Genomic DNA, 43,858 nt, shown 5'->3' with positions numbered 1-43,858 from the left:
GGTATTGATCCAATCGGTACCCGCCTCGTTAAATTCTATGCGCTTATTGGTGACAAATCCGTTATTGTTGAGTGTATAGGTTGTTTGTGAAAAAAATGCCCCGCCAACTGTTGTATGCACCACGGCTGTATTGCCGCTGTATTCGTATGTACGGGTGGTACTTCCGACCGTTACCTTGCTTATCTTGCCCTCTTGATTATAGCTGATATGGAAGAGCAGGCCTTCTCCACCGGCCGTGACGATGCGGCATATAGGTTCTGGATTATCCTTGTTTTTTTTGGAACAAGCTGTTGTGAGGATTAGACACAGCAACAGGATTCCGACTGGTAATGTGTTGCTTTTCGTAAGTATTGTTTTCATCTGTTTAAATTATTTATTGAGTGTAAGCTTTCAATGGCATAAATGAACTCGTTACACTCGGTTTTTACTTCATTTTGTATTAATCACACTGATACTGATAATTTACGATATCGGCCAATGTACCGCGTTGCATGGTCATGTTCGTGATCTTTCCGTCCTGATCCTCCGTGTACATCACCGATATAGTGGAGCTGCCAACCGTTAATGATTTTACGGCATTCTTCGGCCTGTACACTTTCATGCCATCATGCTCGAATATTTCCTGATAGTAGAAGTAGTCACCGGGCTGTGTGGGTTTGTCGCTATAATATTCAAGCGCACCTGCATCGGGCTGTATGTTGCCGTTGGCCCATGAGAATGTCGCTATGGTGGGTGATCCGCCTGTGGAATTGGTATATGTGATTTTTATGAGTTGTGTCCCTCCGTTATACAGAAACTCCGCATTGCTCCACTCCGTACCCGTCTCGTTGCGTTCTTCTCGTTTATTGGCTACGAATCCGTTGCTGTTGAGCGTATAGATGTTTTTTTGCACGAATGCTCCGCTATTTGTGATATGCACGACCACCGTATTTCCACTATATTCGTATGTGCGGGTGCTGACCGCAGTCGTTACCTTGCTTATTTTGCCCTCATCATTATAGGTAATATTGCGCGTATTTCCATCACCACTGACCGTAATAATGCGGCAGGTAGGCGTTGACGGTTCGGGATCGTTCTTTTTCTTTTTAGAGCAGGCTATCGTCAGGCTCAAGCACAGCAATAGGATACCTATGGGTAATGTGTTGCTTTTTGTAAGTATTGTTTTCATAATAATAGATATTTTATAGCCTCCGCATGAAAGCTTATAGACCTGTCTGGAAGCCTGTGATATGCAAACATACTGCAATGGTAGCGCTGACCATTGTAAAAAAGCGCAAATTTATGTATAGGTTAATACCCGTTAGAAGGAAGGATAGGTGAGGCCGGCACTATCTGAGTTTTCGGTGCTCAGATGTCTTTGGGAAGGGGTATATCCGAAGAAACGCTTGAATTCATGAATGAAATGAGACTGATCAAAATAATCAAAACGTTCGACGATCTCCATCCAATCCGTTTGTTCGGAATTTTGAAGCTGTTTGTAAGCCTGGTTAAAGCGGATAATCCGGCTGAACGTCTTGGGTGAGAGCCCCACCTGTTCTTTGAAATACTGTTCCATCGAACGTTTTGACATGCAACTCATCCTGTTCAGCTCTTTGATGGGCAAAGTGCCACTGTGCGCCATGATTTTTTGACAAATAAACGAGACCCTGCCAGATTGTTTATCTGTATTTTGTCCCAATCGCATCAATAACCATTCCTGAAGTATCCTGAGGACAGCCAGATGATCGTGAGATTGATCTTCCAATTTTGCAAGCACCTCATTGATCTGATGCCCTAACAATGTGTTTAGGGAAGAGCATGCATTCGTCAACAAATCCTGTGGAATACCCAATAAGCGATAGGCTCCGTGTGGACGAAACAATACATATACCAGGGACAAAGACGAAGTGATAACGTGCTGGTGTTGCTCTATCTGCCCCATGAAGTTGAAACGAACAAAGTCTTTCGCTTGTTGGGAACTTTGGAAATAAGCAGATTCCCGGAGGACAAAAGCTATATAGCTGGATCCAACAGGAAAAAAATCAATACGTTGTAGATTGTTGTTTTTCCTCGCATCCGTAGATGTGTAAACAATTCCCTGAACATACGGTTGCAAGGCTATGTGCGGTGTGTACAACTGAAACTGCACTTTGATCTTCTTTTAGTGACAATCAAAATAAAAGTAGGGAAAATAATTGAAAGTATGAAAAGTCTATCAGAAACCCCGGATGATCGGGAGCAATTGGTATAAGCATTTAAATAACCCGGGGATGAATTTCCCGGGTTATTAATAAAGTTTACTTTCCGGCTGCTTTGGCATGGTCTGCCAGAAATTGTGCCAGCCCGCTGTCCGTCAATGGGTGTTTCAGCAAAGCCGTGATAGCAGATAGTGGTCCCGTCATGACATCTGCACCGATCTTGGCGCAACCCAGAATGTGCGAACTGTTGCGTACAGACGCTGCCAATATTTGTGTCTCAAATCCATAGTTGTCATAGATCAGCCTGATCTCTTCGATCAATCCTAACCCATCAACGGAAATGTCATCCAGTCTGCCGATGAACGGTGAGACATATGTCGCACCTGCTTTGGCGGCCAATAATGCCTGACCAGCAGAGAATACCAACGTACAGTTAGTCTTGATGCCTTTCTTACTGAAATATTTGATGGCTTTGACACCGTCCTTGATCATCGGTACCTTGACCACGATCTTTGGATCCAATGCTGCCAAAGCTTCGCCTTCTTTGATCATCGTTTCATAATCTGTACTGATCACCTCGGCACTGACGTCACCGTCAACGATTGCGCAGATGGCTTTGTAATGGTTGATAACGTTTTCTTCTCCGGAGATACCCTCTTTGGCCATCAGGCTTGGGTTGGTGGTCACACCATCCAAAACACCTAAATCCTGTGCCTCTTTGATTTGCGCCAGATTGGCCGTGTCAATAAAAAATTTCATGTTTATGTTTGTTGAATTTTGATAAATTAAAACTATCTTATCTTTGATACGTTACAAACTTAGATAATTCCGTTTTGATATGCAATTTAATTGTAGTCCTATCAAAGAGGAATTATCGACTCTCCTCTGCCGTTGAAGAGAAATTCTAGAGGAATGTGATGTTTATTTTGGTATTCTTTTAATCTGTGATTAAGCCACAGACTAAAAAGAATACTGTTTTTTTAGACATTAAAACAATAATGGAATTATTTAGATCGCTTCAATATCCCAATTTTCGGCTGCACACTATCGGGCAGTCTATTTCGCTATTGGGGACCTGGATGCAGCGTATAGCGATCAGCTGGTTGGTGTATAGGTTGACGGAATCGGTCTTCTTATTGGGGTTTGTTTCTTTCGTTTCACTCTTGCCGTCATTGGTGCTGTCTCCTTTTATCGGCAGTTTTGTCGATCGTCGGTCAAAGTACAGACTGGTCGTGATGACGCAGGTATTGCTCATGTTGCAGGCAGGTATATTGACCCTCGTTGTTTTTATGGGCTGGGCTACAGTATGGTGGCTGTGCGTACTTGGTTTTGCTCAAGGCGTGATCAATGCTTTTGATGTCGTGTCTAGACAGGCTCTGTTGGTGTCTCTGGTCGATCAGAAGAAAGATTTGCCCAATGCCATCGCATTAAACTCCTCCGTGTTCAATGCGGCCCGTATGGTCGGCCCGGCAATCGGAGGGGTATTGTTGAGTATGTATGGCGAGCAGGCGTGTTTTTTGGTTAATTTTTTGAGTTTCGTGCCTGTGCTCACGACACTTTCTATGATGAAGGTAGTCGAAAAAGCGCCTACGAATCCCAAAGGATCTTCCAATTGGCAAGGCTTGTTGGATGGATTTGATTATCTGAAGCGTTCGCCCCATTTGGCCTCGTTGATTATCATCATGACCTGTTCGAGCCTATTTGTGATACCTTACACTTCGTTATTGCCAGCTGTGGCCAAAGACTTATTTAAAGGAGATGAGACAACGTTTTCCTGGTTTGAGAGTGTGGCTGGCTTTGGAGCGATGTTGGGTGCGATACAGATGGCCAGGTTGAAGTCGGGGGAGAATCTCCGGTACAGGGTTATGTTTTCTGCATTCATGATGGGGACTTCTCTGTTGCTGTTGGCTTATGCACATTACCTGCCGTCGGCACTCTTTTTTACGGGGGCTGTCTCTTTTGCCATGATGATGCAGAATTCCAGTATCAATACCTATATACAGACACATGCTATGTCTGCATACCGGGCACGTATCATGTCTTATTATGTGATGGCTTTTCAAGGTGTCTTTCCGATAGGGAGTTTATTGATCGGTTCCGTCGCCGATACGATCGGTATCAAAAGTACACTCTATGTCATGGGAAGCATGGGGGTATTGATCGCGGTATGCTATTATATCTATCTGCGCCTGCATATTCAAAGGAGGTTGTTTAAGATGTAGACGTAGAGACGCAATGCATTGTGTCTCTACGTCTCTACATCTTCCACCCACAAACCGTCATTTTTAATAATATCGATCAATTCGTCGAGGGCATGGGCCGAACTGACGTTCCTCTTGACGACTTCCTTGCCTCGGTAGAGTGTAATCTTATCTGGTCCTGCACCGACATAACCGTAATCGGCATCGGCCATTTCACCGGGTCCATTGACGATACAGCCCATAATGGCAATCTTGAGTCCTTTGAGGTGGTTGGTACGGCTGCGAACCATTTGTGTCGTCTCCTGTAGATCGAACAGGGTCCGGCCACAGCTCGGGCAGGAGATGTATTCGGTCTTGGATATACGAGAGCGTGTGGCCTGTAGGATGCCAAATGAGAGAGAAGCAATCTTGTCTGTCGGTGTAGCCGGAGAATCTATCCACACACCAGAACCCAGACCGTCGATCAATAATGCCCCCATATCCGTCGCAGAATAAAGCTGTAGCTTGGAGATCGGTTCTTCGGGACTCATGATATCTCCGATGGGACCCGAAAAATCTTCTGCTTTGTAAGATCTTTTGATAATGACCGGATTGTCCAATCCTATTGCTTGTATATTGGCAAAAAACTGCCGTTGATCGGCCATACCATGAGGATGGCTGGTTTCCAATATGAAAACAACCGTAGGGTCATTTTGCAATAAGCCGAACGCTTCGCTGCCTAAGAGATCGTTGGAAATATGTACCAGATTCAGCACAGGATCCTTGGTTTGTGCCTGGTTGAATTCCTCCAAGCTGAAAACAGGGTGTATATTCGTTTTGTTTATGAGACCTAGCCAAGTGTTGTAATTATAAAGTTGCTTGAGGTTGCCCGGCATGGTAAATGAAGGCAACTGATCCGCCAGATACACAAAATCTACGGATTGGTCTCCCATATGATATTTATCGTTGAGAGCATCATACTTATAGCCCACATCAGATAATACAAAGGGATCTTTAAGGTTTCTGGCCGAAATATCCACGACCACACGCGGAACAAGTGATCCCCCGACAAAGGTGTTGACCTCTTTAGAGATATAAGGCTTGGTTTGACTATCTTCGGACAGGACCAATATGTCTCTGTCCTGACGGGTTTCTATCTTACGGCGTACATATCGATTGACCAAAGCTATAGCTACCGGGGCTTCAAGCTCGGGTTCTTCGGTAAGGGAGACCCTGACGGTGTCCCCAAGTCCGTCTTCCAGTAGCGTGCCTATCCCAACGGCTGATTTGATACGTCCATCTTCGCCATCACCGGCTTCAGTCACACCCAAATGTAAGGGGTAATTCATCTTTTCGGCAACCATCCTTTCGACCAATAGCCGATAGGCCTGTATCATCACGCCGGGATTGGAAGACTTCATCGACACAACGAGGTTGTAGTAGTGTAGGTCTTCACAGATGCGCATGAATTCCATAGCGGACTCGACCATACCTTCGGGTGTATCGCCATAACGGCTCATGATGCGGTCGGAGAGCGACCCGTGATTGGTTCCGATACGCATAGCTGTGCCGTATTCTTTGCAGATGTTGACCAATGGGGCAAACTTTTTATAGATACGTTCCAGCTCGGCCTGATAAGCGGTATCTGTATAGTCGATCTGATCAAACTTCTTTTTGTCGGCATAGTTGCCGGGATTGATACGTACTTTTTCGACGATACGGGCAGCGACCTCGGCAGCATTTGGTGTAAAGTGGATATCAGCTACCAGTGGCACTTGATATCCGCGGACACGGAGTTCCCTCTTTATGTTGGCCAGGTTTTCGGCTTCCTTGATGCTTGGGGCAGTGATACGTACGTACTCACAGCCGGCGTCGACCATACGGATGGCCTGTTCGACCGAGCCCTGTGTATCCATCGTGTCTACCGTGGTCATGCTTTGAATACGGATGGGATAGTCTCCACCCATTGGCACATCGCCTATATGCACTACCCTGGTTTCGAAACGTGAATACGTCAGCTTTGAATTGCAGTACTTGCCCGGTAATAGTATTGTATTTGTCGCCTCCATGCTGTAGGCAAAGTTAGGGATTTATCTAGTTATATTTATGGGTTCTGTCAAGTTATTACAGTTCCCTATTAATCGAAATAGAGTTGGCTGCACCCGTAATTTTCAATATATATTTGTTGGCGGAGGTGTCGTAGTTTTCTGTTTTGTAGTGATCGCCGCTTTTGGTAAAGCCATCCAATTTTTTGCTGGATAGGACACTTTCGTGTTCGATCAAGCAGGCAGCATCTTTGGGAAGCGTGATCTTACAGGAGGAAGCGGCTGTATTGATTTCTATGACCGATGTTTCCAATTGGGGCATGCCGAGACGAAGGGTTAATGCTGTCGCTCCAGAGTTGATCTCCAGGTTGGAAAATTTGTAAGCGGAAAGATCGCCCGTAAAACTGGATGCCCCCATATTAAATTCTAAATTCCAAACAGGTGCTTGGTGTAGTGCTAGGTGAATGGTGTTTTTGCTGTTATTACCTTTGCTGTTGACACCGATCAGTTCGATTTCTTTTTTCGGTGTATCGGTCACTCTTTCTAATTTAATCCTTGCAGCACCGTCAGTGCCGGATGCCTGAATCAGATTGTCGGTAGGAAGGCTATCTAGTATAAGGGTAGCTGCACCCAAGTCGAATATCAATGAGGCTTCTGCTACAGAATCGGTAAAGGGGAGTATGACTACTTCTTGTAAGCCTATAGTATCTTTTAGCCCTTCGTATTTGGATAGCAGATCAAGCTTTAGGCTGGACTTTGACGTCAGTCCAATATACAGTAGAAAGAGACACATAACAATATTGACCCCAGCAGATATCAAAGGGCCATTTGGTCTGTTTTGTAGAATAATGTTGATGCCAATGGATATGATGAGTAGGGGCCAATAGTCCAACATTGCATAAAAATTGAAGCGAATGACCTCAAAATTGTGCAGCAGAATGATGATGCCGAAAAAAATAAACCAAACCCCTGTTCCGATCTTTTTACTCATACCGTGTTAAATATACCATTGTTAATCTAAAAGTAAAAATTATCTACGCTGCAAAATTACCGAATCATTGGGCTTGCTGTCAAGGCAAAGGTTGTGGTTGGTCTTAATCTTTCGGTCAATGTGGGTTTTTGATCGGTGTGTTTTACATTAGTTTAAAAAACAAATCCACCTTTTTACCGTTACCATATAGGTCTGCAAAAAATATCATACAAATTTTGAACGGGCAAGAAATTAAATATGTATTTTAGCGTATTAAGTCAAAACTGATATATGTTTTTTTTTCATTTTGGTGAGTACATTCTGTTGTTGAAGAAGGTTTTTAAGAAACCGGAGAAGTGGAAGATCTACTGGCGTGAGATCCTGCACGAAATGACCGAGATAGGCGTAGGGTCTGTAGGGCTGATCATCATTATCTCTACGTTCATAGGTGCGGTTATGACGATGCAGATAGCCTTTCAGTTGGTGTCCGACTTGATTCCCAATTCTGTGATCGGACAGATCAACCGGGACTCCAATATTTTGGAACTAGGTCCTACAATATCGGCTTTGGTATTGATGGGCAAGGTCGGTTCGTCCATATCTTCGCAGATCGGCTCGATGCGCGTCACAGAGCAGATCGATGCTCTGGAAATCATGGGCATCAATGCGGCGGGCTATCTTATCTTGCCAAAAGTCATTGCGGGTGTAATCATGGTGCCTGCTCTGGTCACTGTAGCGATATTTTGTGCGCTTATCGGTGGTCTGGTTGGTGGCTCGGCGACAGGTGCGGTCAGTCCCAACGATTATATCCTGGGTATCCGGGATTCGTTCAATGGGTTTACGGTAGCCGTGGCGATGGTCAAGGCTTTTGTGTATGGCTTTTTCATTACGTCCATCCCTGCCTATAAGGGGTTCTTTGTGCGTGGCGGTGCATTAGAAGTGGGGCAGGCAGGCACAAAGGCGGTAGTGGTCGGTTGTATTGTGATTTTGGCCAGTGACTACCTGATCACGGCTATGATGTTGTAAGGTGTAAGGAATGATAGAGATCAAAAATATAAGCAAGTCTTTTGGCGAGAATACCGTGTTGAAGAATATCGATGCTGTCTTCGAACCGGGAAAGGTCAGCTTGATCATCGGTGGTTCGGGCTCGGGCAAGAGTACCCTGTTGAAGTGTATAGTCGGCTTGCACAAACCCGATGAGGGGCAGGTTTTTTTCGACAAGCAGGAATTTACCAAGATGGACTTTGAAGAGAAGATACCTATACGAAAGGAAATAGGTATGCTGTTTCAGAATTCAGCCTTATTTGATTCCATGACGGTAGAGCAGAATATTGTGTTTACATTGGACATGTTCAGCGAGATGAGCCGAAAGGAAAAAGTCGAACGGGCCAATTTTTGTTTGGAAAGGGTCAATCTGGCGGGCAAGAATAAGCTGTATCCGGCTGAACTTTCGGGGGGGATGAAAAAAAGGGTAGGTATAGCCCGAGCTATCAGTATGAACCCCAAATATCTTTTTTGTGACGAACCTAACTCCGGTCTGGATCCGGCAACTGCTATCTTGATCGATGAGCTGATACAGGAATTGACCGAGGAATACCAATGTACGACCATTGTAGTCACGCACGATATGAATTCGGTCATGGGAATAGGAGAATACATTATGTTTCTCTATGGCGGTCAAAAATTTTGGGAAGGTACGAACGAGGATATATTGCGTTCGGATGTGCAGGAGCTGAATGATTTTGTATTTGCCAGCCCGTTGATGAAAGCTGCGAGGGAAGTGATTAAGTAGGGGCAAAAGATCTTTTGCCCGTACTGTGTAATTTTATTTTTTCTTGTTTGTGGAATCTTCCTGTCTTTTGCATCCATGTTCAAAGAATGGTTATCTTTAACCGGTATTAAGGTTGAAGTTTTAACAATAACACATGAAGTATTATTTGATAGCAGGAGAGACATCGGGAGATTTGCATGGGGCAAATCTTATCAAAGCACTGCGGCAGGAGGATACAGAAGCTGAATTTCGTATCGTGGGTGGAGACCAAATGGCACTTGCTGCGGAGCAACAGCCGTTGATACATGCTTCCGAAATGGCTTTTATGGGATTCGTGGAGGTCGTCAAGAATTTGGGTGCGATTTCGAGGAATCTCAAAAAAGTAAAAGAAGATCTCCTTCGGTACAGGCCTGATACCGTAATCCTTATCGATTTTCCGGGCTTCAATATGAAGATAGCTTCTTTTGCCAAGAGGCACGGCATCCGCGTGTGTTATTATATATCACCCAAGATATGGGCCTGGAACCAAGGGCGGGTGCACAAGATCAAGAAAGTCGTTGATCATATGTTTTGTATCCTTCCGTTTGAAGTCGATTTTTACCGACATTTTGGGATGGAAGTCGATTATGTGGGCAATCCGTTGCTGGATGCTATTGATGCATATGAATTTAATCCCAATTTTATCTCCGATAATGGTCTGGGAGACGATCCGATTATTGCTCTGCTTCCCGGAAGCCGCAAGATGGAAATCGAACAGCTTCTGCCCGATATGATGGAGATGTACTATGCCTTTCCAAAGCACCAATTAGTCATTGCGGGAGCACCTAATTTTGACGAAGAATACTATAGGCAATTTACCGGAACATTGGATATTCCTGTTGTCTTTGGCCAAACGTACGACCTACTCAAACATGCAGAGGCTGCAGTCGTGACTTCGGGAACCGCAACTTTGGAAGCAGGTATCTTAAAGGTGCCGCAAGTCGTTGTATATAAGGCCAACCCATTGACTGTCATGATTGCCCGGAAGCTTATCACGGTACGTTTTATCTCTTTGGTCAACCTCATCAACGATTATCTGTCCGTTATCGAACTCATTCAGAAGGATTGTAATCCTGAAGAAATCCGTGATGAGCTTGGCCGTTTGATCGGTGAATCCGAACATCGCGCGAGTGTATTGGAAAATTATGAGGTACTGGCGGAAAAATTGGGAAAACCGGGCGCATCGAAAAAAGCTGCGGGATTGATCGTTCGTTATCTGAAAGAAGGAGATTAAACTTTATGGGGATACATATATTCTAACGAAAAGAAAGGAGTTGTTATGAAAACTTGGATAAGCACATTGTGTTTTTGTTTGGTGACATTGCTTACGGTGTCAGGACAGACAAATACGCAACATTTTGATAAGCTCGTGCTCAAGAAAAAAGAAAAGAAGATGTTTTCCGATAGGGATTCATCCAGCGTGGTGTATATCGATACATTGATTATGAAAGATAAGTCTTCTTTGCAGTTTTTTGGAAAAAAGGATGTGAAGCTCGTGGTCAAGCATGCCGAAATAGACAACCAGGCCATGATAATGGGACAAGGTGGACAAAATAACGGGTCCAACTTTGATATAGCGGTCAATTTCCAAAAATTGGGCTCGCTGTATATCATTGCCAGAGGGCAGGATGCAATGAATGGGACAAAGACATTCCCGAATGGGGATGCGGGTAATGTGACCTTGACCTACGATTCTGCAGGAATAACGCCTCAAAGTACGGACAAAAAGGCAAAAAACTACGTGTTGACGGATGTTACGCCAGGTGGATTGCACGTTACCCCCAGTGCAGAGTTAAATAATATTTATGGTATGATTGCGCGGGCTCCACAAGGGCTTAGAGGTCTTCCCCAGGGACAGATATATTCCGGTTCTCCTGGGAAAGAAGGAAAAGTTGTGATAAAAGGTAAGTAGAGACGCGATTATCTTCGATGAGCTCGCTACGCTCGGTTAATCGCGTCTCTACAAGATATATCCTCTCAATACGAGTAACTGATCGAATAGGTCGGGACTACTGTTTGTCTAGCCTTGGCATCGTGTATATAGGTCAGCCGTCCGGCAAGGGAAAACAGGGGTAAGGGATATTTGAAGAAATTCATGTCTAGGGATAGCCCTATCCCAGTTGTTTTTGGTGTCCAATCTGCACTTTCGAGATTTTGATAGTTGGCAGAGAAGTCACCTCTGATGCGCTTGATGTAAGCTAATGAACCGATAGACCAATCGGGATAAGCGACAGGGAATCTGTAATTCATCAATAAAGTGTTTTTTAAGTAGAGGGTAGGATAGAAGCTGAAACCTTCGGGCAGAGGGATATCATTGTTAGGTGTGTATCTACCGGATTTTTCCTGTATGGAATAACGGACTTGGAGGCCGTGATTGAGTAGGATACCGGGGAAATAAAAGTTTGTCCTAAAAGACCAGGCTGCTCCTTTTTGATCGGCATCAAATGGTATATGTCTGTAAGTAAAGCTAAAATTCTGCCCCCATCGCGGTGTTAGGTCCATACTGCTCATCGTATGATTTCGGTTGAGGTAAATCTGGTAATTCAGCGGAAATGATACAGAAGTGTGGAAATTTTGGAGATTGGATAGGCTGACGTTGTAACGTTGCAGATAAGAGGTCGCAAAGTTGACCCCATAGCTGTAAGTGTAGTGTCGTCTGTAGATCGAGAATGGAAGCTGTATATTGGCAGAAACAGCATGTTCGCGCCAGTCGAAGCCGGTGTAAGAGCCGTCCGGATTTTTTGCCTGATCGATTTGTCCATAATTTCGGTACGACAGGCTGAATTTTGGATAGTACCGCTGATAGCTGATTTCGGCAGAATAGATGCTTTTGCGGATGTCCATATCGTATTCGTACCCTAATTTAACCTGTGTGGTGTTCAAAACATCGTTGGAGAGCCAAAATAATCCAGGGCGCAGGTTGTCAAAACTCTCAAAGTCATTGCCACTAAGGGTAAGGCTGTGAAAATTGATGCTATGGGCTGTCACGTGATAGTCTTTGATGTCATAGCTTCGGCCATTGTCTACGGCAGGATCAAAACGAAAGGCATTTTGACGAGGATATAGCGCTTGTACAGGGGCTGGGGATACGGAGTCGGCGTCTATATGGTCAAATGATGTTTGGTTTATTTTGTAACCTGTAGCCATATAGTCATTGTACCATAGTGTATCGTCCTGTACAGAAGGATTGAATGCACCATGAGTAGCATGCGTAATTCTTGAAATGCGACCATTGTCCAATTGGTATATATCGTCCTGTGCATTGTAATTGGCCTTGTAGATGATTTTATTCCCATGGTAGATGGGACGTTCGTACTGTATATTGTTCCATTCGAACAATGTTTTGATCTCTTTTGTGTTTAAATTTATTTCCACGAGATTAGTTCCTTTTTTACCTAGTGCTATAGCTACGATTTTATGTCCGCTCTTGTGGTATTGGGGTTGTTGGATTTGCAAATCTTCTGGCATGGGAATAGAGGTTTTGATTTTTCCCGTTTTGCTATCCAATAGAATCAATGAACTTTTGTTTGCCAAATCGATTTCTACGCAGGCTATGGTTTGTAGGTTGGGAGACAGCGTAGGGGTATAGTATCGGGTTTTGTGGGTCAGCGCTTTGATTTTTTGTGTTTGGAGATCATAGATATTGATGATGTTGTATGTTTGTTTTTGGAAACGGGGATCTTTTCTGAGTTCGTCCCAGACAATCAAGTGATCGTGGATATGAAAGTAGGGCATGATTTGCCTGCCGACTTTGATAACTTTTTTTTCTTTCATGTCTTTGCTTGGATCAAGGTAGACAATAGTTGGAACCTTTTGTCGACTGTCTTTTAGAACGTATATTTTTTGATCTACAACCTGTGGAATGTAGTAGTCTGTAGCGTAGCGATCAGTGAGGGGAAAAGGACGGGCTGCTGTTGAGTCTACGTGGTCATTCCATGACTGTTGAAGGTGCAGCATCGTGGTGTCAAATAATTGATTACCTCTCATGCCGCTATGTTTTTTTAGGGCGCGCTGAAAGTTGAATGGACGTAATAATTTTCCGTTCATCTCGTCAATGATCTTGCCATGGATGAGTGTGTCTCGTTCAAACAATTCACTGACCATAAGGTAACCGATGGTGTAATAACTAGGAACTATATCCTTGAATGACCCGTGTACATATTTGTTGAAACCGTAGTTTCTTCCAGACAATATATTGGCTCGAACGGGCATATTCCAAGAGCTTAGTCGGCCACGGCCTCCGGTAGAATAGATCGTCTCATGGAGGACAGCATCTCCTTCAAAATACCAGGACGGTAGGTTGAGTCCGAATAGTGCCAAGGCCAATTGTTGGAAAAAAGACCCTTTTAATTTTCCTGTCAAATTGTCAAATTGAGCAACATGCCGACTTTCATGTAGTGCTAAATTGGGCAGCCATTCCTGATTGTCGGCGATAGCCGGTGGGGTAGAGTAGAGCTCTGATTTACGCGGAGCAAGCATCACAAAACCGTTGGGTTGGACATGATGGGTTTGAACAATGAACGGAATTTTGGAGGTAGGTCGTTTGAAATCACGGCTTACTTGATCCAAAAAATGTTCCAGTTGCATAGCGAGGTTAGGAGCTTGTGCGCTGAATTCTTGAGGGAAAATTAAGGTTATTTTTTCCGTGCCGATCTGTTTCCATTTTATGTTGAAATGCGCTTGGGAATTGTCAAATACCTGACAAAAAATAGATATTGAATATATAGTTAATATAAATGATATTAAATATCTCATTATAAATATGTTGATTTGTTTATATTATGTGTTTTACTGTTGTTGCTAAAAAAATTAGTTTGTTTTTGCTATTATATATTTATTAAAAGATTATATATAATGTCATAAATATTTGAATAAAAGTTTGTTATTATTTTATTTAAAATCAGAAAAACTGTTTGTTTTTCCAATTAAAAACCTTATTTCGTGATGTTAATCTTATATTATTATGCTGTGTCTAATGTATTACTTTTAATTGATATATTTCCTATGCGAGTGTAAAAAAGTATGGATTAAGCGATCTCCTCTCCTACATGCCCAATGGCTGTCTTTAATTTTTTATGGCTCTAATTTTTTGCAGATTTGGGGATTCAGCTCTGGTTTTCGTGAGCGGGCAATCCGGGGAGAAATAGCATACATGTGTGTCTCTTTCTATCGTGGAATATATAAGCTGATCCATGGCCTTCGGATTGCTTATGATCCTCTCTATTCGGGGCTTTCTCCGTATGATTTGTAGGATGTCATATTGGCAGATTAGGAGTTCGAAAATAATTTTATTCTATTCCTAAAAAACCTTATATTTTTTCGATTAAAAAAACGACTTTTGCAACAACAAAAAATCATTGCATAACATGTAGGATTAAAAATCTAGGAGGGTGCTTATGGAAGAATTGGACATGACAGTTGCGCATATCGAGCAGTTGATCGCAGAGAATAATCTGAGCGAACTGGAGAATTTTCTGAACGAACTGAATATTTCGGATGTAGAAGAATTGATTGACGAGCTTCCCGAATATGGCCCGCTTTTCCTGGAGACCTTAAGCCTAAAACGAGCAGTCAATGTTTTTCGTATCCTGGATTTTCCCACGCAGGAACGTATATTCAAAAAGCTTTCAGCTGCCAAGATACGTGAGATCATCAACGAGATGCCTCCTGATGACCGGACATCTTTTTTCGGGGAATTAAAGGGGGATGTGGTCAAGCGTTTGATCATCATGCTCCCTCCCCAAGAGCGTAAAGAAGCATTGTCTCTATTGGGATATCCGGAAGATAGTGTCGGACGTCTGATGACACCGGATTACATTACGGTCAAGGAGCATTGGACGATTGCACGTATATTGGAGCATATCCGGAAATATGGAAATGCTTCGGAGACGATCGATGTGCTATACGTCATTGACAACGAAGGTAAACTTATCGATGATATTCGTATCAAGGATATTCTTTTGGCGGATCCGGATACCAGGGTCGGCGAACTGATCGACAATCGGCTCATTTCCTTAAATGCCAACGACCCACAGGAAGAAGCGGTGACGGTATTCCGTATGAACAATCGTGTGGCTTTGCCTGTAGTAGATGAGCAGGGGATCATGCTGGGTATCGTGACCATAGATGACATCCTTTGGGTGGCTAATGAAGAGTATACCGAAGATATGCAGCGTTTCGGGGGTACGGAGGCACTGGACGAGCCCTATTTGGATGTATCTATTATGCATCTTGTCAAAAAGCGTGCGGGGTGGTTGATCGTACTGTTCTTGGGACAGTTGTTGACGGCTACTGTCATTGAGCATTTTGAAGCCCAATTGGCTACGGTGGTGTTCTTGTTTGCCTTGATGCCATTGATTATATCCAGTGGAGGAAATAGTGGCTCACAAGCGTCTACATTGATTATCCAGGCTATGGCCTTGGGAGAGGTAACCATAGGAGATTGGTGGCGGGTGATGAAAAGGGAGGTAATCTCCGGTACTATTCTGGGCGTTATATTGGGTACATTAGGTTTTTTCCGAATTGCTACCTGGCAATTTTTTACACATACATATGGTGAACATTGGATGCTGGTAGGTTTGGTGGTATGTCTGTCCCTTATCGGAGTTGTTTTGTGGGGGTCGTTGACCGGATCGATGTTGCCCTTCTTGCTTAGACGTCTTGGGGCAGACCCGGCAAGTTCGTCGGCCCCTTTTGTATCGACCTTGGTGGATGTGACCGGATTGATCATTTATTTTACTTTTATCACGGTGATTCTGTCTGGCGTGCTGCTATAAATTATTCTTGTTGGCAATGAATGACTTGTGGTGTTTTTGAAAAAAATATTTGCATAACAGCCTTAAACTTCCGATACTTGCATCACGAAAAGCAGATAGTGCTTTTTAAAAATTCCTGAATAGCTCAGCAGGTTAGAGCATCTGACTGTTAATCAGAGGGTCGCTGGTTCGAGCCCAGCTTCAGGAGCAAAGCCATAGCAGTCGCTGTGGCTTTTTTGTTATGGCCTATTATCTTTACATATTGTATTCTGAGTCATCGGACAAGTACTATATCGGACAGACAAACGATGTGGAAGGTCGTTTGTTAGCACATAATTCGTCTGATAGAAAGACCTATACTTCAAAACATAGACCTTGGGTTTTATTAAAGAGTTTTACCTTTCCAGATAGGTGTACTGCTATGCTTGTTGAGAAGACAGTGAAGAAAAAGAAAAGTAGACGAATTATTCAAGAAATAATAGCTGATATTCACACTTCGGAAGAGTTGTTGGATTTTCTTGGCTTAAATAGCTCAGCAGGTTAGAGTCCCGATTTATCGGGATTAATCAGAGGGTCACTGGTTCGAGCCCAGTCTGAGGAGCAAAGAGGCTGTCTAAAAAGCCTTTTTAAAAAAAGGCTTTTTAGACAGCCTCTTTTCATTTCTATATGTTTTACGTGTATATTTAATATTCTGCCTTAGACTTGCGTTGAAGTATCACCGTTACAACTGATTTTCTCTAATCCCATTTTCAGAGCCTCAACAGCCTGTGTCAATTCTGTTTCGTCCATAGATGCGAAGCCAAACCGGAATGCGTTTTGTTCCGCATCCCACCTTATAATTTTAAACTGCGTATTGGCAACAAGTCGGGCAATAGAATAGCCGGGGTTGAGTTTTACCCAGATAGCCATTCCGCCTGTTGGCAACGTATAAGAAACGGATTTGCCCAATTTTTCTTTCAGCAACGCATCTAAAAAATCCCTGCGTTCGTGATAGCATTTTTTTGATTTCTTCAGATGCCTTTTAAGTTCATCCTCTTTTATCAATGTAGCCAAAGCATTCTGCATATAGCCATCACCGCCCATGTCTATTATTTTTCTGAAAGCGGTGCATTGTTCAATAAAATTTTTCGGAGCGACCATAAAACCAATGCGCAAAGCAGGGTCTAAAATTTTGGAAAAAGAGCCTATATAAATCACGTTTCCGTTGTGGTTGCCACTTGCCAAAGGCAGGTAAGGCGAAGATGTATAATGATAATCGTAGTCGTAATCATCTTCGATAATGGCAAACGAAAACTGTTTGGATAGTTCCAATAATTTTACCCGCCTTTCCACGCTTAACGTTACGGTTGTAGGGTAATGATGATGCGGAATGACATACACGGCATCAATTTTTTTTCGCTTGCATATCCTTTCAATGACATCTGTATCAATACCCTTATCATCTACATTCACCTCGATGATTTTCGCTTCGGTTTCTTCAAAGGTTTTATTGGCAACAGGATAATTAGGCTTGCCTACAATGATTTTGGACGAATGCCCTAAAAGCAGTTGAGCAGATAAATAAATACTCATTTGTGCGCCGTGGGTAATCAGAATATTATCCACCGAAATATTTAGCCCCCTTGTTACCGACAGGTAATTGACCAGCTCTTCCCGGAGCTTCAAAGTTCCCTGCGCTGTTCCGATGTTTGCATTTTTAATAGCATACTTTTTTGAAGTAAGCGAGCGGTATGTTTTCAATAAATCATCTATTGGCGACAATCTTACGTCAGGGTGTCCGTCATCAATGATAATATCGGGATAAGAAGCCACATTTTTGCTAATGGTATTTTCTTCTACAATCCTAAAAGGTATGCTTAAATCATTTTCGTAAGGTGTTAATATATCAGGTTCGCCCCATTTTTGAGGTTTCAGCAAAGGGATATGCCCCGAAACGGCAACGTGCTTTCTTGGAACAATCGTAATCCAATCTTGTGCTTCTAGTTCTTCATAACCTGCAATTACGGTCTTTCGGTGCACGCCCAACGTTTTAGCCAATTCACGGCTACTTGGCAAATGCGTTTCTGCTTTCAAAGTACCGTTTCTAATAGCATTGATGATTGATATAGCAATCTGCCTGTAAACAGAGATTTTGCTTTCTTTATCTATAATAATGATGTGTTCGTATGGCAACATTGTGGACTGCCTTTTATCTATAAATTGGACTACAAAGATAGTCCTATTAAAATCTAAATTTGCAATTTCAATTAAATTTTGTTTGGGCGTGTCCCTTTGCATTTTTGCCAATGCGAAACGCAAAAACAATACAGTTGAAACATTTTCTCAAAACCTGTCACATTATTACCTTTGAAATTGTCTAACTCTAAAATCCAAAAATGGACGACTTAAACACATTGAACAAAAAACTGTTCCCTTATGCTTACAACATTTTGGGAAATATTGACGATAGCCAAGACGTAATTCAGGACGTTTTAATAAAATTCAATGAAAAAGAGGTCAGTTCAATTTCTAATCAAAATGCGTATCTGATAAAATCGGTCATCAACCAAGCCATAAACCTAAAAAAGAAAAACGACAGAGAAAGGCAACAAAAAATTGTGTTACCCGAACCAATCGTTACCAATCAAGGCGAAAGCAAAATTGAATTAGACGAAATACTTAACTATTCAATGTTCGTTTTACTCGATACTTTGAATACCAAAGAAAGAGCCGTTTTTTTGCTCAAAGAAGCGTTTGATTACGAACACGATGAAATCGCTGAAATATTAGAAATTTCGGTAGAAAATTCCCGACAAATCCTCACAAGAGCCAAAAAGAAACTGAAATTGTGGAAACCCGAAATCGCAACTTCGTCTGCAAAAGACCGAAAATATTTAGAAAAATATGTGTCCGCAATCCGTAAAGGCGATGTCAAAACGTTGGAGCAAATGCTGTCTGATGAAGTGCAGGTTTTGGCAGATGCAGGAAATAAATTACAAGCTATTGCTGAACTGACTTCGGGAATTGACAACACCATTAAACTGATGACCTACGTTTATGAAAATCATCAAAAAGACCTTCAAATCAAAATCGAAGAAATCAATCATCAATCTGCATTACTGTTTTACAGAGGTACAACCTTGATAAATTGTCAAATATTTGAATTAAACTCAAACGGAAAAATCACAAATATTTTTTCTGTCGTTGACCCCGAGAAATTGATGAAAATTTAAAAATTTCTCTACTTTCTGTCACGTTCCGCAATTTGAAATTGTCTTACAAGAAATAATTAAATTTTATAGACAATGAAAGAATTTGTATTGATTTTCAGATTAAAAGACATTTCCGATTTCAGACCAACACCTGAACAAATGCAGGAACGTATGAATTGGTTAGCAGGAATTTCTTCACAAAGCAAATTGGTAAACAAAGGCAACACGCTTTTGCCATTTGCAGGAAGTGCAAAAATCGTAAAGTCCAACAAGGAAGTGACAGACGGCGTTTACACCGAAAACAAAGAATTTGTTAGCGGTTATGTTGTGGTAAAAGCCGAAACCATTGATGAAGCGGTAGAAATCGCAAAAGCTAATCCGATTTTTGACCAAGTAGGCGGAAACATTGAAATAAGGGAAGTTTTGAAAAGAGATTAGCATTTAACAAAACAACAAATTAAGCCCCGAATTTTTTGGGGCTTTTTTCTTTTAATCAGAAACTCATGTGGACTACCTTTTATCTCCGAATTGGACTACAAAGATAGTCCTATTGAAAATTAACTTTGCAATTTCAATTAAACTAATTTAAAGCAATGGAGTACAACATCAAAAAAGTAGGGTTAAACGATTTAGACACAACAGCAGAATTATTTAACCGCTATCGGGTTTTTTACCGTCAGGCAGACGATTACGAAAAGTGCAAACAGTTTATTAAGGAACGATTGGACAACGATCAATCAAACATTTTTGTCGTGTATGCAGACGACAAAGCAGTTGGTTTTGTTCAGTTGTACAAACTCTATCATTACATCAAATTGGCAAAGCAATGGTTATTGAGCGATTTGTTTGTTCATCCCGATTACAGAGGTAAAGGACTATCGGTAGCATTGATAGACAGGGCCAAACAATGGTGCGATGAAACCGGAGCTTGCGGATTGATGCTCGAAACCGAAAAAACAAACGACATAGGCAACAAATTATATCCACGTTGTGGTTTTGAATACGATGGTAATCACAATTATTACTATTGGTGGAAATAATATAAATGGTGGACTTAATCGGTAACTTAGCATATTGAAATGAAAAGGATAGTATGAACGTATTTGATCTGATCATAAACGACAAAGAACAGGTATCATTAAATGATATATTCCTTGATGAAGCTAACAAGCAAAAGTTTGAACAGCTTATTAAAGAGCATAAATATATTGAGGAATTAAGCCGATACGGACTGCCTGTAAATAACAAAATATTGCTTCACGGCAGTTCGGGTTGTGGCAAAACAATGACCGCCAAAGCCATTGCAAACGCATTGGGTAAAAACATTCTAATACTCAATCTGAGCAATGTAATTTGTTCACGCATTGGCGAAACATCACAGAACATCAAGCAAGTATTCGATAAAGCAGGCAGGGAAAAAGCGGTTTTGTTTTTAGATGAATTTGACCAGATCGGAAAAGCAAGGGGCAACGATGATAAGGACGTAGGCGAAATGCGAAGATTGGTAAACACCTTGATACAGCTGATAGACTACTTTCCCGAAAAAGCATTGTTGCTATGCGCGACGAACCACCCCGAGATTATTGATACGGCATTGACGAGGCGGTTTCAGTTGCGGATAAATTTTGAGATGCCTTCGAAAGAAATATTGGACAAGTATTACGATAAACTGTTATCCCGTTTTCCACAGGAATTCCAGCTTATAGAACGTAGGTACAATATCTCCTATGCAGAGGCGCAAGACCACACCTTTACGTTGATGAAAGCCGCACTGATCAAAGAACTGGAAGAAAAACAAATAGAAGCATGAACGAAGATATTCTCCGTAATATAACTATCATTCAGGAGCGGATCAATAAAGCTTGTAAGGAAAACGGCAGGAACCCTGACGAAGTAAAATTACTGTTAGCAACTAAAACCGTACCTGCCGAACGTATCAAAATTGCATTAAAGGCAGGACATACATTGATAGCCGAAAACAAAGTACAGGAGCTCAAAGAAAAATATGAAGCATTACAGGAAATTCCCCATACCAATCATTTTATCGGACATTTACAGACGAATAAGATCAAAGACCTTTTGAAATATAATGTGTCCTGCATTCAATCATTGGACCGCCTGGATCTGGCAGAAAAATTGCACCAACGGTTACAGTTTGAAAACAAAACCATGGAAGTATTGATACAGGTAAATACTTCCTTTGAAGAAAGCAAATTTGGTGCAAATCCCGATAATGCTATTGAATTGGTAAAACAGGTTGCGCAGTTGGAAACCCTGAAAATAAAAGGCTTGATGACCATAGGTCTGTTCAGTGCCGAAACGGAAAAGGTGCGTAAATGTTTCCGCTTGCTCAAGGATATTCAACAGCAAATCATAGCTTTAAACATTCCTAATGTAGAAATGCAGGAATTGTCCATGGGAATGAGTAGCGATTTGGAGACCGCCATTGCAGAGGGAGCAACCATTATACGAGTAGGTACAGCTATTTTCGGACAAAGGATTTACCCCGATAGCTATTATTGGAATGAGCATAAAGATTAAGCAATGAACGTACATTTTATTCAACACGAAACATTTGAAGCGCCCGGAGCTTATCTGGAATGGGCAAAGCAAAGAGATCATAACATTACGTTTTCAAAGGTATTTGAAAACCAGCCCATACCCGAAACAGCAGAAGATATTGATTTGCTTATCGTAATGGGCGGGCCTCAAAGCCCCGATACAACGCAGGAAGAATGTCCCCATTTCAACGCAAAAGCCGAGATTGCTGTCATACAAAAATGCATTCAGGCAGACAAAGCCGTTGTAGGTGTTTGCTTGGGGTCTCAGCTCATTGGCCAGGCATTGGGTGCTAAATTCGAGCATAGCCCCGAAAAAGAAATCGGCGTATTCCCGATACAGCTTACAGCAGATGGATTGAAAGACGAAAAAATAAATCATTTCGGCTCAACCCTGCCTGTCGGGCATTGGCACAACGATATGCCAGGCCTTACACCTCAAAGCAAAGTATTGGCAACGAGTGCAGGTTGCCCAAGACAGATTGTCGCATATAACAATTTGGTTTATGGCTTTCAGTGCCATATGGAGTTTACACAGGAAACAGTTGAGTTGCTTATTGCCGAAGAAGTGGATTTTTTGACTCATAACACCACACACAAATTTGTTCAAAAGCCCGATGAAATCCATCATTACGATTTTAGTGAGATGAATGAAAAGTTATGGCAATTTTTGGATAAGCTTGCCGCCGAATATTTGTGTCAAGGTGAATAGAAGGGGGATAGTTACGATTGGAACGAGAATAAGTAGTAGGGGGGACTTTGCCAAAATTATCTAAATAACCCCTTGTTTGATGTAAATAAAAAAGAGGCTGTCTCCCGTTTGTTTAAGACAAACGTAGGAGACAGCCCTCTTCATAGTGATGGCGATTTGGACTTTTCAGACATCACTATTTTTATTTGTTAATTATTTACTGATCAATACCCTGTTTATGCTGGTAAAACCTCCTGCATCTACTTTTAAGGCCGGTACAGCCGTAGCGGTCTCTGCATCAAACTTGAATACAGCCCCGGGATCGGTCAAAGTATTGATCCCTATGTATCCTGTTTTACCGTCCAGAGGGGAATAATTAAAGCTATATTCCGTTGTACGATAAATTGATGCAGGTATTGCAGAGCCGGTGACCACCTTATACGAGGCATCGTATACATTGGCAATGGCAAAACTGATCGGCGTGAAGAAATACATTGTCGTTCCATAAGTATTGGGTGCGTCGCCCATGACCAATAAGAAATTGCCTTTTCCTAAGTATAATTTTTGAAAGATGTATTTTCCTGCCGATGCTTCCGTGATATTGAAGAAGTAGGATTTGTCGTATTCGGTCGTGCCTTTTTTTATTTTCATAAAGGCAACAGGTGTAGTTGTGCTGTACTGACCGCTCATATCCGGTCCGAGCTTCGTACCGATGACATACACATCTCCGTTTTCATCGACTTCCATGCCGCTTCTGAAATAGGTGCCGATAGATCCGGTACGTGCATCCCGGATGACTTTTTCCAATTTCATGTCCGGATAGCTGAAGACGGCGATATAGGAACTGTCCGGATGTTTGGTTTTGAAACCGACAGCATTTTCAATGCTCCAAAAGGGCGCAAAAACCTTATCACCGACCTGCTTGATATCCGTGAAAAACGCCATTTCATTTTTTTGTATCCCGGCAAGCTGTTTGGTGTTGATTTCACCTTGTGCTACGATTTCGAGTTTTTTAGTGTCAAATCTGTACCAGCTCATGTATTCTTCTGCCGATTGCCATGAGTTTTTCACCATCAGTATGTCATCTCCTACTGATCCGTAGGTATGTAGCGTTTCGGTTTGAAAATCGGTAACCTTTACCAACTGTTTTTCGGCATTGACTTTATAGGCAGTCACTGCGCCGGCCTGTGAACCTCCGAACATGAAACTAAAGAGCATGTTGTTTTTGACGAGGTAAGTACGGTCGGAGCCATTTTGTTCTACTCCGGCTCCGGTAGGAGAGATCACACCTTCGTCTAAGGTGCTGCTAGTCAGTAATACGTCTGCACCTGCAAGCCCTTTTTTGGTGGCCAAAATGAATATGCCTTCTCCGGGTTCTTCTTCTGTTGGAGGTTCTTCGATAGGTGTTACCGGGTCTTTGTCACAGGCACTGAATAACAGCGCGAAGAGAGCAATAAAAATGAATTTTGATGATTTCATGATATATACAATTTGGTTTTTAAATAATTCATATAGGGTTATTTATAGATAAAGTAACGCCACTTGACATAGTATGCCCTGCCGGGTTTCTGTAGACTGAAATTGTCGTATAGCCTGTTGTTTGTCAGGTTTTTGCACTCCAATGAAAGATTGTATTTTCCGCCTTTCAAGGCATACGTGATATGGACATCCTGCGCGCGCTGTCTGGGAATGACTCTCTTGGTTTCAGCGGCACCGTCTTTTGCCCAATAGAGATAGAAGGCATGTACATACAATATATTGTAGCCTATGCTCAGACGGTCTGCTTTATCGAATACATTTTTCAGAAAAATAGATGCATCCGCATTTCCGAAGAGATAGGGAATGTTGGGAATCCGTTCTTTGTACGTGTCGCTTTTGATTTGAGCGTCTACAGGTAGATCGTCACGGTATTTCTGCCTGTCACGTATATTTTGGGAAGTCATGTTAGCTCCGATCGACAGCATGTCTTTGTATGCATATCGTATTTCAGATTCCAGCCCCGTATTGGAAACTTGTAGTAAATTTCTGGCAATAATCTTATTTTCAACATTATTGAAAGCATTGTATATAAAATCCTTGGCGTAATAATAGATGCGTGTAGCGCTGACATAAACACGGTGATGGCGGGCAAAGGAGTGTGTGTAATTCAATCCTATATTGAGGTTGTCGCTCGATTCGGGCCTGATTTCCCAATTGGCTTCTTTGTTGATTACGTCGCCGAAAATATCTTCGCTTTCGGGCATACGGTTAGTCTTTTCATAAGAAGCCTTGACTTGAAAATGAGGTTTTACAAAATAAGTCGCTGCAATCCCATAGCCCAGTTTATTTCGATCTGCATCCACATCTGTGTATATCGTGTCGAGTGCATTTCCGGGTACGGTTGTGATCAAGGTAGTCTTTGCTGTTTGCGTGGTATATTTTCCAAATAGGGTTGCGCTCCATTTGTCGGCAATGGTATACTGGTAGCTCAGTCCAAGGATATTTTTGTTGGTTTTTTGAGGGACACGGTATTGTCTTTCATTTGGCGCAACCAGATTGTCTCCCTTTCGGTTAAAATGGCTGTACACATTGTTTAATGCTAGAAATTGCTTGTCATTAATGCGATAAGTAGCCGTTGCCGATGCGTTGGCAGTATTGTTGCGATACACATAATGGCTGTACCACTGTTCACCTCCTTTTCCCCGGTAGACCACGGTATCGCCTAGCCAACCGAAACGGGCATGCACTGTATCAATATTCTGTTCCTTGCCCAGATTATAGTTGGCATTCACTGTCACATTAAGTCCTTCGGTGAATAGGTCCTTTTTTTGGTATTTAAGTGTTGGCATGATAATGTTGCCTCGGGCATGCCAGGCCCCGTACACGGTGCTCAACTGCGCTCCGGTCTGTATTTCTTTGTAATACTGTCCGAGCGTCATGCCAACCAGCAATTGATCTGCCCAAGCTTTGTCTACAAAGCCGATTTTGGTTATGGCCGTTTCATTGTGGTATTGGTCATGGAAACGCTTCAATACGGAGTTGGGGTAATATTTTCCGGTGCGGATATCTGCGGCATCCACAGTGACTTTATAGTTATTGTCGGAATAATTCTGAAAAGCGTTCAATTGTACGGTAAACCCGTTTTTTGATGTAATTGCGGCATTGATATTGGTCCTGTGCGTGTTGAAAGAACCATACGAATAAGAGGCATCTATATAATTTTTCATGCGCTTGTCGGTTATGATATTGACCGCTCCGCCCAGAGCATCACTACCTAGCCATACCGGTACGACTCCTTTGTACACTTCGATCCGTTCGGCTAAGTTGACTGGGATATTGTTGATCTGAAAGGACGGTCCAAAATTGTCCATCGGAACACCGTCCAGAAAATACCGGATGCGCTTGCCGGAGAAGCCATTGATAGAAAGATCAAAATCCGACCCTACACCGCCTGTTTCCCGTAGACGTGCTCCTGGAGTACGGTCGAGTACGCGGGCGATATCCGATGTGGTATTGTGAAATCTTTTTGCATCAATGGCAACCACATTGTAGGCTTGCCGGTTGGCAAGTTGTGTAGCCGAATAACCAAGTACCGAAACTTCGGCTAATGAAGTTGTGTCATTTTTTGCTGTTTCGACGCTTGAAAGAGAGTCTGATTGTGCAAAGACAACTGCACAGTAGCACCATGTCGTGACAAGACAGAAAACTTTTTTTGATCGCCTAAATACTTTATATTCATTGCCTTTAAGCATAAACTGGTTTGTGATTATCCCTGTAAAAAGTGTTTTTAACATGCTATTTTTGATGTGTCTGCTGTTGTTCTGTCGTATCCTTTACCTTGGCTATAGGGATTGCCTTGAAAAATTTTAATTCGATCTTTTTTTATTTATACTAATTATAAATTAGTTTTGTGGAGACAAAGGTATGTCGTTTAGGTTTTGCGTATTTATGAATATGGAAGTATTTATTATGAAAACAGAAATATTATGGGTTACGAGATTTTAGGTGCGGATTTTGGTGATTTTATCACTTCTGTTGATAAGACCCATATTTCTTCTGGAGAAGATACCAGCCAAATAAAATTGACTACGCCCAAAGGTAACATACAGTACAAAGAGCAGGTTTTACGTGAGTATTTATCCATTATAGAGGGGTATTATCACATGGAAAATGATATGACGATAGCTGGAAAAGGGGATTCGGCACTACTCGAAATACAGTTTAATCTGTCGGACAAGGCCATATCGTATCAAGACAAGTCTGGTGTCGAACATGTCACTCAAGCCAGATCGGGAAATATTGCCTTCCTTGCTGCCGAAGAAAATGAGGCAAGAATTCTTTTTCAAAAAGAATCCTCATACCATACTTTTGATGTCCATCTCCCGCTCTCCCTGTTGAACCACTATGCTGGTGAATCTAAGATGTTTGATCATTTTTTGGCACAGATACATCGGGATATCAGTGCAAATCTATTGCCACAAAACGTACATATTTCTCCGGCCATCTACAACATTATTCAGGATATAAAAGCATGTACTTACGAAGGGTTGACCCGAAAAATATATCTTGAATCCAAAGTCTATGAAATTATTGCGTTGCTCTATGAAAATGTCGAACAGCAAAAGGAAGGGTGTACGTTAGGTGCCGCTGATCAGGAAAAAATCCATTGGGCAGCTTCGATCATCCGGGATAATCTGGAAAAGCCGCTTACCATTATTGAGCTGGCACACCGTGTCGGTATCAACCAGACCAAACTGAAAACAGGATTTAGAACGTTGTTTCAAAATACGGTATTCGGTTATCTGCAGGACATTCGCATGCACCAAGCCAAAAGATACCTCTTGGATACGGATATCTCCGTGCAGGAGATCGGTATGCGTCTGGGCTATCAAAACACTTCCAATTTCAGTATTGCTTTCAAGAAAATTCACGGTTATTCACCGATGAAACTACGGGAGCGGTAGCTGTAGGTTTGCGAGGGAAACTTCCGAAACCTTTATGAAGAGACGACTTTAACCGATTGTTGCCTCATCATCAAGGCGAGTGCCAAAGCTAATATTCCGGTTATCAACCATGCCACATCTGTAATAAATACGTAGGGATGCCGGGTTACGGATAACCAAAGCCAATCATCTGTTGCGAAACCATTAGCCATCGGTACGATACAGGCCAATATTCCACCCAACGTCAGACAATAGGTAGTAATCTGTTTTTCGGTTTTCCATAGACATCCGACGACTGCAAACAGCAACCAACCGACAAAGAATAGTGAGTTGACCTGGTCGGCATGTCCTGCGCCTTGGGTAACAAGTTGTTCGGCGATAAAAAGCAGAGCTGTAGCTGGAAATAACGTGAAACATACCGAGAGATATAGTGTAGTGACCCGATGGTGAAAACGGCGTTGCTTTTCGCTATAGGAAGGTTTATTGCGGGCTTCTTTCCATATCAGTACCCCACTGATAATGACAAAACAGGTGAATATCGACAGGATAAAGTACAGGGCTTTCATCAACCATCCGCCAAACGAGGCAAAATGCACTTTGCTGATACCGAGTAGGATGGACTGTGCATAGTTCTTTTCACCCGGTTTGATCCGTAATTTGTATTCACCCGAATGCAAGTCCAACACGACTGTACCATCCCGGTTGAATGCTTGTTCGTTTACCAGATCAGCTACCAATACTGCACTTTCTGTGCCGGGATTGACTATTTCCAGGTAAGAGACACGATAATCCGGATGATCCCGTTGTATCTGTTCCAGACCCTCTGCGATGGGCATATGCGTGGCCGGGGGAAACTCTTCATCATGACTGTGAAATGCTTCCGGAGGATAGATCATCGTGACCAGTTTATCTTGATCTCCTTTGAACAATATCACCACCGCAGGGGCTAGAATAAACACGCTCAATAGATAAAATGCCCCTGTAATGGCATACATGAGCTGAAAAGGCAAACCGATCACCCCGAACACAGTATGGGCGTTGGTCCAAAATTGCTTCTTTACCGACTTGAATGAAAAGGCATAAAACTTAGCAACGATGTTTTTCCAATGGATAAGCAATCCCGTAACCACAGCAAACGCAAAGAAGAGAGAAACAAAACCTGCTATATAACGGCCAATATACCAGGGAACCTGATCCAGAAAATGTAGCCTATATAGTGTTTCGCCCGTGGTACTCCCATCCCCGCTAGAGTGTTCAACAATTTTATCCGTATGTGGGTTATATACAAAGGTGACATAATTCATACCTGTGGAATCTTCTACAGGCACATAGAAGGTGTACACGGGACGGGCATCCGAAGGGAGTTTTACACTGACTTCATGTGTCTCCTTGACACCGGCTTTCACCGAATCCAACCGTGTCAATACCCTTTCGTAATCGATATTGTGTACGACAGGTATCCGTGCCGCAGGATCCTCCCATTGGTATATTTCCTGTTTATAGAGCGATATGGCGCCAGCAAAAAAAATGATGAATAATACAGCACTGATCACGATGCCGCTGACGGTGTGCGTATGGAACAGAATATTGTACGATCTATTTCCCAACCCCTTCATCGTATACCTCCATAGTAAGCGATAAGACCAAAAATCAACGAGAGTGAGAGGTAGATACCCCAAACCACCCAACCATTACGAGCCACAAAGGCTAAAACCATAAACAATACCCACAATAGAAAGCCCGAAAATGTACCGGAAACCATTAGGTTGATCCCTATATTCGGTACCAGCGCTGCGGCAAGATGCAGTGTGGTCGACAGCAGATAGCCACCCAATAGGCCAGCGCTTATTTTTAAGGCTCTCTGACCTCGTGAACTCAAGTATTTTGGATTTGCCGGCATATCAGAATTTTAGGATTAAGCCCAATATACAGGCTGCATGAAATAAGATGAATACCGTTAACCTCACTCGAGAGCCACAATTGACAAAAAAGATAATACCTGAAAAAAAGGTCATATATGCACATAGAGACAATAAAGCCCCGATTGTCCATCCCTTATCTACCAACAGTAGTGCAGTACCTGTGAGTATTCCACCCCAAATCCACCAAGGTTTGCCCCACCACGGGATCATGTTGGGATATGGCCAATGTTTGGAGGAGCGGTAGGCCGAAAGTACACCGACAAAGATGAGATATAAAGCTATAACCGTCATGCTAACCCCTCTGTACAGAACTTATTTATCATCGTATTTTCTACCTTTGCTATGGGAATTGTTTTAAACTTGTCCGATATTACAAACGCAAATCTATTCTTTTAAGGCTTTGTCCACTTATGAAAGTGGAAGTATTTATTATGAAAACAGAAGTTTCGGTATAGCAACGCAGATTATGGGAGACGGTTTTGGTAATTTTAGCACCCTAGTTTTGACATTGGATATTTCCTTAAACACAGGCTATATGACCGGTTTTTTGTTTTCGCTTTTAAAATGGTTTTTTCTTATTGGAATTGCCCTCTTACTCGTGGGGATTTTGTTTGAGCAATATAGCCGGTGGAAACTGGAAAAGACCGCTTTTCAAGATAAAACATTTGTCGAAATCAATGGCAAACCCCTGCATTATGTCAAGAAAGGGGAGGGCAGGTATACAGTGATATTCCAATCCGGTATGGGGAGCAGTCATGCCATTTGGCAGCAAATCCAGGATAGTCTTTCTGAGGACGCCGTTACGATGGCATATGATCGCAACGGAATTATGTTTAGTGAGTCCAATGGATTGCCTGTGACGAATGACCAGGTCTCCGAAGAATTGGAATTGTTGTTGGAAAAAACCCAATGTCCCAAGCCGTATATCCTTGTTGGCCATTCTATGGCAGGGATTTATCTACGTCCTTTTATCAGACGGAACGAAGCGGATATTGCCGGTCTTGTCTTTGTCGAAACCGCGCATCCGCGGCAGAGAACCGAGTCTTCTCCTGAACTGATAAACGCTTTACGTCAGCCACCACGTTGGTTGATTAAATTTGTCCTGAATACCGGGATTTATAGAGGGCTTTTTTCTTTTGTTCCTTTATCCCCTGAAATTCCTATACAGCATCCTCTACATAGGCAAGAGCGAGATTTCTTTTACCGGACCTGTGATAAGGTGCTGGAAGAATTGGACAATGACGAATTGAATTTTAAAGATGCGGAGCAGTATACTTCTTTTGGAAGCATCCCTTTGACAGTGATTATGGGTACGAATGAGGTTCGTTATGCAGGTATTAAAGACTCGAATATACAGGATGAATATCGTATGTTGGTGGATAAGGGGCAGCATGATCTATTGAATCTATCTTCCAATAGTCGCTTGGTGAAAGCAGAAAATAGTGGTCATGTGGTGCAGATCAACGACGCTTCGCTACTCATTGCAGAAATCAGACGTATGTTATAGAGAGAGGTGCTGCATCTACGGAGTATTTCTCGATGAAATCTTGTAAAGTGCAACATATTTTAGGAAGTTTTGGGAAATAAAAAGCCCCACATTTGTGAGGCTTCTCCTGTGGTGCCAGCTGGGCTCGAACCAGCGACACAAGGATTTTCAGTCCTTTGCTCTACCAACTGAGCTATGGCACCTTAACGTTTTTATTTTGCATCTGTTACGTTCAGATTTTTGGAGGTGGTGCCAGCTGGGCTCGAACCAGCGACACAAGGATTTTCAGTCCTTTGCTCTACCAACTGAGCTATGGCACCTCTTCACAACACTTTCGGCTGTTGCGATGCAAATGTAGTTTCTTTTTTTCAAATCTGAAACTTTTGCCTTAAATATTTTCGGGCGAAATAGCAATCTATTGATTTTGATTGAGATAAAATTACATGAAATAAACATGTTAATCGACGAATTTAGGGTATCTTTGCATTTTATTATTTGGTATGAGTAAAAAAGGCAGAGTATTGGTCGCGATGAGTGGGGGGGTGGACAGCTCCGTAGCCGCTGTGATGTTGCATGAAGAAGGGTATGAAGTCATCGGTATCACGATGAAGACCTGGGATTATGCTTCTTCGGGAGGTTCGTCCAAGGAGACGGGCTGTTGTAGCCTGGACAGTATCAACGATGCACGTTCATTGGCTGTCTACTATGGATTTCCGCATTATATCCTGGATATCCGCAATGAATTCGGAGATTATGTCATCGACAATTTTGTGGAGGAATATATTGCAGGACGTACGCCCAATCCTTGTGTGCTGTGCAATACACATATCAAATGGGAAGCATTGATGAAGCGTGCCGACAAACTGGACTGTGAATTTATAGCAACAGGGCATTATGCCAATATACGCTTGCATGATAACGGACGGTATGTCGTATCCAAAGGGCTGGACGAGCACAAGGATCAATCCTATGTGCTTTGGGGTGTTTCGCAAGAAAACCTAGCCCGTACACAGTTTCCTTTGGGAAGTTTTCGTAAGGAAGAAATCAAGCGCATGGCTTTGGAAATGGGACAACATGAGTTGGCCAATAAGTCCGAAAGCTACGAGATATGTTTTGTGCCCAACAACGATTACCGAGAATTTTTACGCCACAAACGGCCCACTTTGGATGAAGAGATCGGCCCCGGAAATTTTATCTTATCGGATGGTACGGTCGTAGGACAACATATAGGTTATCCCTATTTCACGATAGGTCAACGCAAAGGTTTAGGCATTGCTTTGGGTAAGCCCATGTTTGTGATCGAAATCCTACCCGAAAGCAATTCCGTCGTGCTGGGAGAAGAGCATGAATTGGAAAAGACACAAGCTTTTGTGCGGGATATCAATCTGGTGAAATATGCTTCGATCGATCATCCGATGGAGGCTGTTACGAAGATACGTTACAAGGATGCGGGAGCAATCTCTACGCTCACACAGCAGGGGTCCGTCATGCAAGTGGATTTTTCGCATGCCGTAAAAGGTATTGCTCCGGGGCAATCCGCTGTCTTTTACGAAGGCAATGATCTGATCGGCGGTGGGTTCTTGATGAAGTAGATAGATCCTATTCCTTAATTATTTGGCTAGCGCACGAATCCTTTCGTGTGCTCGTTTTATTAGGCACACGAAAGGATTCGTGTGCCAACGTTCTAAATAGTTTTCTCTTGTTCCACCGCATCACAACCACACCCTTTGCTGCATCCGCCGGTTTTGCCTTTGGAAGGCATGAATTTCCGAACAATAAAGGCTACAGCAGCTATAAAGATAATCGCGATGATGATGTATTGTAATGTTATCATAAGCTCACTATTTTTATAGTTATGGAAGTTATATAAGTTATGAAAGTGATAGGAGCTATTGAATTCCGTCTGTCATAACTCCCATAACTATCATTACCTCCATCACTTCACTTATTTCAAAAGTTGGTAGGCGATCAAAGCCGCAAAGTAAGCCAGACCTGTCATGGAAACAATCTGGAATAAAGTCCACTTCCAAGAGCCTGTCTCTTTGCGTACGATGGCTATCGTAGCCATACACTGCATCGCAAAAGCGTAAAAGAGCAACAGGGAGATACCCGACGCAAAATTGTAGGTGGGTTTTCCCGTGTTCCTGTTGATTTCAGACTTCATCTTGTCGAGCAATGTTTGTTTTTGGCCGTCGTCTTCGATATCGATATCCTCACCCAAACTGTAGATGACTGCCATCGTACCCACAAACACCTCACGTGCGGCAAAAGATGCCAATAGACCTATACCTACTTTCCAATCATAGCCCAATGGTCTGATGAGAGGTTCGATACCTCTACCTAAATAACCCAAAAAAGAATATTCTGTTTTATAGGCGGTCACTTCATTTTCTATCTCCTCAGGTGTAAAGTGGGGATTTTCTTCTACAATATATTTTTCGGGGTCGGAGAAACGATCATTTGGCCCAAAATTTCCCAAAACCCAAAGGATGATCGAAATGGCAAGTATGATCTTACCGGCATCAATAAGGAAGCCGGAGGATTTTTCCCAAACAGTATTGGCTACATTCTTCCAATCGGGCATTTTGTAGGTCGGCAGTTCGAAGATGAGGTAGGATTTGCGTACGGATTTGATAAATCTGTTCAGCACCAATGCCGATAGCAATGCACCGACGATACCCAATATATACATGCCAAACAAAGTAATACCTTGTAAGTTGAAGCCAAGGAAATCCCTGTCGGGAATGACCAGACCTATGATCACAATATAAATGGGCAACCGGGCGGAGCATGTCATAAACGGTGTGACCAGCATTGTCAAGAGGCGCTCTTTTGGATTTTCGATATTGCGGGCAGACATGACGGCGGGAATGGCGCAGGCTACACCCGACATCAGCGGGATAACGGATTTGCCATTCAGTCCGAAAGGTTTCAGCCAGCGATCCATCAGAAATACGACTCGGCTCATATACCCTGTTTCCTCCATGAGGGAGATGAATAAAAAGAGAATAACGATTTGGGGCAGGAATATCACGATCCCCCCTATACCTGCTATGATACCGTTGACAATAAGGCCGCCCAAAGGACCTTCGGGCAATACAGCCTCTGCTTTTTCGCCCAAAATGGCGAAAAGTTGATCCACACCATCCATCAAAGGGCCGGACCAGGCATAAATCGCCTGGAAGATCAAGAATAATAACCCGAAGAAGATGACATATCCCCATATCGGGTGTATGAGCAGGTTGTCGATCTTATGTGTGAAAGACAGTTTTTTGTTTGTAGACTTTTGGATGATGGCCTCAAGGTCCTTGTCCACTTTCTTATGGCGCAATAGGGCTTCGTCTTTTTGGAGTTGTTGGGTGTTGAGCCGATACGCGGCACGGATGCTGCCCAGTTGTGTACGTAGTGCGTCAGTGATACCCGCAGGTCTTTCCTGTGCCAATAGCTGCCAGGTCTTATACTCAGTATCCAATGGAAAAAGCACTTTTGCTTCTGTCAGAGCATCTTGATACTGAACCGGCAATGATAACCCATCAAAATAAGGGGCAGGTCTGTATTCCAAGTGGTTGAGTAGCTCATGGATTCCCTTTCCGGTGCGGGCATTGGTCGTGAAGACGCGCGTTTGTAGGTAGTTTTCCAAGGCTGCATGGTCGACAGTCAGTCCTTTCGTCTCCATTTCGTCTACCATATTCATGACGAAGATAGCCGGGAGACCAAGTTCCCGTACCTGTTGGTAGAGGATGACCCCTCTGTTGAGGCTGGTCGGTTCGGAAACGACAATGACCAGGTCCGGATAGTCCTTGTTGTTTTTATTGCTCAATGTATCGAATACTACTTCTTCGTCCAAAGAGTTTGGATAGAGCGTATAAGTACCCGGTAGATCGACGATCGTGTATTCTTTGTCGTGAACTTTGACCGTTCCTACTCTTTTCTCGACGGTAATACCCGGATAGTTACCGACCTTTTGATTTAGTTTTGTGATGCGGTTGAATAGAGAAGTTTTTCCAACGTTGGGATTCCCTAATAGAGCGATGGTGCTTTTCTTCATTATAGTCTGTCCGTCAATATTAAAGCAGCTTCGGTTTTTCGTATGGCTATTAGCGTTTGGTAGTCTATGACGTTGACACAGATAGGTCCATTAAGTGGGGCTTTGTGTTTGATTTGTACTGTTGTACCCGGCATAAATCCCAGTTCATAGAATTTTGCAGGAAGTTCATCGTTGTGAAAAGAAACGATGGTTGCTTTTTCTCCTTTCTTTAATTTATCCAGTGAGATTTTATTTTGCATGACCTATTTTGTACCTTAGATATAAAAATAACCAAATGCCACAAAGATAGTCAAAACGAGTGGTTATTTTGGAGGCTCCATGTCACACTTTTGTTTTAATTAGATTGAATCCACATGAAGATTGAGGAATGTATCCAAGTGAAGCGTTTTGCAGATGATTACCACAGGGCCACGGTGAATATCTTGTACACGAACAATTGGTTGGTCAAAATATTGGAACAACGGGCTCATCGTTGCCAGATTACTTTACAGCAATACAATGTCCTCCGCATCTTAAGGGGGCAGTATCCTCGTTCTGCATCGAATAGTTTGATAAAGGGCCGGATGATAAGTAGTACCCCGGATATTTCGCGCTTGATCGATCGTCTGGAAAGCAAAGGATTGGTGTCGCGAACACAGAATACACAAGACAAAAGGGCCGTGGATGTCAAGATCACGGACGAAGGGCTACAACTGTTGGAAAACTTGGAAAATGATATGATGCTGTCTAATCTGCTGTGCCAGAATCTCACAAAGGAAGAAGCCTTGATGCTGAGCGATCTGCTGGATAGAATGCGAGGGGAATGAAACTCTCCAAGGGTTTCAAACCCTTGTTAGCGCACGAATCCTTTCGTGTGCTTGTTTATCGAGGCACACGAAAGGATTCGTGCGCCAGCGAAGTGGAAGTCTACAGATAGTAAAATATTCCTTACCAAATTTTATTTACCTTTGCACAAAACAGCAATTATTTTGTCGACAACAACCATACAATTACTTACACCCCAATATTGGAAAGACTATGAACTGATCGATTGTGGGGATTTTGAAAAGCTGGAACGCTTTGGCGAACTGGTGCTTATCCGTCCCGAACCACAGGCTGTATGGCCTAAAGCCCTGGGTGATGCCGAATGGAACAAGCGTTATCACATCAAATTCAAAGGCCGTTCGGCGACCAGTGGTGATTGGCTGAAAAAAAATCCAAACATACCGGACAGGTGGCATATTGAATACAAAAATAAGGATGTGGCCATCAAGTTCCGCTTGGGGTTGACTTCTTTCAAGCATGTAGGTGTTTTTCCCGAGCAGGCCGTCAATTGGGATTATATCTCCGAGTCGGTACGTTCTTTCAAGAGCAATAATCCAAAGGTACTTAACCTTTTTGCCTATACCGGTGGAGCTTCTTTGATCGCAAAAGCAGCAGGAGCAGATACCACACACGTAGACTCGATCAAGCAGGTCGTGACCTGGGCCAATGAAAACCAGGAGCTGTCGGGCTTGTCCAATATCCGTTGGGTCGTGGAGGATGCCTTGAAATTTGTAAAGCGGGAATTGAAGCGCGGAAATACGTACAACGGTATTATTCTTGACCCACCGGCATACGGCCATGGGCCAAAAGGGGAGAAGTGGAAGTTGGAAGATCATATCATGGAAATGATGAAGGACGTCGTACAGCTTCTGGATCCGAAAGAGCATTTCCTTATACTGAATACCTATTCGTTGGGCTTTTCGTCGGTTATTGTCGAAAATCTGATCAAGACGGCTTTTCCACAGGTCGAGAACCTCGAAATAGGCGAACTGTACCTACAAGCCACAGCAGGCCCTAAGTTGCCGCTAGGGGTGTTTGGAAAGTTTCGGAAAAATTTGTCGTAGAGCCGCAATGCATTGCGGCTCTACTATTTAAAAATTAACTATATCGTCATTTCGAGGAGGTACGACGAGAAATCTATGGTTAAGCAATTTTTCAACTTGTTGCAAGTTAGTTAATTCAAATTTATCCATAGATTTCTCCCTTTGGTCGAAATGACGATTAAATGGATTGCCAGACCTTATTTAGACAGCCTCTTGCGTCTCTACACCATTTATATAACAACCAAATTTATCTGTATCGTCCTCAGTTGCTGTGTAGCTGATTTCAGCTGTTCGAAAAATTTTGTCAATTCGTTGGGAGACATTTGTACGTGGAGTTCCTTTAAGTTGGCGTAATAAGCGATCCCTTGCTCCAACTGGTTTTTGAAGTTGTTGATGTACTTCTCTTTTTTATGGTCCAGTTTTTCGAGGTTCATTCTCACATACTTGCGCAGGTGCTCGATGTACAGGGAGAGTTCGTTAATAAACATGTGGGGTCTATCCTTTCCGGCCAATAGGTCCCGGCGTCCATAAATATGGTCTACCATCTGGGTCAAGGAATATTTGCGGTCGAAATAGGCCGTATTGGGACCTGGACAAATGGCGACAGCCGTGTTTTCCTTGTTTTTGACAATGTCATAGTTGAGGTAAGCCGACGTGGCGAGTCCTTCACATAGGCAGGTTTTGGCGGTCACACTTTCGATTTGCCGCTGACGCTCGTCTTCAGGCATATCCATGGCGTTCAGTTCTTTGATTTTGAGATGCTGGTATTGTCGCGATGCCGTACAAATGGGTTCCTCGGTAAATTCGGTGTTGGATACCAGATATTTCTTTGTACAGGGCGCACCCGGCCTTCCTCTTTCAATACGCTCTATCCGATTTGCTTCGGCCGTGCTCTTACGGAAATTGTTGAACGGCACACCCAATGGAGAAGCCTCGCTGATGTAAAAATCGTTTTTGTCCGCTTGGGCAATGGCATCCAAGGTCTTATCGTCCACTGTAGTTGCTTCGGGTACGAGCAGGAACGGAGAACCCCAGCCTGTACGGTCTACCTGATAATGCTGCAATAGGAAGTTCTGCTCGGCGGCGTTTCCAATGCCCCCCTGTGCCGTGATCTTCATGTCTGGGGTGTTGCGCAATGTGATGTTTCGCTGGGCAAGAGCCTCTGTATATAAGGGCAACAGCTCTTGGTGCAGCTCATCTTTTTTTGATCGGAATTCTTCCAGTATCGGGCCCATGAGATAGCCTTCGGTAGCAAAGGCATGTCCTCCGCAGTTGAGGCCGGATTCGATGCGGTATTCGGAGACCCAAATACCTTTTTTTGCTAATATTTTGGCCTGTATGAAAGCAGATCTATAGTCACTGACCTTTAAAATGACCCTCTTGGTAAAATCTCCGTTGGCATCGGGCAGGAATTGATCAAATTCAGCCATATAGGAAAACAATCGGGGATTTAGCCCGGCAGAAATGACCAACGAAGATTTCAGATTGCTCAATGCAAACCCCCTCAATGCGGCAGAAGCATCTGAAAAGTTGGTAGACAAAGGGTTTCCTTCGTTGTCCATATTGGTCTTGTCTACCTTGGACATGATGTTGACATCAATGTCTCCGGGCTTGATAAAACTTTTTAGCCTTGCTTCCAAATCGTTTTTATGGATTTCGTCGGTACTTAAGCTATAACAATTGAATAGCTTTTTTGCTTCCGAATGGTCAGGCAATAAGTCAAAATACCTGACGAGTTCTTCGCATTTTTCAAAACTACTTGATTTTATGCGTGCGATCTGCTTGTGTACAAGATCATTGACCAGGTTTAGGTAGGCTGTAATACGCCTCGATCGGGAATCTTCTTCTTTGGGATGAATAAGCTGGTAAGCCAGGTTATTTATCCTGCAATAATAGGCTCTCATGCGTTCTAAAAGCTCATCGTCCACAATCGAAATGACTGAAGAGATGCCAAAACGTGCCACCTTTATTGGACTATCTACGGAAAAGGCTAAGCCAAGAACTGGAATATGAAAAGTATGACCCATGGGTAATATTAAAAATTTGGAGGACAAGATGAGGGTTTTTGGCTGATAAAAAAGTAACAGGGACTATATCGAAAAGTGATGGGGGTTACATTTGAGATTGAACAGACTTTTGAAGTTTAACTTTATCTTTTTTATTTTTTTAATGGCAGAGTTGAGGGCTTCGCCGTTTAAAAACTTCGAAAGTCTGATATTTTATTTTTATTTTTGTTTGCAAAGCAACCATTCAATGACTACATACAACGAAGATAGCATACGATCACTTGATTGGAAAGAACATATCCGGTTACGCCCGGGGATGTACATCGGTAAATTGGGAGATGGATCCGCTTACGATGACGGAATCTATGTATTGCTCAAGGAAGTGGTGGACAACTCCATCGATGAGTTTGTGATGGGGGCAGGCAAGACTATCGATATTACGGTCAATGAGAACAAAGTATCTGTGCGGGATTATGGCCGGGGTATTCCGATCGGGTCGGTAGTGGATGTCGTGTCAAAGATCAATACCGGTGGTAAATATGATAGCAAGGCCTTCCAAAAATCGGTCGGTCTGAACGGTGTGGGTACCAAGGCCGTCAATGCGTTGTCCACTAATTTTGTTGTACAATCCTATCGGCAGGGCGTGACCCGGATCGCTCAGTTCAGTCAAGGAGAGTTGGTTCATGACGAGCAGAAAGAAACGTCTCAACGCAACGGTACGGCAGTCACTTTTTACCCGGACGAAAGCATTTTCAAGCATTACAAATACCGTATAGAGTTTGTCGAAAACATGATCTGGAATTATGTTTTCCTCAACTCGGGGTTGACCATTAACTTTAATGGTCAGAAGTTTGTCTCCGAAAATGGGCTGAAGGACCTGTTGGAAAGGAATGTAGATACGGAATCTATGCGGTATCCGGTCATCCATCTCAGAGGGGAGGATATCGAAGTCGCTATGACCCACGGACAGCAATACGGGGAAGAGTATTATTCCTTTGTAAACGGACAGCATACCACGCAAGGGGGGACACACCAAGCAGCCTTTCGTGAGGCTGTAGTCAAGACTATTCGTGAGTTTTATAAGAAAGAGTTTGATGCTTCGGATGTCAGGTCTTCCATCATTGCAGCCATAGCCATCAAGGTACAGGAACCGGTTTTTGAATCGCAGACCAAGACCAAGCTGGGCTCGCAAAGTATAGGTCCGGAAGGCCCTACGGTACGTACGTTTATCAATGATTTTGTCAAAAAAGCCTTGGATGATTATCTGCACAAAAATTCTGCTACGGCCGATGCACTTCTGAAACGTATCCTGCAATCGGAACGGGAGCGCAAGGACATTGCCGGTATCAAGAAACTGGCCAATGAACGTGCCAAGAAGGCTTCTCTGCACAACCGAAAATTGCGTGACTGCAAGATACATTTTGGTGATAAACATGAACGTAATCAAGAGACGACCATTTTTATTACAGAGGGTGATTCGGCCAGTGGCTCCATTACCAAATCCAGGGATGTGCAGACACAGGCGGTGTTTAGTCTGAAGGGGAAGCCGCTCAACTGTTTTGGCCTGACCAAAAAGATCGTCTATGAAAATGAGGAATTCAACCTGTTGCAGCACGCATTGAATATCGAGGATGGCCTCGATGGATTGCGCTACAACAACATCGTCATCGCGACGGATGCGGATGTGGATGGTATGCACATACGGCTACTGATGATGACGTTCTTCTTGCAGTTTTTTCCGGATCTGGTCAAGGCAGGGCATGTTTCGATCTTACAGACGCCGCTTTTCCGGGTGCGCAACAAAAAGGAAACGATATACTGTTATTCGGACGAGGAACGTCAACGTGCCATCGCAAAATTGGGCGGTAAGCCGGAAATCACACGTTTCAAAGGGTTAGGCGAGATTTCACCTTCCGAGTTTGGATTATTTATCGGCGAGGATATTCGACTCGAACCTGTCATTCTTTCCAAGGATAACAGGTTGCAACAACTGCTGGAATACTATATGGGCAAGAATACACCGGATCGTCAAAAGCATATCGTGAACAATCTACGGATAGAGGTCGATTTGGAAGAGGAACTGGCATTGGCAGCGCAGCAGGCCGGGTGATGTGATTAAGGAGCAAAGAACAAAGATAGATCGGTATAAGACAGAATCTCAATACGCATATCGCTATACGCAATACTAAATCATGCAAAAACAAACCTTAATTCTTATAAAATGTAAGGATGCGGTTGGATTGGTCTCTACCATATCCAATACTGTGGCAGAACATCAATTGAACATCATCACCATGCGTGAGTATGTCGATCAGGAGCAGGGACGTTTTTTCGTTCGAGTGGTATGTTCGGGTGAACCGCACAATGCAGAGAAATTTGCGCATGATCTTAATCATAGGCTCCCTTCGAATGCAGATATCGTCATCAATCCCTCGCGTAAGAAAAAGATAGCGATTCTTGTGACAAAGGAGCATCACTGTTTGGCCGATATCTTGGTGCGGCATTATTTTGATACCTTACAGGCAGATGTGGTTTCCGTGATCGGTAATTACGATAATCTAGCTGAGTTTGTTGATAAATTTGATATTCCTTTTCATCTGGTTTCACATGAAAACAAAAGCAAAGGGGAGTTTGAAAAGGAATTGGCAACAGTCCTCAATCAATATGAGGTAGATTATATCGTTTTGGCCAAATTTATGCGTATACTCTCTCCCGATTTCGTTCAACAGTTTGAAAATAAACTGATCAACATTCATCATTCCTTTTTACCGGCCTTCATTGGAGCCAATCCGTATAAGCAGGCACAGGAAAGAGGGGTGAAGATTATCGGTGCGACAGCTCATTTCGTGACCAATGATCTGGACGAAGGGCCTATCATTACGCAGGATATCAAAAAAATAGATCATAGCTATGATCTGCACCGCATGAAGACGGCAGGAAAAGAAATCGAAAAATCGGTCTTGAGCCGGGCTATACAGCTGCTTGTCGAAGATCGGGTCATGCTCAATGGCAATAAGACGATCGTGTATAAATCGTAATATTTTAGCAACCTACCCGTCATTTCGACGAAGAATGAGGAGAAATCTATGGATGAATTGGATTAATTTTCCTATCTAGGCATAGATTTCTCCTCGTCATACCTCCTCATCGAAATGACGATAAAGTTTGGTTAATGAAATATATAATCTCAAAATTAAATATTTAGCTTCTTAAATACTTCTTCCGAAATCATCCTGAACCCTTACGATGTCGTCTTCGTCAGAAGGGTTAGAAACGTCGGTGTGTTGCCATATTTCGGCGACTACACCATACTCGCCCAATCCGACCAAACGATGGCGTTCGCCTTGAGCCAGACGGATACTGTCTCCTTCTTTGAGTATCTTGAGCTCGTGCTCATCATCGTTGGGGCTGGTCACCACACCCACTTCGCCGCGGATGACACGCCATATTTCAGCACGGCGATGGTGGTATTGCCATGATAGACGTTTGCTGGGAGCCACGATGAGGATCTTAGGGCTTAATTTTCCGGATATCTTGAGTCCCTGAATGTCCAAGCCTTCAAAAAAATGATTGGCAAACTCCTGCGCCTGTTCTTCGCTGATGACAAAGAAGCCTCCCCAGGGTCTCGCTTGATCGACATCCTCAATGGTAAGACCTAAGTCGGCTAACTTTGTTTCAACCTGTTTGAATAATTCACTTTTGTCTATATAAGTCATGGCTAATTGCGTTTAAATTTCTGTTGTAAGATACTATATCTTGTGAATTTTAGCAAAACAATTGGTCACATTTTTTTGAGATAACGGAGACTAAAGACTTCCGAAGTTTTTAAAACTTCGGAAGTCTTTAAAATTCCCTATTTTTGTCCAATAATGGAGCCTCTCAAAATCGATCATAGCAATGCGGTATTTAGACAAGCTGCCGCTTTTGTCAACCAGACCAATCAAAACCTGTTTTTGACAGGTAAGGCAGGTACGGGTAAGACCACCTTTCTGCGGTATATCCGGGACAATTGCTATAAGAAGATGGCCGTAACCGCACCGACGGGCGTGGCGGCGATGAATGCCGGAGGAACGACGTTGCACGCCCTGTTTTGGCTTCCATTTGGAACTTTTATCGAGGATTATCCCTTGCGCTGGGATGAGACGGATACCAATATCTACAATAAGAGCCGGCTTTTCAGTACGATCAAGCTGACCAAGCAGCGACGGGCTCTCTTGCAGGAGCTGGAATTGCTCGTGATAGACGAGGTCTCCATGGTACGGGCAGATACATTGGATATGATCGACGTGATATTGAAGTCTGTCCGTCGGGATATGCGGCCGTTTGGCGGATTGCAGGTCTTGTTTATCGGTGACCTGTACCAATTGCCCCCTGTCGTGCGTGAACACGAGTGGCAGGTGCTCCGTGCACATTATTCCAGTCCGTTCTTTTTCGATGCCAAGGTTCTGCGTGAGCATGCTTTGGTCAAGCTGGAATTGCAGCAGATATATCGACAACAGGATGAGAAATTTATTTCCATACTGAACAATATCCGAAACAACCAATGTACTACGGAAGATCTGGAAATACTGAATACCTATTATAAACCGGACTTTGTTCCCACAGAACGGGATCAGTACATTGTTCTGACTTCTCATAATCGTTTGGCGGATCAGATCAATCAACAGGAGCTGCAACGCCTTGGTGGAAGATTGCACAACCTCAAGGCGGTGGTAAAGGATGATTTTCAGACAAGTTCCTTTCCTACTGAAGAAACCCTGGCGATCAAGGAGGGGGCTCAGGTCATGTTTATCAAGAATGATGGTGGGGATGAAAGGAAATATTTCAATGGCAAGATCGGAGTTGTCAAAAGTATAGACACGGATCGAGGGCAGATCTTGGTGGGTTTCAAAGATGGCTCCGAAGATGTAGTGGTGCGTCGAGAGACCTGGGAGAATATCAAATACAATTATAATAAGGGAGACGATAGCATACAAGAAGAGGTATTGGGTACATTTTCGCAGTATCCCTTGCGGTTGGCCTGGGCCATTACCATACACAAGAGCCAGGGGCTTACATTTGACAAAGCCATTATCGATGCGGGTACTTCTTTTGCGGCGGGACAGGTGTATGTGGCATTGAGTAGGCTGACGGGATTGCAAGGGCTTGTACTCCGCTCCAGGATTCCGACGCATGCCATTCGCACGGATGCACAGGTAGTGTCTTTCATGCAGGGGTTGATGCAGGATGATCAAGTGGGCGAGGTGCTGA

The 43,858-nt window shown here is 43.1% G+C and carries 39 protein-coding genes and 3 tRNA genes (1 of these 42 running past the window's edge); 22 read left to right on the top strand and 20 right to left on the bottom strand.

What is annotated here, in order from left to right; all coding sequences use genetic code 11:
• The 4 genes from G5B00_RS11015 to fsa all read right to left on the bottom strand — a co-directional run.
• Window positions 1–360: hypothetical protein (locus G5B00_RS11015; protein ID WP_163874961.1), on the bottom strand; the 360-nt coding region annotated here is incomplete at its 3' end.
• Window positions 361–439: 79 nt separating this feature from the next.
• Window positions 440–1,168 carry a DUF4595 domain-containing protein gene (locus G5B00_RS11010; protein ID WP_163874958.1) on the bottom strand — a complete coding sequence of 243 codons (729 nt, stop codon included), beginning with the start codon at window positions 1,166–1,168 and terminating at the stop codon, window positions 440–442.
• A gap of 132 nt (window positions 1,169–1,300) precedes the next feature.
• On the bottom strand, window positions 1,301–2,128 hold the full coding sequence (locus G5B00_RS18340; RefSeq protein ID WP_163874955.1) for a helix-turn-helix domain-containing protein: 828 nt from the start codon (window positions 2,126–2,128) through the stop codon (window positions 1,301–1,303).
• Between the two features lie 148 nt (window positions 2,129–2,276).
• Window positions 2,277–2,936, bottom strand: coding sequence for a fructose-6-phosphate aldolase (gene fsa, locus G5B00_RS11000; RefSeq protein WP_163874952.1), 660 nt, complete (start codon window positions 2,934–2,936; stop codon window positions 2,277–2,279).
• Between the two features lie 239 nt (window positions 2,937–3,175).
• On the opposite strand from fsa, the gene G5B00_RS10995 reads away from it, so the two are divergent.
• Entirely contained in the window at window positions 3,176–4,399 is a 1,224-nt protein-coding gene (locus G5B00_RS10995; protein WP_163874951.1) for an MFS transporter, read from the top strand.
• A gap of 26 nt (window positions 4,400–4,425) precedes the next feature.
• On the opposite strand, the gene ispG is transcribed toward G5B00_RS10995, so the two are convergent.
• Both ispG and G5B00_RS10985 read right to left on the bottom strand, forming a co-directional pair.
• Window positions 4,426–6,426 carry a (E)-4-hydroxy-3-methylbut-2-enyl-diphosphate synthase gene (ispG, locus tag G5B00_RS10990; RefSeq protein ID WP_163874947.1) on the bottom strand — a complete coding sequence of 667 codons (2,001 nt, stop codon included), beginning with the start codon at window positions 6,424–6,426 and terminating at the stop codon, window positions 4,426–4,428.
• A gap of 55 nt (window positions 6,427–6,481) precedes the next feature.
• On the bottom strand, window positions 6,482–7,393 hold the full coding sequence (locus tag G5B00_RS10985) for a LiaF transmembrane domain-containing protein (protein ID WP_163874944.1): 912 nt from the start codon (window positions 7,391–7,393) through the stop codon (window positions 6,482–6,484).
• Between the two features lie 270 nt (window positions 7,394–7,663).
• On the opposite strand from G5B00_RS10985, the gene G5B00_RS10980 reads away from it, so the two are divergent.
• The 4 genes from G5B00_RS10980 to G5B00_RS10965 all read left to right on the top strand — a co-directional run bounded on the left by G5B00_RS10980 (window position 7,664) and on the right by G5B00_RS10965 (window position 11,094).
• Window positions 7,664–8,398: an MlaE family ABC transporter permease gene (locus G5B00_RS10980; protein ID WP_163874942.1), complete on the top strand. Its 735-nt coding sequence runs from the start codon at window positions 7,664–7,666 to the stop codon at window positions 8,396–8,398.
• Between the two features lie 10 nt (window positions 8,399–8,408).
• Entirely contained in the window at window positions 8,409–9,164 is a 756-nt protein-coding gene (locus tag G5B00_RS10975) for an ABC transporter ATP-binding protein (protein WP_163874939.1), read from the top strand.
• 133 nt (window positions 9,165–9,297) lie between these two features.
• Window positions 9,298–10,416 carry a lipid-A-disaccharide synthase gene (lpxB, locus tag G5B00_RS10970; RefSeq protein WP_163874936.1) on the top strand — a complete coding sequence of 373 codons (1,119 nt, stop codon included), beginning with the start codon at window positions 9,298–9,300 and terminating at the stop codon, window positions 10,414–10,416.
• A gap of 45 nt (window positions 10,417–10,461) precedes the next feature.
• Window positions 10,462–11,094: a hypothetical protein gene (locus tag G5B00_RS10965; protein WP_163874932.1), complete on the top strand. Its 633-nt coding sequence runs from the start codon at window positions 10,462–10,464 to the stop codon at window positions 11,092–11,094.
• 65 nt (window positions 11,095–11,159) lie between these two features.
• Here the strand turns inward: G5B00_RS10965 and G5B00_RS10960 are convergent, their stop codons facing one another.
• On the bottom strand, window positions 11,160–13,937 hold the full coding sequence (locus G5B00_RS10960) for a hypothetical protein (RefSeq protein WP_163874929.1): 2,778 nt from the start codon (window positions 13,935–13,937) through the stop codon (window positions 11,160–11,162).
• Window positions 13,938–14,578: 641 nt separating this feature from the next.
• Here G5B00_RS10960 and mgtE point away from each other — a divergent pair.
• The 3 genes from mgtE to G5B00_RS18400 all read left to right on the top strand — a co-directional run bounded on the left by mgtE (window position 14,579) and on the right by G5B00_RS18400 (window position 16,481).
• Complete coding sequence (gene mgtE / locus G5B00_RS10955; RefSeq protein WP_163874926.1) at window positions 14,579–15,958, top strand: magnesium transporter; 1,380 nt, start codon at window positions 14,579–14,581, stop codon at window positions 15,956–15,958.
• 113 nt (window positions 15,959–16,071) lie between these two features.
• Window positions 16,072–16,145: transfer RNA gene (locus tag G5B00_RS10950), tRNA-Asn, on the top strand.
• A 33-nt stretch (window positions 16,146–16,178) separates the two neighbouring features.
• A complete protein-coding gene (locus tag G5B00_RS18400) occupies window positions 16,179–16,481 on the top strand; it encodes a GIY-YIG nuclease family protein (RefSeq protein ID WP_163874923.1) in 303 nt (100 codons plus the stop codon).
• A 152-nt stretch (window positions 16,482–16,633) separates the two neighbouring features.
• Here the strand turns inward: G5B00_RS18400 and G5B00_RS10940 are convergent, their stop codons facing one another.
• Window positions 16,634–18,112, bottom strand: coding sequence for a PLP-dependent aminotransferase family protein (locus G5B00_RS10940; RefSeq protein WP_163874920.1), 1,479 nt, complete (start codon window positions 18,110–18,112; stop codon window positions 16,634–16,636).
• 200 nt (window positions 18,113–18,312) lie between these two features.
• Between G5B00_RS10940 and G5B00_RS10935 the strand changes: the two genes are divergently transcribed.
• The 6 genes from G5B00_RS10935 (at window position 18,313) to G5B00_RS10910 (ending at window position 22,398) form a co-directional block, all read left to right on the top strand.
• Entirely contained in the window at window positions 18,313–19,149 is an 837-nt protein-coding gene (locus G5B00_RS10935) for a sigma-70 family RNA polymerase sigma factor (RefSeq protein WP_163874917.1), read from the top strand.
• A gap of 72 nt (window positions 19,150–19,221) precedes the next feature.
• A complete protein-coding gene (locus G5B00_RS10930; protein WP_163874914.1) occupies window positions 19,222–19,566 on the top strand; it encodes a YciI family protein in 345 nt (114 codons plus the stop codon).
• A 155-nt stretch (window positions 19,567–19,721) separates the two neighbouring features.
• Complete coding sequence (locus G5B00_RS10925; protein ID WP_163874911.1) at window positions 19,722–20,168, top strand: GNAT family N-acetyltransferase; 447 nt, start codon at window positions 19,722–19,724, stop codon at window positions 20,166–20,168.
• A gap of 53 nt (window positions 20,169–20,221) precedes the next feature.
• Entirely contained in the window at window positions 20,222–20,938 is a 717-nt protein-coding gene (locus tag G5B00_RS10920; RefSeq protein ID WP_163874906.1) for an AAA family ATPase, read from the top strand.
• Entirely contained in the window at window positions 20,935–21,669 is a 735-nt protein-coding gene (locus G5B00_RS10915) for a YggS family pyridoxal phosphate-dependent enzyme (protein WP_163874903.1), read from the top strand. The genes G5B00_RS10920 and G5B00_RS10915 overlap by 4 nt, the downstream gene beginning before the upstream one ends.
• A gap of 3 nt (window positions 21,670–21,672) precedes the next feature.
• Entirely contained in the window at window positions 21,673–22,398 is a 726-nt protein-coding gene (locus tag G5B00_RS10910) for a type 1 glutamine amidotransferase (RefSeq protein ID WP_163874900.1), read from the top strand.
• A gap of 192 nt (window positions 22,399–22,590) precedes the next feature.
• Here the strand turns inward: G5B00_RS10910 and G5B00_RS10905 are convergent, their stop codons facing one another.
• Together G5B00_RS10905 and G5B00_RS10900 are read right to left on the bottom strand one after the other, a co-directional pair.
• A complete protein-coding gene (locus G5B00_RS10905) occupies window positions 22,591–23,856 on the bottom strand; it encodes a DUF4374 domain-containing protein (RefSeq protein ID WP_163874897.1) in 1,266 nt (421 codons plus the stop codon).
• Between the two features lie 38 nt (window positions 23,857–23,894).
• Window positions 23,895–26,150 (bottom strand): TonB-dependent receptor, encoded by a 2,256-nt coding sequence (locus tag G5B00_RS10900; protein ID WP_163874894.1) that lies wholly within the window; start codon window positions 26,148–26,150, stop codon window positions 23,895–23,897.
• A 192-nt stretch (window positions 26,151–26,342) separates the two neighbouring features.
• On the opposite strand from G5B00_RS10900, the gene G5B00_RS10895 reads away from it, so the two are divergent.
• A complete protein-coding gene (locus G5B00_RS10895) occupies window positions 26,343–27,320 on the top strand; it encodes a helix-turn-helix transcriptional regulator (protein ID WP_163874891.1) in 978 nt (325 codons plus the stop codon).
• Between the two features lie 32 nt (window positions 27,321–27,352).
• Here G5B00_RS10895 and G5B00_RS10890 read toward each other — a convergent pair whose 3' ends face one another.
• Genes G5B00_RS10890 through G5B00_RS10880 form a run of 3 tightly spaced genes read right to left on the bottom strand, consistent with a single transcriptional unit; the run spans window position 27,353 to window position 29,512 of the window.
• Complete coding sequence (locus tag G5B00_RS10890) at window positions 27,353–28,915, bottom strand: PepSY-associated TM helix domain-containing protein (protein WP_163874888.1); 1,563 nt, start codon at window positions 28,913–28,915, stop codon at window positions 27,353–27,355.
• On the bottom strand, window positions 28,912–29,199 hold the full coding sequence (locus G5B00_RS10885) for a hypothetical protein (RefSeq protein ID WP_163874885.1): 288 nt from the start codon (window positions 29,197–29,199) through the stop codon (window positions 28,912–28,914). The genes G5B00_RS10890 and G5B00_RS10885 overlap by 4 nt, the downstream gene beginning before the upstream one ends.
• A gap of 1 nt (window position 29,200) precedes the next feature.
• Complete coding sequence (locus G5B00_RS10880) at window positions 29,201–29,512, bottom strand: hypothetical protein (RefSeq protein WP_163874882.1); 312 nt, start codon at window positions 29,510–29,512, stop codon at window positions 29,201–29,203.
• Between the two features lie 175 nt (window positions 29,513–29,687).
• On the opposite strand from G5B00_RS10880, the gene G5B00_RS10875 reads away from it, so the two are divergent.
• Window positions 29,688–30,728 (top strand): alpha/beta fold hydrolase, encoded by a 1,041-nt coding sequence (locus tag G5B00_RS10875; protein ID WP_205966395.1) that lies wholly within the window; start codon window positions 29,688–29,690, stop codon window positions 30,726–30,728.
• A gap of 109 nt (window positions 30,729–30,837) precedes the next feature.
• Here the strand turns inward: G5B00_RS10875 and G5B00_RS10870 are convergent.
• Together G5B00_RS10870 and G5B00_RS10865 are read right to left on the bottom strand one after the other, a co-directional pair.
• Window positions 30,838–30,910, bottom strand: a tRNA-Phe gene (locus tag G5B00_RS10870).
• Window positions 30,911–30,954: 44 nt separating this feature from the next.
• Window positions 30,955–31,027 (bottom strand) — tRNA-Phe (locus G5B00_RS10865).
• Window positions 31,028–31,207: 180 nt separating this feature from the next.
• On the opposite strand from G5B00_RS10865, the gene mnmA reads away from it, so the two are divergent.
• The gene (mnmA, locus tag G5B00_RS10860) at window positions 31,208–32,299 is read left to right on the top strand and encodes a tRNA 2-thiouridine(34) synthase MnmA (RefSeq protein ID WP_163874877.1); all 1,092 of its coding nucleotides are present in this window, start codon (window positions 31,208–31,210) and stop codon (window positions 32,297–32,299) included.
• A 92-nt stretch (window positions 32,300–32,391) separates the two neighbouring features.
• Here mnmA and G5B00_RS10855 read toward each other — a convergent pair whose 3' ends face one another.
• The 3 genes from G5B00_RS10855 to G5B00_RS10845 form a co-directional block, all read right to left on the bottom strand.
• A complete protein-coding gene (locus tag G5B00_RS10855; RefSeq protein WP_163874874.1) occupies window positions 32,392–32,541 on the bottom strand; it encodes a FeoB-associated Cys-rich membrane protein in 150 nt (49 codons plus the stop codon).
• A 111-nt stretch (window positions 32,542–32,652) separates the two neighbouring features.
• On the bottom strand, window positions 32,653–34,755 hold the full coding sequence (gene feoB / locus G5B00_RS10850) for a ferrous iron transport protein B (protein WP_163874871.1): 2,103 nt from the start codon (window positions 34,753–34,755) through the stop codon (window positions 32,653–32,655).
• Window positions 34,755–34,994, bottom strand: a complete 240-nt coding sequence (locus G5B00_RS10845) for a ferrous iron transport protein A (protein WP_163874868.1) — start codon at window positions 34,992–34,994, stop codon at window positions 34,755–34,757. The genes feoB and G5B00_RS10845 overlap by 1 nt, the downstream gene beginning before the upstream one ends.
• 114 nt (window positions 34,995–35,108) lie before the next feature.
• On the opposite strand from G5B00_RS10845, the gene G5B00_RS10840 reads away from it, so the two are divergent.
• Complete coding sequence (locus G5B00_RS10840; RefSeq protein ID WP_163874865.1) at window positions 35,109–35,561, top strand: MarR family winged helix-turn-helix transcriptional regulator; 453 nt, start codon at window positions 35,109–35,111, stop codon at window positions 35,559–35,561.
• A gap of 156 nt (window positions 35,562–35,717) precedes the next feature.
• Complete coding sequence (locus G5B00_RS10835) at window positions 35,718–36,623, top strand: class I SAM-dependent methyltransferase (protein ID WP_163874972.1); 906 nt, start codon at window positions 35,718–35,720, stop codon at window positions 36,621–36,623.
• A 209-nt stretch (window positions 36,624–36,832) separates the two neighbouring features.
• On the opposite strand, the gene G5B00_RS10830 is transcribed toward G5B00_RS10835, so the two are convergent.
• Complete coding sequence (locus G5B00_RS10830) at window positions 36,833–38,629, bottom strand: hypothetical protein (RefSeq protein ID WP_163874863.1); 1,797 nt, start codon at window positions 38,627–38,629, stop codon at window positions 36,833–36,835.
• Window positions 38,630–38,855: 226 nt separating this feature from the next.
• Between G5B00_RS10830 and G5B00_RS10825 the strand changes: the two genes are divergently transcribed.
• Both G5B00_RS10825 and purU read left to right on the top strand, forming a co-directional pair.
• Complete coding sequence (locus tag G5B00_RS10825) at window positions 38,856–40,718, top strand: DNA topoisomerase IV subunit B (protein WP_163874860.1); 1,863 nt, start codon at window positions 38,856–38,858, stop codon at window positions 40,716–40,718.
• Between the two features lie 82 nt (window positions 40,719–40,800).
• Entirely contained in the window at window positions 40,801–41,646 is an 846-nt protein-coding gene (gene purU, locus G5B00_RS10820) for a formyltetrahydrofolate deformylase (protein WP_163874857.1), read from the top strand.
• 171 nt (window positions 41,647–41,817) lie between these two features.
• Here purU and G5B00_RS10815 read toward each other — a convergent pair whose 3' ends face one another.
• On the bottom strand, window positions 41,818–42,324 hold the full coding sequence (locus G5B00_RS10815; RefSeq protein WP_163874853.1) for a cupin domain-containing protein: 507 nt from the start codon (window positions 42,322–42,324) through the stop codon (window positions 41,818–41,820).
• Between the two features lie 153 nt (window positions 42,325–42,477).
• Between G5B00_RS10815 and G5B00_RS10810 the strand changes: the two genes are divergently transcribed.
• Window positions 42,478–43,858 carry the 5' portion of a helix-turn-helix domain-containing protein gene (locus G5B00_RS10810; protein WP_163874851.1) on the top strand. Its footprint extends 839 nt past the window's final position, so 1,381 of the gene's 2,220 nt are visible here — the first part of the coding sequence; its start codon is at window positions 42,478–42,480; its stop codon lies beyond the right edge, outside the window.

This window comes from Parapedobacter sp. SGR-10 (assembly GCF_011030405.1).
Taxonomy (GTDB): Bacteria; Bacteroidota; Bacteroidia; order Sphingobacteriales; family Sphingobacteriaceae; genus Sphingobacterium.
This window is presented reverse-complemented; position numbering and strand designations above follow the sequence as displayed.

Excerpts from the sequence above, each read along its gene's own strand:
- G5B00_RS10935 (WP_163874917.1), top strand. The coding sequence starts at position 18,313 with ATGGACGACTTAAACACATTGAACAAAAAACTGTTCCCTTATGCTTAC.
- G5B00_RS10815 (WP_163874853.1), bottom strand. The coding sequence starts at position 42,324 with ATGACTTATATAGACAAAAGTGAATTATTCAAACAGGTTGAAACAAAG.
- G5B00_RS10975 (WP_163874939.1), top strand. The coding sequence starts at position 8,409 with ATGATAGAGATCAAAAATATAAGCAAGTCTTTTGGCGAGAATACCGTG.
- G5B00_RS10875 (WP_205966395.1), top strand. The coding sequence starts at position 29,688 with ATGGGAGACGGTTTTGGTAATTTTAGCACCCTAGTTTTGACATTGGAT.
- G5B00_RS10910 (WP_163874900.1), top strand. The coding sequence starts at position 21,673 with ATGAACGTACATTTTATTCAACACGAAACATTTGAAGCGCCCGGAGCT.
- G5B00_RS10900 (WP_163874894.1), bottom strand. The coding sequence starts at position 26,150 with ATGTTAAAAACACTTTTTACAGGGATAATCACAAACCAGTTTATGCTT.
- G5B00_RS10985 (WP_163874944.1), bottom strand. The coding sequence starts at position 7,393 with ATGAGTAAAAAGATCGGAACAGGGGTTTGGTTTATTTTTTTCGGCATC.
- G5B00_RS10920 (WP_163874906.1), top strand. The coding sequence starts at position 20,222 with ATGAACGTATTTGATCTGATCATAAACGACAAAGAACAGGTATCATTA.
- ispG (WP_163874947.1), bottom strand. The coding sequence starts at position 6,426 with ATGGAGGCGACAAATACAATACTATTACCGGGCAAGTACTGCAATTCA.
- G5B00_RS10980 (WP_163874942.1), top strand. The coding sequence starts at position 7,664 with ATGTTTTTTTTTCATTTTGGTGAGTACATTCTGTTGTTGAAGAAGGTT.
- G5B00_RS10895 (WP_163874891.1), top strand. The coding sequence starts at position 26,343 with ATGGGTTACGAGATTTTAGGTGCGGATTTTGGTGATTTTATCACTTCT.
- G5B00_RS10880 (WP_163874882.1), bottom strand. The coding sequence starts at position 29,512 with ATGACGGTTATAGCTTTATATCTCATCTTTGTCGGTGTACTTTCGGCC.
- lpxB (WP_163874936.1), top strand. The coding sequence starts at position 9,298 with ATGAAGTATTATTTGATAGCAGGAGAGACATCGGGAGATTTGCATGGG.
- G5B00_RS10885 (WP_163874885.1), bottom strand. The coding sequence starts at position 29,199 with ATGCCGGCAAATCCAAAATACTTGAGTTCACGAGGTCAGAGAGCCTTA.
- G5B00_RS10995 (WP_163874951.1), top strand. The coding sequence starts at position 3,176 with ATGGAATTATTTAGATCGCTTCAATATCCCAATTTTCGGCTGCACACT.
- purU (WP_163874857.1), top strand. The coding sequence starts at position 40,801 with ATGCAAAAACAAACCTTAATTCTTATAAAATGTAAGGATGCGGTTGGA.
- mgtE (WP_163874926.1), top strand. The coding sequence starts at position 14,579 with ATGGAAGAATTGGACATGACAGTTGCGCATATCGAGCAGTTGATCGCA.
- G5B00_RS10930 (WP_163874914.1), top strand. The coding sequence starts at position 19,222 with ATGAAAGAATTTGTATTGATTTTCAGATTAAAAGACATTTCCGATTTC.
- G5B00_RS18400 (WP_163874923.1), top strand. The coding sequence starts at position 16,179 with ATGGCCTATTATCTTTACATATTGTATTCTGAGTCATCGGACAAGTAC.
- mnmA (WP_163874877.1), top strand. The coding sequence starts at position 31,208 with ATGAGTAAAAAAGGCAGAGTATTGGTCGCGATGAGTGGGGGGGTGGAC.
- G5B00_RS10960 (WP_163874929.1), bottom strand. The coding sequence starts at position 13,937 with ATGAGATATTTAATATCATTTATATTAACTATATATTCAATATCTATT.
- G5B00_RS10840 (WP_163874865.1), top strand. The coding sequence starts at position 35,109 with ATGAAGATTGAGGAATGTATCCAAGTGAAGCGTTTTGCAGATGATTAC.
- fsa (WP_163874952.1), bottom strand. The coding sequence starts at position 2,936 with ATGAAATTTTTTATTGACACGGCCAATCTGGCGCAAATCAAAGAGGCA.
- G5B00_RS11010 (WP_163874958.1), bottom strand. The coding sequence starts at position 1,168 with ATGAAAACAATACTTACAAAAAGCAACACATTACCCATAGGTATCCTA.
- G5B00_RS10830 (WP_163874863.1), bottom strand. The coding sequence starts at position 38,629 with ATGGGTCATACTTTTCATATTCCAGTTCTTGGCTTAGCCTTTTCCGTA.
- G5B00_RS10890 (WP_163874888.1), bottom strand. The coding sequence starts at position 28,915 with ATGAAGGGGTTGGGAAATAGATCGTACAATATTCTGTTCCATACGCAC.
- G5B00_RS10855 (WP_163874874.1), bottom strand. The coding sequence starts at position 32,541 with ATGATAACATTACAATACATCATCATCGCGATTATCTTTATAGCTGCT.
- feoB (WP_163874871.1), bottom strand. The coding sequence starts at position 34,755 with ATGAAGAAAAGCACCATCGCTCTATTAGGGAATCCCAACGTTGGAAAA.
- G5B00_RS10905 (WP_163874897.1), bottom strand. The coding sequence starts at position 23,856 with ATGAAATCATCAAAATTCATTTTTATTGCTCTCTTCGCGCTGTTATTC.
- G5B00_RS10915 (WP_163874903.1), top strand. The coding sequence starts at position 20,935 with ATGAACGAAGATATTCTCCGTAATATAACTATCATTCAGGAGCGGATC.
- G5B00_RS10940 (WP_163874920.1), bottom strand. The coding sequence starts at position 18,112 with ATGTTGCCATACGAACACATCATTATTATAGATAAAGAAAGCAAAATC.
- G5B00_RS10825 (WP_163874860.1), top strand. The coding sequence starts at position 38,856 with ATGACTACATACAACGAAGATAGCATACGATCACTTGATTGGAAAGAA.
- G5B00_RS10845 (WP_163874868.1), bottom strand. The coding sequence starts at position 34,994 with ATGCAAAATAAAATCTCACTGGATAAATTAAAGAAAGGAGAAAAAGCA.
- G5B00_RS10965 (WP_163874932.1), top strand. The coding sequence starts at position 10,462 with ATGAAAACTTGGATAAGCACATTGTGTTTTTGTTTGGTGACATTGCTT.
- G5B00_RS10925 (WP_163874911.1), top strand. The coding sequence starts at position 19,722 with ATGGAGTACAACATCAAAAAAGTAGGGTTAAACGATTTAGACACAACA.